The sequence below is a fragment of the Streptomyces sp. NPDC024687 genome, assembly GCF_055559055.1.
Map to the genome: position 1 here is coordinate 168,336 of NZ_JBVHLJ010000002.1, position 56,302 is coordinate 224,637.

At 71.1% G+C, this 56,302-nt stretch carries 52 protein-coding genes (2 of these 52 only partly in view); 30 read left to right on the plus strand and 22 right to left on the minus strand.

What is annotated here, in order from left to right; all coding sequences use genetic code 11:
• A protein-coding gene (locus tag ACZ39I_RS07180) for a SpoIIE family protein phosphatase (protein WP_467243456.1) crosses the window boundary here: on the plus strand, positions 1-795 show its 3' portion. 1,350 nt of this gene lie to the left of the window's left edge; the window shows 795 of its 2,145 coding nt (coding positions 1,351-2,145); the start codon falls outside the window, past its left edge; it ends in the stop codon at positions 793-795.
• Positions 796-976: 181 nt separating this feature from the next.
• On the opposite strand, the gene ACZ39I_RS07185 is transcribed toward ACZ39I_RS07180, so the two are convergent.
• Positions 977-2,398 (minus strand): S1 family peptidase, encoded by a 1,422-nt coding sequence (locus ACZ39I_RS07185; RefSeq protein ID WP_467243457.1) that lies wholly within the window; start codon positions 2,396-2,398, stop codon positions 977-979.
• 770 nt (positions 2,399-3,168) lie between these two features.
• Between ACZ39I_RS07185 and ACZ39I_RS07190 the strand changes: the two genes are divergently transcribed.
• The 10 genes from ACZ39I_RS07190 (at position 3,169) to ACZ39I_RS07235 (ending at position 14,367) form a co-directional block, all read left to right on the plus strand.
• On the plus strand, positions 3,169-3,384 hold the full coding sequence (locus ACZ39I_RS07190) for a hypothetical protein (protein ID WP_007386623.1): 216 nt from the start codon (positions 3,169-3,171) through the stop codon (positions 3,382-3,384).
• Between the two features lie 196 nt (positions 3,385-3,580).
• Positions 3,581-4,387 carry a hypothetical protein gene (locus tag ACZ39I_RS07195; RefSeq protein ID WP_467243458.1) on the plus strand — a complete coding sequence of 269 codons (807 nt, stop codon included), beginning with the start codon at positions 3,581-3,583 and terminating at the stop codon, positions 4,385-4,387.
• Positions 4,384-6,606 carry an NHLP family bacteriocin export ABC transporter peptidase/permease/ATPase subunit gene (locus tag ACZ39I_RS07200; RefSeq protein ID WP_467243459.1) on the plus strand — a complete coding sequence of 741 codons (2,223 nt, stop codon included), beginning with the start codon at positions 4,384-4,386 and terminating at the stop codon, positions 6,604-6,606. Before ACZ39I_RS07195 ends, ACZ39I_RS07200 begins: the two co-directional genes overlap by 4 nt.
• 1 nt (position 6,607) lies before the next feature.
• Positions 6,608-9,421, plus strand: coding sequence for an NHLP bacteriocin export ABC transporter permease/ATPase subunit (locus tag ACZ39I_RS07205; RefSeq protein WP_467243460.1), 2,814 nt, complete (start codon positions 6,608-6,610; stop codon positions 9,419-9,421).
• Between the two features lie 133 nt (positions 9,422-9,554).
• Positions 9,555-11,057 carry an MFS transporter gene (locus tag ACZ39I_RS07210; RefSeq protein WP_467243461.1) on the plus strand — a complete coding sequence of 501 codons (1,503 nt, stop codon included), beginning with the start codon at positions 9,555-9,557 and terminating at the stop codon, positions 11,055-11,057.
• A gap of 156 nt (positions 11,058-11,213) precedes the next feature.
• Positions 11,214-12,224 carry a Ppx/GppA family phosphatase gene (locus tag ACZ39I_RS07215; RefSeq protein ID WP_467243462.1) on the plus strand — a complete coding sequence of 337 codons (1,011 nt, stop codon included), beginning with the start codon at positions 11,214-11,216 and terminating at the stop codon, positions 12,222-12,224.
• Positions 12,225-12,251: 27 nt separating this feature from the next.
• Positions 12,252-12,422, plus strand: a complete 171-nt coding sequence (locus ACZ39I_RS07220) for a hypothetical protein (RefSeq protein WP_352384892.1) — start codon at positions 12,252-12,254, stop codon at positions 12,420-12,422.
• A gap of 57 nt (positions 12,423-12,479) precedes the next feature.
• Positions 12,480-13,493, plus strand: coding sequence for an iron-containing redox enzyme family protein (locus ACZ39I_RS07225; protein ID WP_467243463.1), 1,014 nt, complete (start codon positions 12,480-12,482; stop codon positions 13,491-13,493).
• The gene (locus ACZ39I_RS07230; protein WP_467243464.1) at positions 13,494-14,180 is read left to right on the plus strand and encodes a HemK2/MTQ2 family protein methyltransferase; all 687 of its coding nucleotides are present in this window, start codon (positions 13,494-13,496) and stop codon (positions 14,178-14,180) included.
• Entirely contained in the window at positions 14,161-14,367 is a 207-nt protein-coding gene (locus tag ACZ39I_RS07235; protein ID WP_467243465.1) for a CDGSH iron-sulfur domain-containing protein, read from the plus strand. Before ACZ39I_RS07230 ends, ACZ39I_RS07235 begins: the two co-directional genes overlap by 20 nt.
• Before the next feature lie 145 nt (positions 14,368-14,512).
• Here the strand turns inward: ACZ39I_RS07235 and ACZ39I_RS07240 are convergent, their stop codons facing one another.
• Positions 14,513-14,944, minus strand: coding sequence for a protease inhibitor (locus ACZ39I_RS07240; protein WP_467243466.1), 432 nt, complete (start codon positions 14,942-14,944; stop codon positions 14,513-14,515).
• Between the two features lie 322 nt (positions 14,945-15,266).
• Here ACZ39I_RS07240 and ACZ39I_RS07245 point away from each other — a divergent pair, with 322 nt between their 5' ends.
• From ACZ39I_RS07245 to ACZ39I_RS07255, 3 genes are all read left to right on the plus strand, one after another.
• Entirely contained in the window at positions 15,267-15,830 is a 564-nt protein-coding gene (locus ACZ39I_RS07245) for a hypothetical protein (RefSeq protein ID WP_467243467.1), read from the plus strand.
• 103 nt (positions 15,831-15,933) lie between these two features.
• Positions 15,934-16,635: an alpha/beta fold hydrolase gene (locus ACZ39I_RS07250; RefSeq protein WP_467243468.1), complete on the plus strand. Its 702-nt coding sequence runs from the start codon at positions 15,934-15,936 to the stop codon at positions 16,633-16,635.
• A gap of 58 nt (positions 16,636-16,693) precedes the next feature.
• Positions 16,694-17,863 (plus strand): lactate 2-monooxygenase, encoded by a 1,170-nt coding sequence (locus ACZ39I_RS07255; protein WP_467243469.1) that lies wholly within the window; start codon positions 16,694-16,696, stop codon positions 17,861-17,863.
• 35 nt (positions 17,864-17,898) lie between these two features.
• Here ACZ39I_RS07255 and ACZ39I_RS07260 read toward each other — a convergent pair whose 3' ends face one another.
• From ACZ39I_RS07260 to ACZ39I_RS07270, 3 genes are all read right to left on the minus strand, one after another.
• Positions 17,899-19,509 carry an RICIN domain-containing protein gene (locus tag ACZ39I_RS07260; RefSeq protein WP_467243470.1) on the minus strand — a complete coding sequence of 537 codons (1,611 nt, stop codon included), beginning with the start codon at positions 19,507-19,509 and terminating at the stop codon, positions 17,899-17,901.
• Between the two features lie 489 nt (positions 19,510-19,998).
• Positions 19,999-20,376: a toxin Doc gene (locus ACZ39I_RS07265; RefSeq protein WP_467243471.1), complete on the minus strand. Its 378-nt coding sequence runs from the start codon at positions 20,374-20,376 to the stop codon at positions 19,999-20,001.
• A gap of 3 nt (positions 20,377-20,379) precedes the next feature.
• The gene (locus ACZ39I_RS07270; RefSeq protein WP_352384876.1) at positions 20,380-20,625 is read right to left on the minus strand and encodes a hypothetical protein; all 246 of its coding nucleotides are present in this window, start codon (positions 20,623-20,625) and stop codon (positions 20,380-20,382) included.
• A gap of 160 nt (positions 20,626-20,785) precedes the next feature.
• Between ACZ39I_RS07270 and ACZ39I_RS07275 the strand changes: the two genes are divergently transcribed.
• The 3 genes from ACZ39I_RS07275 (at position 20,786) to qcrB (ending at position 24,450) form a co-directional block, all read left to right on the plus strand.
• Positions 20,786-21,508 (plus strand): 2OG-Fe(II) oxygenase, encoded by a 723-nt coding sequence (locus ACZ39I_RS07275; RefSeq protein WP_467243472.1) that lies wholly within the window; start codon positions 20,786-20,788, stop codon positions 21,506-21,508.
• A gap of 501 nt (positions 21,509-22,009) precedes the next feature.
• Positions 22,010-22,924: an RNA polymerase sigma factor SigJ gene (sigJ, locus tag ACZ39I_RS07280; protein ID WP_467243473.1), complete on the plus strand. Its 915-nt coding sequence runs from the start codon at positions 22,010-22,012 to the stop codon at positions 22,922-22,924.
• Complete coding sequence (qcrB, locus tag ACZ39I_RS07285) at positions 22,921-24,450, plus strand: cytochrome bc1 complex cytochrome b subunit (RefSeq protein WP_467243474.1); 1,530 nt, start codon at positions 22,921-22,923, stop codon at positions 24,448-24,450. Before sigJ ends, qcrB begins: the two co-directional genes overlap by 4 nt.
• Here qcrB and ACZ39I_RS07290 read toward each other — a convergent pair.
• Positions 24,395-26,638 (minus strand): glycoside hydrolase family 9 protein, encoded by a 2,244-nt coding sequence (locus ACZ39I_RS07290; protein ID WP_467243475.1) that lies wholly within the window; start codon positions 26,636-26,638, stop codon positions 24,395-24,397. The two genes, qcrB and ACZ39I_RS07290, sit on opposite strands and share 56 nt — an antisense overlap.
• A 147-nt stretch (positions 26,639-26,785) precedes the next feature.
• Complete coding sequence (locus tag ACZ39I_RS07295) at positions 26,786-29,884, minus strand: glycoside hydrolase family 2 TIM barrel-domain containing protein (RefSeq protein ID WP_467243476.1); 3,099 nt, start codon at positions 29,882-29,884, stop codon at positions 26,786-26,788.
• 256 nt (positions 29,885-30,140) lie between these two features.
• Between ACZ39I_RS07295 and ACZ39I_RS07300 the strand changes: the two genes are divergently transcribed.
• The 3 genes from ACZ39I_RS07300 (at position 30,141) to ACZ39I_RS07310 (ending at position 34,613) form a co-directional block, all read left to right on the plus strand.
• Positions 30,141-32,513: a SpoIIE family protein phosphatase gene (locus ACZ39I_RS07300; protein ID WP_467243477.1), complete on the plus strand. Its 2,373-nt coding sequence runs from the start codon at positions 30,141-30,143 to the stop codon at positions 32,511-32,513.
• A 94-nt stretch (positions 32,514-32,607) separates the two neighbouring features.
• A complete protein-coding gene (locus tag ACZ39I_RS07305) occupies positions 32,608-33,267 on the plus strand; it encodes a DUF4232 domain-containing protein (protein ID WP_467243478.1) in 660 nt (219 codons plus the stop codon).
• Between the two features lie 89 nt (positions 33,268-33,356).
• Entirely contained in the window at positions 33,357-34,613 is a 1,257-nt protein-coding gene (locus tag ACZ39I_RS07310; RefSeq protein ID WP_467244353.1) for an SLC13 family permease, read from the plus strand.
• Between the two features lie 6 nt (positions 34,614-34,619).
• Here the strand turns inward: ACZ39I_RS07310 and ACZ39I_RS07315 are convergent, their stop codons facing one another.
• Both ACZ39I_RS07315 and ACZ39I_RS07320 read right to left on the minus strand, forming a co-directional pair.
• Positions 34,620-36,539 (minus strand): RICIN domain-containing protein, encoded by a 1,920-nt coding sequence (locus tag ACZ39I_RS07315; RefSeq protein ID WP_467243479.1) that lies wholly within the window; start codon positions 36,537-36,539, stop codon positions 34,620-34,622.
• A 374-nt stretch (positions 36,540-36,913) separates the two neighbouring features.
• On the minus strand, positions 36,914-37,870 hold the full coding sequence (locus ACZ39I_RS07320) for a helix-turn-helix domain-containing protein (RefSeq protein ID WP_467243480.1): 957 nt from the start codon (positions 37,868-37,870) through the stop codon (positions 36,914-36,916).
• 69 nt (positions 37,871-37,939) lie between these two features.
• Between ACZ39I_RS07320 and ACZ39I_RS07325 the strand changes: the two genes are divergently transcribed.
• Positions 37,940-38,740, plus strand: coding sequence for a phytanoyl-CoA dioxygenase family protein (locus tag ACZ39I_RS07325; RefSeq protein WP_467243481.1), 801 nt, complete (start codon positions 37,940-37,942; stop codon positions 38,738-38,740).
• 1 nt (position 38,741) lies between these two features.
• Here ACZ39I_RS07325 and ACZ39I_RS07330 read toward each other — a convergent pair whose 3' ends face one another.
• Genes ACZ39I_RS07330 through ACZ39I_RS07340 form a run of 3 tightly spaced genes read right to left on the minus strand, consistent with a single transcriptional unit; the run spans position 38,742 to position 40,764 of the window.
• A complete protein-coding gene (locus ACZ39I_RS07330) occupies positions 38,742-39,713 on the minus strand; it encodes an aldo/keto reductase (protein WP_467243482.1) in 972 nt (323 codons plus the stop codon).
• A gap of 55 nt (positions 39,714-39,768) precedes the next feature.
• Positions 39,769-40,296 carry a flavoprotein gene (locus tag ACZ39I_RS07335; RefSeq protein ID WP_467243483.1) on the minus strand — a complete coding sequence of 176 codons (528 nt, stop codon included), beginning with the start codon at positions 40,294-40,296 and terminating at the stop codon, positions 39,769-39,771.
• Between the two features lie 9 nt (positions 40,297-40,305).
• On the minus strand, positions 40,306-40,764 hold the full coding sequence (locus ACZ39I_RS07340) for a nuclear transport factor 2 family protein (protein ID WP_467243484.1): 459 nt from the start codon (positions 40,762-40,764) through the stop codon (positions 40,306-40,308).
• A gap of 103 nt (positions 40,765-40,867) precedes the next feature.
• Here ACZ39I_RS07340 and ACZ39I_RS07345 point away from each other — a divergent pair, with 103 nt between their 5' ends.
• Positions 40,868-41,419, plus strand: coding sequence for a TetR/AcrR family transcriptional regulator (locus ACZ39I_RS07345; protein WP_467243485.1), 552 nt, complete (start codon positions 40,868-40,870; stop codon positions 41,417-41,419).
• A 639-nt stretch (positions 41,420-42,058) separates the two neighbouring features.
• Here the strand turns inward: ACZ39I_RS07345 and ACZ39I_RS07350 are convergent.
• A complete protein-coding gene (locus tag ACZ39I_RS07350; RefSeq protein WP_467243486.1) occupies positions 42,059-42,265 on the minus strand; it encodes a ferredoxin in 207 nt (68 codons plus the stop codon).
• Positions 42,266-42,277: 12 nt separating this feature from the next.
• Positions 42,278-43,477: a cytochrome P450 gene (locus ACZ39I_RS07355; RefSeq protein ID WP_467243487.1), complete on the minus strand. Its 1,200-nt coding sequence runs from the start codon at positions 43,475-43,477 to the stop codon at positions 42,278-42,280.
• A gap of 407 nt (positions 43,478-43,884) precedes the next feature.
• Here ACZ39I_RS07355 and ACZ39I_RS07360 point away from each other — a divergent pair, with 407 nt between their 5' ends.
• Complete coding sequence (locus ACZ39I_RS07360) at positions 43,885-44,334, plus strand: nitroreductase family deazaflavin-dependent oxidoreductase (RefSeq protein WP_467243488.1); 450 nt, start codon at positions 43,885-43,887, stop codon at positions 44,332-44,334.
• Between the two features lie 61 nt (positions 44,335-44,395).
• On the opposite strand, the gene ACZ39I_RS07365 is transcribed toward ACZ39I_RS07360, so the two are convergent.
• The gene (locus tag ACZ39I_RS07365; protein ID WP_467243489.1) at positions 44,396-45,367 is read right to left on the minus strand and encodes a cation diffusion facilitator family transporter; all 972 of its coding nucleotides are present in this window, start codon (positions 45,365-45,367) and stop codon (positions 44,396-44,398) included.
• Positions 45,368-45,459: 92 nt separating this feature from the next.
• On the opposite strand from ACZ39I_RS07365, the gene ACZ39I_RS07370 reads away from it, so the two are divergent.
• Both ACZ39I_RS07370 and ACZ39I_RS07375 read left to right on the plus strand, forming a co-directional pair.
• The gene (locus ACZ39I_RS07370) at positions 45,460-46,497 is read left to right on the plus strand and encodes a glutathione S-transferase family protein (protein WP_467243490.1); all 1,038 of its coding nucleotides are present in this window, start codon (positions 45,460-45,462) and stop codon (positions 46,495-46,497) included.
• Between the two features lies 1 nt (position 46,498).
• Positions 46,499-46,795, plus strand: coding sequence for a DUF4235 domain-containing protein (locus ACZ39I_RS07375; RefSeq protein WP_381333306.1), 297 nt, complete (start codon positions 46,499-46,501; stop codon positions 46,793-46,795).
• A 1-nt stretch (position 46,796) separates the two neighbouring features.
• Here ACZ39I_RS07375 and ACZ39I_RS07380 read toward each other — a convergent pair whose 3' ends face one another.
• A complete protein-coding gene (locus ACZ39I_RS07380) occupies positions 46,797-47,189 on the minus strand; it encodes a VOC family protein (RefSeq protein ID WP_467243491.1) in 393 nt (130 codons plus the stop codon).
• Between the two features lie 77 nt (positions 47,190-47,266).
• Positions 47,267-47,734 (minus strand): pyridoxamine 5'-phosphate oxidase family protein, encoded by a 468-nt coding sequence (locus ACZ39I_RS07385; protein WP_467243492.1) that lies wholly within the window; start codon positions 47,732-47,734, stop codon positions 47,267-47,269.
• 391 nt (positions 47,735-48,125) lie between these two features.
• Between ACZ39I_RS07385 and ACZ39I_RS07390 the strand changes: the two genes are divergently transcribed.
• Positions 48,126-48,488 carry a DUF1304 domain-containing protein gene (locus tag ACZ39I_RS07390; RefSeq protein WP_467243493.1) on the plus strand — a complete coding sequence of 121 codons (363 nt, stop codon included), beginning with the start codon at positions 48,126-48,128 and terminating at the stop codon, positions 48,486-48,488.
• Complete coding sequence (locus ACZ39I_RS07395) at positions 48,485-49,048, plus strand: TetR/AcrR family transcriptional regulator (protein WP_467243494.1); 564 nt, start codon at positions 48,485-48,487, stop codon at positions 49,046-49,048. Before ACZ39I_RS07390 ends, ACZ39I_RS07395 begins: the two co-directional genes overlap by 4 nt.
• A gap of 7 nt (positions 49,049-49,055) precedes the next feature.
• On the opposite strand, the gene ACZ39I_RS07400 is transcribed toward ACZ39I_RS07395, so the two are convergent.
• Together ACZ39I_RS07400 and ACZ39I_RS07405 are read right to left on the minus strand one after the other, a co-directional pair.
• On the minus strand, positions 49,056-49,892 hold the full coding sequence (locus ACZ39I_RS07400) for a hypothetical protein (RefSeq protein WP_467243495.1): 837 nt from the start codon (positions 49,890-49,892) through the stop codon (positions 49,056-49,058).
• A gap of 61 nt (positions 49,893-49,953) precedes the next feature.
• Positions 49,954-50,913 (minus strand): GlxA family transcriptional regulator, encoded by a 960-nt coding sequence (locus ACZ39I_RS07405; protein WP_467243496.1) that lies wholly within the window; start codon positions 50,911-50,913, stop codon positions 49,954-49,956.
• A 71-nt stretch (positions 50,914-50,984) separates the two neighbouring features.
• Between ACZ39I_RS07405 and ACZ39I_RS07410 the strand changes: the two genes are divergently transcribed.
• Positions 50,985-51,935: an NADP-dependent oxidoreductase gene (locus ACZ39I_RS07410; protein ID WP_467243497.1), complete on the plus strand. Its 951-nt coding sequence runs from the start codon at positions 50,985-50,987 to the stop codon at positions 51,933-51,935.
• Positions 51,936-51,956: 21 nt separating this feature from the next.
• Here ACZ39I_RS07410 and ACZ39I_RS07415 read toward each other — a convergent pair whose 3' ends face one another.
• Both ACZ39I_RS07415 and ACZ39I_RS07420 read right to left on the minus strand, forming a co-directional pair.
• The gene (locus ACZ39I_RS07415) at positions 51,957-53,063 is read right to left on the minus strand and encodes an NAD(P)-dependent alcohol dehydrogenase (RefSeq protein ID WP_467243498.1); all 1,107 of its coding nucleotides are present in this window, start codon (positions 53,061-53,063) and stop codon (positions 51,957-51,959) included.
• Between the two features lie 22 nt (positions 53,064-53,085).
• Complete coding sequence (locus ACZ39I_RS07420; RefSeq protein WP_467243499.1) at positions 53,086-54,540, minus strand: aldehyde dehydrogenase family protein; 1,455 nt, start codon at positions 54,538-54,540, stop codon at positions 53,086-53,088.
• Between the two features lie 103 nt (positions 54,541-54,643).
• On the opposite strand from ACZ39I_RS07420, the gene ACZ39I_RS07425 reads away from it, so the two are divergent.
• Positions 54,644-55,081 carry a MarR family winged helix-turn-helix transcriptional regulator gene (locus ACZ39I_RS07425; protein WP_352384822.1) on the plus strand — a complete coding sequence of 146 codons (438 nt, stop codon included), beginning with the start codon at positions 54,644-54,646 and terminating at the stop codon, positions 55,079-55,081.
• Between the two features lie 161 nt (positions 55,082-55,242).
• Positions 55,243-55,623: an anti-sigma factor antagonist gene (locus ACZ39I_RS07430; protein ID WP_467243500.1), complete on the plus strand. Its 381-nt coding sequence runs from the start codon at positions 55,243-55,245 to the stop codon at positions 55,621-55,623.
• A 25-nt stretch (positions 55,624-55,648) separates the two neighbouring features.
• Here the strand turns inward: ACZ39I_RS07430 and ACZ39I_RS07435 are convergent, their stop codons facing one another.
• Positions 55,649-56,302: the 3' portion of a ribose-phosphate diphosphokinase gene (locus ACZ39I_RS07435; protein ID WP_352384818.1), read on the minus strand. 300 nt of this gene lie beyond the right edge of the window; 654 of the gene's 954 nt are visible here — the last part of the coding sequence; its start codon lies beyond the right edge, outside the window; it ends in the stop codon at positions 55,649-55,651.

Sequence of the window (56,302 nt, forward strand, 5' to 3'; positions counted from 1 at the left end):
TTTCCCACGGACGAGCGGGCCGTACTGACGAGCCTGGGCGGGCTGATCGCGCAGGCCCTGGAGCGGGCCGTCCTGTACGACGCCAAGCACCGGTTGGCGCACGGTCTGCAGGCGGCCCTGCTGCCGCACACCCTGCCGTCGCTGCCCGGCATCGAGGCGGCGGCCCGCTATCTGCCGGCCACGCAGGGCATGGACATCGGCGGCGACTTCTACGACCTGGTGCCGGTGGACGGGCTGGCGGCCGCCGTGATCGGGGACGTGCAGGGCCACAACGTGACGGCGGCCGGGCTGATGGGGCAGATCCGGACGGCGGTACGGGCGTACACGACCGTCGGCCAGTCGCCGGAGGAGGTCATGCGCTCGACCAACCGGCTACTGATCGACCTCGGCGCCGAGCTGTTCGCCAGCTGCCTGTATCTGCGGCTCGATCCGCAGCGGGGGCGGGCGGTCATGGCCCGGGCCGGGCATCCGCCGCCGCTGCTGCGCAGGCCGGACGGCCGGGTGCGGGTGCTGGATCTGGCCGGGGGTCCGCTGCTGGGGATCGACAGCTCGGCCGTGTACCCGACGACGGAGGTGAATCTGACGCCCGGTTGCGTCCTCGCCCTGTACACGGACGGCCTGATCGAGTCCCCCGGCGTCGACATCGAGGACGCGCTTGCCGATCTGGGGCGGCAGCTCGCCGAGGCCGGTGACCGTCCGCTCGACGAGCTGGCCGACGAACTCGTGCGGCGTGGCGCGGCCGCGCGGGAGCGGATCGACGACGTGGCGCTGCTGTTGCTGCGAGCCGGCGGCTGAGGCTGACGGGGCACAACGCGCCGGTCCGGCCCTCCCGCCGGAGGGCCGGACCGTTGCACCTGCCCGGGCCGGAACCGCGGTGTGGCCGGGAGGTGGTCATAAGGCCTGCGTCGGCAGCGGCGGGTGTGGGGGGACCGCTGCCGACGCGGCCGGTTCAAGGTGTGGTGCGGGACGGACGGGGTCAGTTGTGCGACTGGCCCGCGGCATCGCCGGCAGCGTCGCCAGCCGCATCGCCGGTGCCGTTGCCGATCTCCTGACCGTTACCGGTCTCCTGGCCGTTGCCGGCTTCTTCGCCGCCGATCACGTCACCGCCGGCTTGCTCGCCGCCGACCTCCTGGCCTGCGCCGGCCTCGTCACCGGGGCTCGCACTGGCGTCGCCGCCCGCACCGGCCCCGGCGTCGCCACCGGCGCCCGCCTCCTCACCGGCACCGGCACCGGCCTCCTCGCCGCCGGCCTGGTCGCCCGCGCCGCCGGCCGCGTCACCCGCGCCGAGCGTGGCGCCGACCGCCTGGAGGGCGGTGGTGACCGGCTGGAAGAAGGTCTCGCCGCCCACGGTGCAGTCGCCGCTGCCGCCGGAGGTCAGACCGATGGCCGAGCCGTCCTGGGTGAACAGCGAGCCGCCGCTGTCGCCGGGCTCGGCGCAGACGTTGGTCTGGATCAGCCCGGTGACGGTGCCCTCGGGGTAGTTCACGGTGGCGTCGAGTCCGAGGACCTGGCCGTCGGCGAGGCCCGTGGTGCTGCCCATCCGGAAGACCTGGAGGCCGACCTCGGCGTCCGCGGCCTGGCTGATCGCGACGGTCTGGCCGCCGCCGACGTTGACCTCGTTGGGCGCCACGGTCGCCGGGTCGTCGTACTTGACCAGGGCGAAGTCGCCGTCGCCGGGGAAGGTGGCCTGGTCGACGGTGGCGATGGGCTGGCCGTCCTGGGTGTCCGACCACTGCTCGGCCGCGACCCCGCAGTGACCGGCGGTCAGGAAGGCGGGGCTGCCGTCGCCCGCGGTGACGTTGAAGCCGAGCGAGCAGCGGGCGCCGCCGCCGAAGATGGCGTCACCGCCGGACACGAAGGTCTTGAAGGTGCCGGCCGACTTCTTCACGGTCGCCATGTCGGAGCCGAGGCTCTTCACGGTCGACTCGAGGGTGTTCCACTTGTCGCCGGTGACGGTGCTGTCGGCGGTCACGACGATCTTGTTGGTGCGCGGGTCGACGGCCCAGGCGGTGCCCGGGATGGTCGCCTGCTGCTTCAGCGTCTTCGCGCCGGCCGCCAGTTCGGGGAGGCTGTTCTCGACCTCGCGGACCTTCGCGCCGGCCTTCTCCGCCTGCACGACGACGTTGCTGTCGCCGGATATGACGTTCACGACGAGCTGCTTGCTGTCGGCGTCGTAGTAGGACCCGGCGAAGGCGTCGCCCAGCGCCTGCTCGAGCTGCGAGGCGAGGTCCGAGGCGTCCGTCGCCTTCAGAGTCTTCGGCGCGATGGCCGCCGCGTCGTTCGACGAGCCGTCCTGGGACGCGTTGGCGTTGGGCAGCAGGATCGCGGCGGCTCCGAGCGCCACTACGGTGCCTGCCGCGAATGCGGCCTTGCGCTTCGGAATTCGCTTGTGACTCAAACTTCTCGACCTCCTGGGGGACCGGAGTCTGTAACCGCCGTACGGCAGTCGGTTGTTCGGGGCGCCTGGATGGCCATGGGTACGCATGGTGTGCGCGGGGCGTTCAATGCCGTTTCTTTACGCCCCGATTGCCACGCCGATTCGGCCACGGGCCGTGCCGGGTGAGCGGCGGGCGGGAACACTGGTCACAGGGGTTGGCGTGGGCGGGCGGGGCGGTGTCGGGCCATGCCCTGATGACCGCCGCCGACGCCGCGTGCGGATGTCCTGATCAAGTCGGTCGTCACCAAGCCGGTCCGACACGCTCACCAAGCCAGGTCCGACACGCTCAGCAAGCGGACGGTGACGGTCCGTTGTGAATGCCGCTCCGAATCCCCCCTTCAGCGAATCTGCACATCGAATGCGCAACCAGGTCACCGGGACCGGGAGTTCTGCACAAGTGCGGACCGCCGTCCATGCCATTGGCGAGGTGTGTCGCATTCGCCATGGCGACGACAAGGGCCCGCTCACGCCGCCGCGACATCACATGTGAAGAAGTCGCCACCAAGGCGTGCGCAGGCCCACACGGATAGGCGCTTCCATGACTCAAGTTCCCTGGTGAGACGGGTGGTTAATTGGAAGGGCGGAGCCGCAGCGTGCTTTGATCCATCGCACCGCAGGGCAGTTGGGTTTCCCGGAAACGGGATCCGGCGCCAAGCGATTGCGGCCGTCATCTGTCCCCAGAGGGGGCCGCTCCCCCCTTGTGAAATACCCATACGAAGGGAAGTTCCATCATGAACTCCACCCCCCAGGTTGAGACCGTCGAGATCTCGGACGCCGACCTCGACAACGTCTCCGGCGGCCTGCAGCTGAACGCCCTCGGCACCGTCACCGGCCTGGTGGACGGCGTTGCCCCGGTTTCCGGCCTGGTCAACACGGCCGTCGGCACGGTCGAGGGTGTGACCGGCCTGAACACCGCCCCGGTCACCGGCCTGGTCGCCGGTCTCTGATCACAATCTTCGTGATCTGATCACTGTCATGTGGTCGACCCGTCCCGGAGCCGCACACCGGCGGTTCCGGGACTCTTGGGTGCCGTAATGCGGCCGGCTCGCGCGAGTCGGTCCTTTGTCGTGGGCGGAATTCGCGGCTTTCGCAGAATTCACCGCATTCACAGCGTTCGCAGCTTTCGCAGGTGAGGGAAGACCCGTGCAGTTCCGCCAACAGGCCCTCGCCAAGCTCCAGTCACCGGAGGAGCTCGACCTTCCGGTGCGCTTCGCCCGGCCCCAGGGCTGGCTCGTGATGTCGGTGACGGTGGTCGTGATGGCCGCCGCGTCCGTGTGGGCGGTGACCGGCTCGGTGGCCTCCACGGTGAGCGCGCCCGCCATCCTCACGCACGGGCAGGGCAGTTACATCCTGCAGAGCCCGGTCGCGGGCCAGGTCACGCAGGTGATCGCCAAGGAGGGCACTCAGCTGGCCGCCAACTCCCCGGTCCTGAAGGTCCGTACGTCCGAGGGCGACACCGTCGTCCGCACGGTCGCCGCGGGCCGGCTCACCGCACTGGCGGCCACCATCGGGCAGATCATCTCGACCGGCGCGAACGTAGCCGCCGTGGAGAAAGTCGCCCACGCCTCCGACCCGATGTACGCCACTGTGTACGTGCCCGCCGAGAACGCGGCCTCCATTCCAGCGAACGCCGCCGTGGACCTGACCGTCTCCTCGGTGCCCACCCAGGAGTACGGCGTGCTGCGCGGCCATGTGAAGTCGGTGGACCGCTCGGCCCAGTCGGCCCAGCAGATCGCCGCGTTCCTCGGGGACAGTCAGCTCGGCGAGCAGTTCACCAAGGACGGCCGGCCGGTCGCGGTCCTGGTGAAGCTGGACAAGTCCGAGAAGACCAAGAGCGGTTACCGGTGGTCGTCCGCGGACGGCCCGCCGTTCACCCTCACCTCCATGACCGTGGCCTCGGGTTCGATCCGGCTGGCCGACCAGCGTCCCGTCGATTGGCTGCTGCCGTGAGCACCGCACAGGACACCCGGAGCAGGCGCCGCTCCGCCCCGCCCAAGCGTCCGGTCCCCACGGGGAGGGCGAAAACGGTCCGTACGCCCACCGTGCTGCAGATGGAGGCGGTGGAGTGCGGCGCGGCCTCCCTCGCGATGGTGCTCGGCCACTACGGCAAGCACGTCCCGCTGGAGGAACTGCGCATCGCCTGCGGTGTCTCCCGGGACGGCTCACGTGCCAGCAACCTCCTGAAGGCGGCCCGCAGTTACGGTCTGACCGCCAAGGGCATGCAGATGGACACGGCCGCGCTCGCCGAGGTGAAGAGCCCGGCGGTGCTGTTCTGGGAGTTCAACCACTACGTCGTCTACGACGGCATGGGCCGCCGCTTCGGCCGCCGCGGTGTCTACATCAACGACCCCGGCAAGGGCCGACGTTTCGTCCCGATGGAGGACTTCGACGGCAGCTTCACCGGCGTCGTGCTGGTGATGGAGCCCGGCGAGGGCTTCACGCGTGGCGGCCGCAAGCCGGGGGTCCTCGGTGCGATGCCGGCCCGGTTGCGCGGCACCGCGGGCACCATGCCGACGGCGGTCCTTGCGAGCCTGCTGCTGGTGCTGGTCGGCGCGGCCACCCCCGCGCTGAGCCGCACGTACATCGACATGTTCCTGATCGGCGGTCAGACCTCGCTGCTCGGCGTGCTGTTCACGTCGATGGGGGCGTGCGTGGCCCTCACCCTGGCGCTGACCTGGCTCCAGCAGGCGAACCTGCTGCACGGCCGCATCATCTCCTCGACGCTGTCCAGCGCCCGCTTCCTGCGCCATCTGCTGCGCCTTCCGGTGACGTTCTTCTCCCAGCGCAGCCCGGCCGACCTGGTGCAGCGCCTCCAGTCGAACGACCAGGTGGCCGAGACCCTGGCCCGCGACCTCGCGGCGGCGGGCGTCGACGCCGTGGTCGTCGTCCTGTACGCGATCCTGCTCTACAGCTACGACCCCCAGCTCACCTATGTCGGCATCGGTGTGGCCCTGCTGAACGTGGTGGCCATGCGGGTCGTCATCCGGCTGCGTGCCACCCGTACCGCGAAGCTGCGCGCGGACAGCGCCCGGCTCACCAACACCGCCTACACGGGCCTGCAGTTGATCGAGACGATGAAGGCGACCGGCGGCGAGGACGGCTACTTCCGCAAGTGGGCCGGTCAGCACGCCACCACCCTTGAGGAGCAGCAGCGGCTCGGGGTGCCGAGCGCCTGGCTGGGCGTGGTCGCCCCGATGCTGGCCACCTTCAACAGCGCCCTCATTCTGTGGATCGGCGGTATGCGGGCCATCGAGGGCGGCATCTCCGTCGGTCTGCTGGTCGCCTTCCAGGCCCTGGTCACCCGCTTCACCGCGCCCATCACCCGCCTCAACGGCGTGGCCGGCCGCATCCAGGACTTCGCGGCCGACGTGGCCCGCCTCAAGGACGTCGAGAACTTCAAGGCCGACCCGCTCTACGGCCGTCCCGGCGCCGGCGACTCGACCCGCAGGCTGCACGGGCATGTCGAGCTGCAGAACATCACCTTCGGCTACAACCCGCTCGACAAGCCGCTGCTGACCGGCTTCGACCTGACCGTCGGCCCCGGGCAGCAGGTGGCGCTGGTGGGCGGATCCGGCAGCGGCAAGTCGACCGTCTCCCGGCTGATCTCAGGGCTGTACACGCCGTGGGAGGGCGTGATCCGCATCGACGGACAGCGCCTGGACGACATTCCGCGCGGCGCGCTCGCGTCCTCGGTGTCCTTCGTCGACCAGGACGTCTTCCTCTTCGAGGGCTCGGTCCGCGACAACGTGGCGCTGTGGGACCCGTCGATCCCGGACGACGCCGTGGTCGAGGCGCTGCAGGACGCGGCCCTGTACGACGTGGTCGTGCGGCGGCCCGGCGGCATCCACAGCAGGGTCGAGCAGGACGGCCGCAACTTCTCCGGCGGCCAGCGTCAACGCCTGGAGATCGCGCGGGCGTTGGTGCGCAGGCCCAGCATCCTGGTCCTCGACGAGGTGACCAGCGCGCTGGACGCGGAGACCGAGCAGGTCGTCATGGACAACCTGCGCAGGCGCGGCTGCGCCTGTGTGGTGATCGCGCACCGGCTCAGCACCGTGCGCGACAGCGACGAGATCGTCGTACTGCAGCACGGCACGATCGTGGAACGCGGGCGGCACGAGGAACTGGTGGCGCGCGGCGGCGCGTACGCGGCGCTGGTCAGGGAACGGTGAGATGACTACCGCACACGAAGGCGATGTGGTCCTGGGGGCCCTCGGGCAGATGGGCACGCGGGTCGACTGCGCCGGCTTCAGCCGTATCGACCTCGAAGGGCCGCAGGTGCTCTGGCTGGTCGTGTCGGGCGCCGTGGACCTGTTCGCGGTGGACGCCGGACAGCAGGGCCACTGGCACCACCTGGGCCGCCTGGAGCCGGGCGCGCTGCTGCTCGGACCGGTGTCGGGGCCCGAGCACACTCTGGTGGCGAGGCCACTCAGGGACTGCGTGGTGCACCGCATCGGCCTGCGCGAGCTGTACGAACCGGCGCACACCCAGACGTGGTCGTACGACGCGTACGGCAACCCCCAGTACGTGCCGCCGACGACGAGCCCGCTGGAGTACGCCCTCGCGCTCGGCGTGGGCCGGAGCCTGTCCATCCTCTTCCAGGCGCCGATGGCCGACGAGCGGGCCGCCGCTCCGACCGATGACGACGTCTTCTGGATGCAGGTGCCGCCGGGCAGCGTGCAGTACGGCTCGCTCTACGGCGCCGAGGCCGCCGCCGACCTGCTGATGGACCCGGCGGTCTGGCAGTCCATGGTCGACCAGCAGTACCGGCTGCTCACCACGCTGGACCGCTGGATCGAGCAGCTGGAACGCACCCACGAGACCAGGACGGCCGCCGGTATCAAGGCCGGTGAGGCCGTGCGCGCCCAGGCCGACCGGACCTTGCTGGCGTCCATCGGCAAGTCGAAGCAGCGCGCGACGACGGCCGACGCCGACGCGAGTTACGCGGCCTGCAAGCTGGTCGCCGACGCGGCCGGGATCCCGCTCGCCGAGAACGCGCACAGCGGCACCGAGAGCGACCGCCTCGACCCGGTCGAGCGGATCGCCCTCGCCTCCCGCGTCCGCATCAGGTCGGTGCGCCTGGACGGTCGTTGGTGGCGCGACAACGTCGGCCCGCTGGTGGGCCAACGGGCCCTGTCGGGCACGCCGGTCGCACTGCTGTGGCGGCGCGGCGGCTATGTGGCCGTGCATCCGGCGACGGGCCGCGAGACGCCGATCGAGAAGGACAACGCGGAGGAGTTCGAACCGCGCGCGGTGATGTTCTACCGCCCGCTGCCCGACCGGGGGCTCAGTCCGCTCGGCCTGCTGCGGTTCAGCATGCGCGGCACGGGCGGCGATATGACGAACCTGCTGCTCAGCGGTCTGGTGACGGTGGCGATCGGCGCGCTGGTCCCGATCGCGACCGGCAAGGTGCTCGGCGAGTTCGTGCCGAAGGCGCAGACCGCGCTGATCGTGCAGGTGTGTCTGGCCGTGATGGTCAGCGGGGTGGTGACGGCGGCCTTCATGCTGCTGCAGAACCTCACCATGCTCCGTCTGGAGGGCCGTATCGAGGCGACTCTGCAACCGGCCGTCTGGGACCGGCTGTTGAGGCTGCCGACGAAGTTCTTCACCGAGCGCTCGACCGGTGAACTGGCCAGTCAGGCCATGGGCATCAGCTCGATCCGCCGGATGATGGCGGGCCTCGGCCCCACCGTCGCCCAGTCGGTGACCGTCGGCGCGATGAACCTGGGCCTGCTGTTCTGGTACAGCGTCCCGATGGCGATGGCGGCGATCGGCATGCTCGTCGTCATCGCCGCCGGCTTCCTCGGCCTCGGACTGTGGCAGGTGCGCTGGCAGCGGCGGCTGGTCGTGCTCAGCAACAAGCTGAACAACCAGGCCTTCCAGACCCTGCGCGGTCTGCCCAAGCTCAGGGTGGCGGCGGCCGAGAACTACGCCTACGCGGCCTGGGCCTCGGAGTTCGCCCGCAGCCGCGAGCTCCAGCAGAAGGTCGGCCGGATCAAGAACCTCACCGCGGTGATGGGCTCGGTCTACCTCCCGCTGTGCACCCTGCTGATGTTCATGCTGCTGGCGGGTCCGGCGCGCGGCTCGATGTCGGCGGCGGAGTTCCTCACCTTCAACACCTCGGTGACGATGCTGCTGACCGCGGTCACCCAGCTCACCGGTGCCTTCGTCTCGGCGGTGTCCGCGCTGCCGCTGTTCGAGGAGATCAAGCCGGTCCTTCAGGCGCAGCCGGAGGTGCGCACGGCGAGTACCCGGCCGGGCCCGCTGACCGGGGCGATGGAGGCCCGCAAGCTCTCCTTCCGGTACTCCGACGACGGTCCCCTGATCCTCGACGACGTGTCCTTCGAGATCCGGCCGGGCGAGTTCGTGGCGATCGTCGGCCCGAGCGGCTGCGGCAAGTCGACCCTGCTCAGGCTGCTGATCGGCTTCGACCGTCCGGTCTCCGGGAGCGTCCTGTACGACGGCCAGGACCTGGCCGCCCTCGACCAGTCCGCGGTGCGCCGGCAGTGCGGTGTCGTGCTCCAGCATGCCCAGCCCTTCACCGGCTCCATCATGGACGTCATCTGCGGCACCGAGCCCTACACACCCGAGGAGGCGATGGCGGCGGCCGCGATGGCGGGGCTCGCGGAGGACATCCAGCGGATGCCGATGGGACTGCACACCATCGTCTCGGGCAGCGGGGCCATCTCCGGCGGCCAGCGCCAACGCCTCATGATCGCCCAGGCGTTGATCCGGCGGCCACGGATCCTCTTCTTCGACGAGGCGACCAGCGCCCTGGACAACGACACCCAGCGCACGGTCATCGAGTCCACCAAGGCCCTCAACGCCACCCGGATCGTCATCGCCCACCGCCTGTCCACGGTGCTGGACGCCGACCGCGTGATCGTGATGGAGAACGGCAAGGTCGCTCAGCAGGGGCCGCCCGCGCAGCTCCTCGCGGACACGGGCGGGCGGCTGCACGAGCTGGTGCGGCGGCAGATGGCGTAGCGGCGCCCGGGTCGCCGCCGCCCCCTCAGCGAAACGTTGCCGTTTCGCTCGGCATGGTCTAGCCTCCCCGTGTACGAAACGGTTTCGTTTATGAACCGGAAGAGCCCGGCCGACTTTCCCTGGAGTTGCTCCCATGTCCCAGAAGACTGTGACCGACAGCGGGCAGGTGGGCGCCGTCGAGGCGCCGACCGACGCTTCGGCCAAGCGGTGGTGGGTCCTCGCCGTCGTCGCGCTCGCCCAGCTGATGGTGGTCCTCGACGCCACCATCGTGAACATCGCCCTCCCCTCGGCCCAGGCCGACCTCGGGTTCTCCGACGGCAACCGGCAGTGGATCGTCACGGCCTACGCCCTGGCGTTCGCCTCCCTGCTCCTGCTCGGCGGGCGGATAGCCGACCTCTTCGGCCGCAAGACGGCCTTCCTCATCGGTGTCGTCGGCTTCGCGGCCGTTTCCGCGCTCGGCGGTGCCGCCACCAACTTCGAGATGCTGGTCACCGCCCGTGCCCTGCAGGGCGCCTTCGGCGCGCTCCTCGCACCGGCCGCGCTCTCCCTGCTCAACACGACGTTCACCGACGCCCGCGAGCGGGCCAGGGCGTTCAGCGTGTACGGCGCCATCGCCGGTGCCGGTGGCGCGGTGGGCCTGCTGCTCGGCGGCGTCCTGACCGACGCGCTCGACTGGCGCTGGACGCTGTACGTCAACGTCGTCATCGCCGTCGTCGCCTTCGCGGGCGGCTGGCTGCTGCTGCACAACCACCGTGACGCCGCGAACTCCAAGCTCGACGTGCCCGGCACGCTGCTGGTCGCCGCCGGCCTCTTCTCCCTGGTCTACGGCTTCTCCAACGCCGAGACGCACGACTGGGGCTCTCCCCAGACCTGGGGCTTCCTGGTCGCGGGCGGTCTGCTGCTGACCGCCTTCGCCTGGTGGCAGACCCGCGCCGCGCACCCGCTGCTGCCGCTGCGCATCCTGCTGGACCGCAACCGCGCCGCTTCCTTCCTGGCCGTGCTGATCTCCGGCGGCGGCATGTTCGGTGTCTTCCTCTTCCTCACCTACTACCTCCAGCTGAACCTGGGCTTCAGCCCGACCAAGACCGGAGCGGCGTTCCTGCCCATGGTCGCCGCGCTGATGGTGGCGGCGCAGGTCAGCACCACGACGCTGGTCCCCCGGATCGGGCCGAAGGTGGTCATCCCGGTGGGCTTCGCCGTCGCCGCGGTCGGCATGGCCTGGCTGACCGGGATCGGCGTCGGCTCCAGCTACCTGACCGCGGTACTGCCGCAGCTGATCGTGACCGGCTTCGGCCTCGGCCTGGTCATGCCGCCGGCCATGCAGCTGGCCACCGGCGGGGTCGCGGCCGAGGACGCGGGAGTCGCCTCCGCCACCGTCAACGCCATGCAGCAGGTGGGCGGTTCGATCGGCACCGCGTTGCTGAACACGCTGGCCGCGAGCGCCGCCACCGACTACCTGGCCGGCAAGGACCCGACGAACAAGCTGGTCCAGGCCCGGGCGACGATCGAGAGCTACACCACCGCCTTCTGGTGGTCGGCGGGCCTGTTCGCCGTCGGCGCGCTGATCGCCTTCCTGCTCTTCCGGCGCGGGCTGCCGGAGCAGGACGCGGACGCCGCACCCGTCGTACACATGTAGCCGCCGCAGCGGGAGCCGCCGGTTCCGAAGGGTCGCCGTCAACAGGGAGACGGCGGCCCTTACCTGTCGACGGGCGGTGCCCTGCCGGTGGCTGAGAGCGACGGCCACAGGGACGGCCGACGTTGGAAGTAGCTCTCGGTGGGTACCCACAGGGCCATGCGGATAAGCGTGGTGGATGTGGGTTCGAACACGGTCCGGCTCGTTGTCGCGGACGCCGAGGACGGGGTGCCGTTGCCGGTCCACACGGCGAAGTGGCGGCTGAGACTGGCCGATCATGTGCGGCCGGGCGGACCGGTTCCCGAGGAGGCCGTGGAACGGCTGGTGGAGGCGGTGGAAGAGGCCGGCCGGACCGCCGCCAAGTGGGGTGCGGCCGGACCGCTGGCCTTCGCGACCGCGGTCGTGCGCTCCGCGCCCAACCGTCAGGAGGTGCTGCGCACCGTCCGCACCCGGACCGGCATCGGGCTGTACACCCTGCCGGGCGAGGTGGAGGCGGAGCTCACGTTTCTCGGGGCGCGGCGCTGGATGGGCTGGCGCTCGGGGCCGCTCGCGCTGTTCGACATCGGTGGCGGGTCGCTCGAAGTGGCCTTCGGACGCGGCCGGCTGCCGGATTACGTGGCCTCGCTGCCGCTGGGCGCGGGCCGGCTGACGCACGAGTTCTTCGAGGGGCAGGACCCGCCGCCCCCGGAGGCGGTGCGGGCGCTGCGCCGCAAGGTACGCCACCAACTGCGGGACGTGGCCTCACGGATCCGCTGGGAGGGACCGCGCACCGCCGTGGCCACCTCACGCACCTTCGAGCAGCTGGGACGGCTGTGCGGCACCCCGCCCGGGCGGCGCGGGCCGTTCGTGGAACGCCGGATGCACCGCGCCGACCTGGGGGAGGCCGTCGAGCGCCTGGCCGCCCTCCCGGCCGCCCGGCGGGCCGAACTGCCCGGCATCTCCGCCCCGCGCGCCGCGCAGAGCCTGGCCGGTGCCGTGGTGGGCCACACGGCGATGAAACTCACCGGTGTCAGGACCGTCACCATCTGCCCCTGGGCGATCCGCGAGGGGGTCCTGCTGCGGCACATCGAGGACGGCGCCTCCTGGTGGGCGGAGATCGCCCGCCGCAACGAGGAGAACACCGTCCCCGCAGAGCCGGTGCCCCTGCGTATCGCGACCGCCAGCACCTGAACGAGGAAAGAAAGCGAGGAGACAGCCGTGCCGGAGAAGAAGCAGAAGCCCGACACCGCCCTGGACGAGGTCCTGCACGAGTTCGAGGACACCGAGAAGCGCGTCCGGGACTCCGACGAGCAGCGGGCGCAGCGCGGCGAGGCCGGAGAAGCGATCACCCCCAACGAACGCGCCCAGGACGAATCCGCAGGAGAGTGACCCTGGACGGCCCGGGCGGAGGAGGGTGATCCTCCGCCGCCCGGGTACCCGGGGGCCATGCCTCAGGACCCTCGAGAACCACAGCTGCCGCCGGCCCGGGGCCCGGTCTCCGCCGCAGTCCAGGAGTATCTGCTCGGCGCCGGCCCGTTGCCGCGACACGAGACCGTCGCGACGGCGGACGTGTACGGCGACGACTTCCAGCTGGCCCTCTACATCTGTTACGAACTGCACTACCGCGGCTTCGCGGGCGTCTGCGGCGACCACGAGTGGGACCCGGACCTGCTGCGCACCAGGGCGGACCTGGAGAGCCGTTTTCTGTCCGTCCTGCGCAGGGACACCCCGGTCCACGACAGCGTCGACGACGCGCTCGCCGAGCTCCTGGTGGAGCCGGTCGACGGCACGGGAGTCAGCCACTTCCTGAGCAAGGAGGGCGAACTGTGGCAGGTGCGTGAGTACGCGGCCCAGCGTTCGCTCTACCACCTCAAGGAGGCCGACCCGCACGCGTGGGTGCTGCCTCGGCTGTGGGGCCGGGCCAAGGCGGGCATGGCGGCGATCGAGTACGACGAGTTCGGCGGCGGCCGCCCCGACCGCGTCCACGCCCTCCTCTTCGCCGACCTGATGACGGACCTGGGCCTGGAAACGACGTACGGCCACTACCTGGACGTGGCCTGCGCGGAGATGCTCGCGACGGTGAACCTCATGTCCCTGCTGGGCCTGCACCGCAGCCTGCGCGGAGCTCTCGTGGGCCACTTCGCGGCGGTCGAGATCACCTCCTCCCCCGGTTCCCGGCGACTGGCCGAGGCGATGCGCCGCACCGGCGCGGGACCCGCCGCCGAGCACTTCTACGACGAGCACGTCGAGGCCGACGCCGTCCACGAACAGGTCGTACGCCATGAGGTGATCGGCGGTCTGCTGGCCGAGGAGCCGCAGCTGGCCGCCGACGTCGCCTTCGGTATCGATGTCACCGGACAAGTCGAGGACCGGCTCGCCGACCGGCTGCTGCGCGACTGGGCGGACGGACGCTCGTCCCTGGTCAGGCCGCCGGCTTCCGAAATCCACCATATTTCCTGAATGTCGGGGTACTTGAGCGACGTGAGACCACTGATTCCCCCGCTGGTCCTCCCCGGTGTCTACAGCCCTCAGGAGGACACCGAGCTGCTGGCCGGAGCCCTGTCCGAGGAGCCGCTGCCGCCCGGCGCGGACGTTCTGGACGTGGGCACCGGGACGGGCGCCCTCGCTCTCCAGGCGGCTCGCCGGGGCAGCCGGGTGACCGCGGTCGACGTGTCGTGGCGCGCGGTGTGCACGGTCCGCGCGAACGCCTGGCTGACCGGTCTGCCGGTCCGGGTCCGGCGCGGAAACCTCTTCACTCCCGTGCGGGACCAGTCGTTCGACCTCATCCTGACCAATCCGCCGTACGTACCGGCACCGACCGGCACCCGTCCGCCGCGCGGCAGGGCCCGGGCCTGGGACGCGGGCCACGACGGGCGGTTCGTGCTGGACCGCGTCTGCCGGGAGGCGCCCGCACTGCTGCGCCCCGGAGGGGTGCTGCTGATGGTGCACTCCGAACTGAGCGACTCGGGGCGGACGGTGGAACATCTGCGCGCGGCCGGCCTCAAAGCCGCCGTGACCCGCCGGCACCGCATCGATTTCGGACCGGTGCTGCGCACGCGGAGGGAATGGCTGCGTCAACGCGGTCTGCTGTCCGCCGCCGACGAGAAGGAAGAGCTGGTGGTCGTCCGTGCCGAACTCCCCCTCTGACTCCGAGCGGCCTTGCCGCATCCGGGTCCAGCACGGCGGTCCCCTGCTCGTGGAGGGCCCGGTGGAAGTGGAGCTGGAGGACGGCACCACGGTCGCCTCCGACCGCTTCCGGGTGGCCCTGTGCACCTGCCGACGCAGTCGTCGCTATCCGTGGTGCGACACCAGTCACCGGGAGCGGACACGCTGACAGCCAATGACCGAGGGGGCCGGCGGACGGCCCCACTCCGTCCGCCGGCCCTCGGTGCGGGATCACGGGGTTCCGTGAGAGGGGCGGCACTCCCCAGCCACCGACCCCTCGGGCAGGTCACGGGGTCCCCTGCGATCCCGGTCTCTCAGAACGCGAAGACGCTCGTCCCGTGGGAGTTCTTCACGCACTCGTTGGCGAAGGTGCGCTCGTAGGAGACGCGCTTGCCCCGCCAGACGCCGTCGACCGTGACCACCACGGGGTTGTACTCCCTGGTGCACAGGGCGTCCGATCCGGCCCCGAGAGCGTCGAAGTCCCCTTGCGCCGTGCGCAGTTCGGCGCAGGCCTGGGCCGCGGCCGGATGGGTGCCCGAGGAGGTCGGGGCACAGGTCAGGGTCACAGCACGTTCAGGGGTGACGGTGGCGGCGCTCTCGCCGTGCCCGAGGGTGAGCACGAGCGCCGAGGGGGCGTAGAGGCTTGAGGCGGCGGCCGGTTCGGCGAGGGCGGCCCCGGTCAGGGGCCCGCAGACGGCGGTGGCCGTGAGGCCGAGGGTCGCTGCCCAGCGCGCGGTGTTCCGCATTGTGTGCATCCTTCCGCTGGATTCGAGGGTGTGCCCTCCGACTCGGTCGGTGCCGGAGCGGCGAGCGCGAGTCTGCCGAGTCCTGGCCGCAACTTCACATCGACCCCACAGCTTTCAGTAACCTTGCGTGTTGAATCAGTGGCGTGAAGTCACATCATCCGAACAACTGAACCCTTTAACCGCGCGGTTCTTGATCGCGCGATCCGGCCGGATGGCCTGATTACCCCCTCTCGGCAATAGGCCTGAAACATTCCGCTTCAGCCGTCGGCGCACTCCGTCGCGACCTCTTGTGTTCATGAAGCAGCCGAGTAATCGTCATTACATGATTACTGACGAACAGCGAGAGAAGCTGCGCGGCTGGTTCACCGGCCGGTTGCCCGACGACCTCTTCGAGGCCCTGGTCGAGGTGGTGGTCGACCGCGAGGAGATCACCGTGATCGGCCGCATCCCCGGTCCCCGGCTCAGCGGGGACGTCTCGGCCGCCGAGCGGGAGGCGGCCGTGCAGGGCCGGATCCAGGAGTTCCGGGAACGCACCCGGGAGGAGCGCGTCGAGGTCGCCCGCGAGGCCGAGCACGCGTTCCGCCGCAAGGTCTCCTGGGGCGTGGAGTGCGACGGCGAGCGGGCCCTGTTCACCCATGTGGCCGCGCCCGTGATGACCCGGCTGCGCCAGCCCGAGCGCCAGGTCCTGGACACCCTCATCGCCGGCGGGGTCGCCCGCAGCCGCAGTGACGCGCTCGCCTGGTGCGTCCGGCTGGTCCAGCGGCACACCGACGACTGGCTCGCCGAGCTGCGGGAGTCCCTGGAACACGTCCAGCGGGTGCGGGAGCGGGGGCCGGACACCGAGGGGGTGGCCGATTCCGTCACCGGGGACCCGGAAGAGAAATAGAACGGCCGCGCTCCAGGTCTTCAACCGCCGTCGGCGGGGCGGACGTTGCCGGTTTCGCGCACCGCGGGAGGGCGTTGTCGGTGCCGTCGGCTACGTTGCGGGCATGACTCATTTCGTGCTGGTGGCAGGAGCGAGGCTCGGAGCGTCGGCGTGGGACGAGGTCGCGGCCGAGCTGCGCGCGGCCGGGCACCAGGCCCATCCACTGACCTTGTCGGGCCTCGCGGAGAAGCGGGGGGTCCCGGCGGGACAGCAGACCCATGTGCGGGACATCGTCGATGAGGTCGAGCGGCTGGACCTGCGCGAGGTCGTGCTCGTCGGGCACAGCTACGCGGGCGTGCCCGTGGGCCAGGCGGCCGAGCGGATCGGCGACCGGCTCGCGCGGGTGGTGTTCGTGGACTCCGGCGTGCCCGTCGACGGGGAGTCGTTCCTGTCGGGGTGGCCAAGTGACCACGTCCGCAAGGAGATCGAGGACAACGACGGTTTCTGGCCGCTGGTGGGCGCCGACTACTACGCCGGACAGGGTCTGACGGACGAGCAGATCGCCCGGATCATCGACCAATCGTCCCCGCACCCGGGCGCGACGCTCACCGAACCCGCCGCCCTCACCCGTCCCCTGGGCGAGCTTCCGGCGACCTACATCAAGTGCCTCCTCGACGACGAGGAACCCATGCCCGTGGTGGCGGAGCTGCTGAAGAGCGAGCGCTGGGAACTGGTCCAGATGGACACCGGCCACTGGCCGATGTTCTCCCGGCCACGGGAGCTGGCCCGGATCCTCGCCGAGCATGCGGCGGCCACCCCCTCCTGACCGGCACCCGCCTGCGGATATCGTCGACGCACCTGACGACGAGAGGCGGTTCGGACGGATGGCCAAGCACTGGGCGGACTTCCAGTACGAGATCTATCTGAACGGGATGTCGGGTGCGGTGCCCCGGCTGCCCACCGACCTGACCCGGCTGGAGGAGCTCACCGAGCAGCGCCTCGGTCCGGGACCGGTGGGCTATGTGGCGGGCAGCGCGGGCGACGGCAGTACGGCCCGGGCGAACCGGGCGGCTCTCGAGCGGCGCCGGATCGTCCCGCGCATGCTGCGGGACGTGCACGAACGCGACCTGTCCGTCGAGGTGTTGGGGCGTGCCCTGCCCGCGCCGCTGGCGCTGGCGCCGGTCGGCGTCCTGTCGATCATGCACCCCGACGCGGAACCGGCGGCGGCCCGGGCGGCGGCGGCACAGGGCGTGCCGTACATCCTGTCGTCCGCCTCCAGTACGCCGATGGAACAGGTCGCCGAGGCGATGGGGGACGCCGAGCGCTGGTTCCAGCTGTACTGGCCGAAGGACCCGCAGGTTGCCCTGAGCTTTTTGAACCGGGCGAAGGCTGCCGGGTTCACGGCCCTGGTCGTCACCCTGGACACGCCGTTGCTGTCCTGGCGGCCCCGCGATCTCGACCAGGCGTACCTGCCGTTCCTGCACGGCGTCGGCACCGCCAACTACTTCTCCGACCCGGCCTTCCGGGCGGGCCTGGCCAAACCGGTGCACGAGGACCCCAACGCGGCCGTGCTGCACTTCGTCGGCATGTTCGCGGATCCCGGAAAGACCTGGCCCGACCTCGCCCTCCTGCGGGAGAACTGGGACGGGCCGATCGTCCTCAAGGGCGTCCTGCACCCCGACGACGCCCGCCTCGCCGCCGACGCCGGGATGGACGGGGTCGTGGTCTCCAACCACGGCGGCCGTCAGGTCGCCGGGGCCGTCGCGGCGGCCGACGCGCTGGCGGGGGTGGTGGAGGCGGTCGGCGACCGGCTGACCGTGCTCTTCGACAGCGGTGTCCGCACCGGCGACGACGTCTTCAAGGCCCTCGCGCTCGGCGCCCGCGCGGTGCTCCTCGGACGCCCGTACGTCTTCGGCCTCGGCCTCGACGGACAGGCGGGCGTCGAGCACGTGATCCGCTGTCTGCTCGCGGAGTTGGACCTCACGCTCGCCCTCTCGGGCCACGCGAGCCCGGCCACGGTCGGCCCCGACGACCTTGTGGAGGGCCCCGTCTGAGGGGAGACCTCCGTGAGCGGAGGCCTCCCCGGTTCCTAGATCCGGTCCGTGAGACCCGCGGGCCGGGCCTGCGGGGCCTCGCTCCCGGTGACCGACAGCGAGCCGGGACTGGCGCCGGCGGCCGCGTCGGTCAGCCAGCGCTGCTGGTCCGAGCGGTCACGGACCTTGACGACGACATCGGCGCCCGGGTCCTCGGCGGTGGGGGCGAGGGCGAGCTGCTCGTCCCAGCGGGGAAGTAACTCCCCCTGCACGGTGAGGTCGTAGCGCACGTCACCGGCCCGCTCGGCCTTCCCGTCGGCGCAGGTGCCGAGGATGACCACGCCGGCGTCCACGTGCGAGTCCAGGCACAGCTCGATGTCCGCCTCGCTGCGCAGCAGCCCGTCCTCCCCGTACGACCACTGCTGGGTCCGCTCGGTCGAGCAGGCGGCGAGTTCGATGGCCGCGCCCGCCTTCACCGCGCCCCGGATGCCGAGGCAGAGGTCGGCGGCGGCGTTGCGCAGCCGGGTCACCGCCGGTGCGGTGGGCAGCTGGGCGGTGCCCGGGGTGCCGGCGCCCGGGGCCGTACCGCTGCCGGTGGCGCTGGTGGAGGCGGCCGGGTCGGCGCCGCCGTCGTGCGACCACAGGCCGGTGGCGAGCATGGCCGCGAGGAGTCCGGCGGAGGTGAGGCCGACCCCGGTGAGCAGCGTCCGTGAGGAGCGCAGGCCACCGCCCTCGCCGGGAGCGCGGCGGCCGGGAGTCGGGATGCGGGCGAGGATACGGCGGCGTGCCGCACCGTGTCGGCCGGCACCCCGGCCGCGGGCCGCCGTCGGGGGCGTACGCCCGGCGCGCAGTTCGAGATAGCGGCGGGCACCCCAGCCGAGCACCGCCTCGGCGATCAGTATGCCCAGGCCGCCCTCGAAATGGCTCAGTTGTTCCGCGGCGGAACGGCAGTAGCGGCACTCCGCGAGATGCTGCTGGACATCGGGCAGCAGGGCTCCGCCGCGGCGAATCGGAACGTCGAGGAGGCGGTTGTAGAAGCGGCAATCCTTCGTCGGCGCGAGTTCCCGATGGGCATGTACACATCCCTCACGGAATTTTTCACGCGCCTGTTCGAGCGCGGCCGACGCCGTGTCGGTATCCATGCCGAGGAGTGCGGCGGGCACGGCAATCGACTCCGCCTCCACCTCGGTGTGCCACAGCAGGCAGCGGGCGAGTCCGGGAAGGGACTGGAATGACCGCTCGGCGAGCTTGCGGTTTTCGGGGGTCATGGACTTGGCGGCCCGCATGCCACGGCCGCCGTTCGGCTTCACCAGGTCCGGCAGAACAGCGGTTGTCCGGTCCTCGGTCGTCCACTCCCGGACCGTGTCCCGCACGGCAACGAGGGTTCTGGGGCGCAGCGCGAGGGCCTGTTCGCCGAGCGCGAGCCGGTCCAGGACCTGGTGAAAGGCGGCCGCGGCCACCATGGAGGCGGTCTCGGTCGGGGAGGCGAGGCAGATGACCGCGTATTCGTGCGCCGGTTTCCAGTGGCGCGCCATGAGCAGCGCGACGGCCTGGGCGGCCTCGCCGTCGGGACGGCCCCTGAGCCGGGCGGCGAGATCCTCGTCGGATTCCGAGGAGGCACCGCCGGGCGGCGGGTAAGGAGGGAGCGGTGGGTGGGGGGTTGGCACTGAGCGGGTTTCCTTCCCACGGACATGGGACTCACAGAAGTTCTCGTGCCGAAAAGGAGTGCCGAAGGGGCGTCCCTTTTGGGCGCGGGCGTGGGAAGCACGAATTCGCCGACGCCCCTTCACCCCGGTTCCCCACGGGACGAATGCGACCCGGCCCTTGCCCCCCACACTGGGGGTTCACCCTTGCACACGTCACTCACGGCCAACAAGGCACTTGGGCAACATCAGCGTCAATGGAAAGACAATCCGGGGGAACCGCAACTGCGTGCTCTCGCACCGGCTTTCGACATTCCATGCGCCCCGTGTGAAACCCGCGCACGCGCCGGAGCGCCACGCACGCTCCCCCCGCCCGGCGACCGGTGGTCCACTGGAGACGGCCCCTCCGGGAGGCCCCGCGCGGGACGGCGGCTCTTCCGCGCGAAACCCCGGCCGCCGACCCCGTTCCTCCCGCCCTCGGTCGGCGGCCCCGGGGGCGGGGCGGTCCCGACCTCAGATCTGCCAGGAGCGCAGCCGGTCGGCCGCGCCGTACACGTCGGTCTTGCCGGAGATCAGGTCGCGGGCGAGGTCGACGAGGGCGCCGTAGGGCGGGTCGATGCCGACGCCGCTGACGAACATGTAGGCCACGGCGGTGGCGCAGGCGAAGCGGGCGTTGGCCGACGGTAAGGGCTTGAGCAGGGCCAGGGTGTGCAGGAGGGCGGCGGCGCGCCAGGCCGGGTCGGAGTCGACGCCCAGCCGGGGCGGGTCGACGCGCTGCCGGGCGACGGCGGCGACGAGGGCCGAGAAGTCGTTGATCGTGGGCTGGTCGGGCAGGACCTCTTCGTGCCGCTGGAGCAGCCAGGGCACGTCGATGTGAACCACGGAAGCCATCGGTCAGCCGACCCGCCCCGCACCCTTGCCCGCCGGTTCGTCCTCGGGGAAGGCGGCGGCGAACTCGTCGGCATGGGCGGAGAAGAACCGCCGGAACGCTTCCGCGCCTTCCTGAAGGGCCCGGTGCCGGGCGATGTCGGCCGCGGCGGCCTCCCGGACGAGGGCCTTCATCGACGTACCGCGCTCCTTGGCGATCTGCCGCAGGTCCTCTAGCTCGCGATCGCTGAACTCCACGTTGAGAGCTGGCATGCCTCCACGGTACCGCTCGGGTACTCGGCCGTAAATAAGCGCAGGTCACACGGGACATGAAGCGGTACCTGCGATGTCCGAAGCGCGGTGTCCGATTCCCGCCGGACCGGCGGTGCGCGGCGTTCCACACTCGAAAGCGAGGAGGAGAGGAGGAATCGACATGACGCTCACCCCCGGCACGGCCGCCGCCCGGACCGCCGAGACCGACTGGGCCGCGCTCACCGCCGAGTTGGACACGCACGGCTGCGCGCCGACGGCACCGCTGCTGACGCCGGAAGAGTGCCGGGACCTGACGGCGCTGTACGAGAAACCGGAGCTGTTCCGGACCACCGTGGACATGGCACGCCACCGCTTCGGATCAGGCCAGTACCGCTACTTCACGCACGACCTGCCGGCCCCCGTCGCCGCCCTGCGCGCCGCGCTCTACCCCCGCCTGCTGCCCGTCGCGCGCGACTGGGCGGCCCGTCTCGGACGCCCGGCACCCTGGCCGGACTCCCTCGAGGAATGGCTGGAGCGCTGTCACGCGGCCGGGCAGGACCGCTCGGCGCAGATCCTGCTGCGCTACACCGAGGGCGACTGGAACGCGCTGCACCGGGACGTCTTCGGCGACCTCGTCTTCCCGCTCCAGGTGGTGGTGGGCCTGGACGAGTACGGCACCGACTACACCGGCGGCGAGTTCCTGATGGTCGAGCAGCGCCCCCGCGCCCAGTCACGGGGCACGGCGACCGTCCTCCCGCGGGGCCAGGGTGTGGTCTTCACGACCCGTGAACGGCCGGTACGCACGAAGCGCGGCTGGTCGGCCGGGGCGATGCGGCATGGGGTGAGCGTCGTGCGCTCCGGCCGCCGGCACGCGCTCGGGATCGTGTTCCACGACGCGTCCTAGCACGCGGCCGAGGGGCTTCCAGGGGCGCCTTCAAACGGTGCGGGAGCCATGGCGGCACGCGCTCGGAATCGTGTTCCACGACGCGTCCCAGCACGCGGCCGAGGGGCTTCGAGGGGGCGCCTTCAAACGGTGCGGGAACCATGGCGGCACACACTTCGGGAGCGTGCTCCACGACGCGCCCTCGCACACAGCCGGGCCTCGACGGGGCAACCCACCAAACGGTGCTGGAACCATGGCGGCACTGCTCCGGATCGTCGATGTCCGGCCGACGTGGCCGAGCGCCGGAGCCGCCGGGCGATCCGACGATCGCGTTCACGGCCGCCGGCACAGGGGCCCGGGCCGGTCGCGGTCGGTCAGCACCGGCGCGGGCCGCCGGCTGCGTCACACGGCGGGCCACGATCGTCCTCGGTGAGGCGTGGGTCACATTCCGGCCGTCCGATGTCACATTCCAGGGCCCGATCGCCTCGCAGTAGTGAGCGCGCTACTGGGAGGCCACACGCGATGTCCGAGATCCCCCTTCCCGACGCCGAGGCGGCGACCGGTGTCTTCGTCGAGCACCGGGAGCTGTTGTTCGGCGTCGTCTACAACATGCTGGGCAGTGTCGCCGACACCGAGGACGTCCTCCAGGACACCTGGCTGTCGTGGTCGCGCCGGGGCGTGGACGGGGTCGACAACCCCCGGGCCTATCTGGTCCGGATCGCCGTCAACCACGCGCTCCAGCGGCGGGCCGTGGTCAGCCGCCGCCGGGAGACCTATGTCGGCCCGTGGCTGCCCGAGCCCCTGGTCGCCGGGGAGGACGGCGCCGACGACCCCGCGCTGCGGACCGAGTCCGTGTCGCTGGCGATGCTGGTGGTCCTGGAGTCGCTGTCCCCGCTGGAACGCGCGGTGTTCGTGCTGCACGAGGTGTTCGGGTACGCCCACACCGAGATCGCGGACATCCTGGACCGCACCCCGGCCGCCGTACGGCAGGTGGCGCACCGCGCGCGGGCCCATGTGCACGCCCGCCGTCCGCTGTACGAGGCGCATCCCCGGGTCCGCCGGGAAGCGACGGAGCGTTTCGTGCGGGCGGCCGTCGGCGGGGACATCGCGGAGCTGATGGAGATCCTCGCGCCGGACGTGACGGTGTGGACGGACGGCGGCGGCAAGCGCCGGCCGTCGGCGCTGCGCCCGGTGCACGGCCGCGACAAGGCCGTACGGCTGCTCACCGGTTACGCGAAGCGGGGCTCGACGCAGACACGCCCGCTGGAGCTGCGCCACCGCCGGGTCAACGGCGACGACGCGGCCGTGCTGTTCCAGGACGACGCGCCGTACGCGGTGATCGTCCTGGATCTCACCCCGGACGGCGACCAGGTCTCGGCCCTCTACGTCGTCAGCAATCCCGACAAGCTCACGCATGTGCAGAAGGAGGAGGCGTGACGCGCACGGAACTCCCGGCCGGGCCGGGGAAGGGCGAGCGGCTGTCCGGCTGGCTCGACGGACGGCTCGGCACCCGCACGCTGGGCGCGAAGTACCTGCGCAAGGTCTTCCCGGACCACTGGTCCTTCCTGCTCGGCGAGATCTGTCTGTACAGCTTCGTCGTGCTGATCCTCACCGGCGTGTGGCTGACGCTGTTCTTCCATCCGTCGATGAACGAGGTGACGTACCACGGCAGTTACACGCCGCTGAACGGCGTGCGCATGTCGGAGGCGTACGCCTCGACGCTGGACATCAGCTTCGACGTGCGCGGCGGACTGCTGATCCGGCAGCTGCACCACTGGTCGGCGCTGATCTTCGTCGCCGCGATGCTCACGCACATGATGCGGCACTTCTTCACCGGCTCGTTCCGCAAGCCGCGCGAGGTGAACTGGCTGTTCGGCTGGGCGCTGTTGTTCCTGGGCCTGTTCGAGGGCCTGTTCGGCTACTCGCTGCCGGACGACCTGCTGTCGGGCACGGGCATGAGGTTCGTCTACGGCGCCACCGTGTCGGTGCCGATCGTGGGGACGTATCTCGCGCTGTTCCTGTTCGGCGGCGAGTTCCCCGGCCATGACATCGTGGCCCGCTTCTACTCGCTGCACATCCTGGTGATCCCCGGCATCATGGCGGCCCTCGTGGTGGCCCACCTGATCCTGGTCGTGTACCACAAGCACACCCAGTTCGCGGGCCCCGGAAAGACCGAACGCAATGTGGTCGGCACGCCGTTCTTCCCGGTGTACCTGGCGAAGGCGGGCGGCTTCTTCTTCCTGGTGTTCGGGGCGCTCACGCTCATCGCGGCGGTGGCGTCCGTCAACCCGGTCTGGTCGTACGGCCCCTACCGCGCCGACCAGGTCTCCACCGGCGCCCAGCCCGACTGGTACCTGGGCTTCGCCGAGGGCCTGGTGCGGGTGATGCCGGGCTGGGAGGTCACCCTGTGGGGCCACACACTGGTCCTCGGGGTCCTGATCCCGGTCGTGGTCTTCCCCCTCCTCCTGGTCTTCATCGGCGTGTACCCGTTCCTGGAGGCCCGGTTCACCAAGGACCGGCGTGAGCACCACCTCCTGGACCGCCCGCGCAACCGACCGGTCCGTACGGCGATCGGCGCCTCCTGGATCAGCCTGTATCTGATCCTGCTTGCGGGCGGCGGCAACGACATCGTGGCCACCCGGCTGCATCTGTCGATCAACACGGTCACCTGGGCGGTGCGGATCGGGATGTTCGTCGTCCCGGCGGTCGTCTTCGTCGCGACCCGGCGCATCTGCCTGGGCCTGCAACTCCGGGACCGGGAGCTGGTGTTGCACGGCCGGGAGACCGGTGTGACCAAGCGGCTGCCGCACGGTGAGTACGTCGAGGTGCACCAGCCGCTCGATCAGGCCGAACTCCACACGCTCACCGCGCACGAACGGCCCGGTGAGCTGGTGGAGCCTGCGAGGGTCAGTCTTGATCCGCCACGAAGGACGCCATCCGGGTCAGAGCGGAGTTCCAGTTGATGGTGTGTTCGTTGGTCGACCAGGACTGGATGTCGTCGATGTAGCAGAACTGGCCGACGCAGCCCTGGAGTTTGCTCTGCGCGTAGGGGTCCTGGATGCCCGAGTTCGCCCCGCCCGCGAGGGTGCCCTTCGGTGGGTTGGGCATGTTCGGGTCGAGCTGGTGGGCGTACCAACGGGCGTGCTGGTTGTGGGAGTTGACCTCGCCGTAGCCGGTGACGTAGGAGATGTTCAGCGCGTTGCGGCCGAAGATGTAGTCGATGCCCTGGAGGGCGCCGTCCCGGTACTTCGTGGCGCCGGTGATGTCGTAGGCGGTGGCGATGACGATCCCGTTGTGCAGGATCTGGTGGTTGGAGCCCCAGTCGTAGAGGTTGCCCTCCGGGGCGTACGGCAGGCCGTACGGGTGGGCCTTCAGCGTGGCCAGGTAGCGGTCGGCGCCCTTGACGACCGACTGCCGGACCTTGTCGCGGCCGGGCAGCTTGCTCGGCACGGTCGCCAGGTCGAGACGGGCAGCGGCGGCGGTGCGGGCCCAGTCGTAGCCGACGGGAGTGAAGATGTCGGCGGTGTGGACGGGTGAGGCGAGCACATGGTCCTGGAACGCCTTCTCCCCCGTGGTGAGGTACAGCTCGGCCGCGGCCCAGTAGAACTCGTCGGTGACGTTGTTGTCGGCGTAGGTGCCGCCTCCGGTGCCGTCGCTCTCCGAGGCGTACAGGTCGGGGTGGGCGAGTGCCGCGGTCCAGGCCTTGCGGGCGGCCGCCAGGGCCTTCGCCGCGAACGCCTTGTCGTACGGCTTGTAGAGGCGGGCGGCCTGCGCGGCGGTCGCGGCCAGGTTCAGGGTCGCCGCGGTGGACGCCGGGTGCAGTTCACGCTTCTGCGGGTCGTCGCTCGGCAGGAGCGGCAGGCCGGTCCACTGCTCGTCGTGGATCTTGTGGTGGGCCATCCCGGCCAGCGGCTGCCCGTCCGGCACCTGCATCTTCAGCAGGAACTCCAGTTCCCAGCGGGCCTCGTCGAGGATGTCGGGCACCTTGTTGCCGCTCTCGGGGATGACGAGGGTGCCGTCGCCGAGCTTGGCGGGCTGCCCGGTGCGGGCCAGCAGTTCGCGTTCGTACGTGCTCAGCACCTCCCAGGTGGAGATGCCGCCGTTGACGACGTACTTGCCGTGGTCGCCGGCGTCGTACCAGCCGCCGGAGACGTCGAGGGTGTAGTCGCACACGCCGGGCTGGCAGGGCACGTTCTTGTCGCCCTGGTTGGGGGCCGCGTTCACGTGACCGGCGGCGCGGCCGTAGCCCGGGCGGAGGTCGTCGCGGATCGCGATGCCGCTGCGCTGGGTGTAGTAGTACTTCGCGGCGTCGAGGCGGAGCTGCTCGTAGGCGCGCGTGCCGATGTCGAAGGGGCGGCTGGTCTCGCCGTCCGCGACCAGGGTGAGGCCCTCGCCGCGCTTCTTGTAGGCGCCGAAGTCGATCGAGTGGACGTTCTGCCCGGAGGAGGCGTCGATGCCGCGCGGCACGGTCCAGCCGTGGGCGACGACGGCCCCGGAGGCGCCCTTGAGCTGCCACGGCAGCTTTGTCGTCGCGTCGGTGACCAGGGTGGCGTTCTTCGGCCCGGCGGGCAGATAGGCGACCTGGTTGACGCGCACGCGCGGCCCGGTGTCGGGCTCGTACACCTCGGGCGGGACCCCGCCCAGCAGGGAGGCGTTGTCCATGCAGAAGCGGAACGGGTCGGTGCTGCCGCCGAGTTGGAGGCCGACCTGGCCCTGGGCGGTGTCGACGGGCGAGGTGAACGTGTAGGAGTAGGAGTTCCCGGAGACGCTCAGCTGCGGGCTCACTTCGAAGTAGGTGTCGTAGGGCGCCACCTGCAACCCCACGATCGCCCGCACGACGTGCCCTTCGGGCGAACCCTTCGCGGTGAAGGAGAACCTGTACGACTCCCCCTTCACCAGGCTGACGTCGTTCTGGCCGACGGCGGCGTCCCAGCGGTTGGCGGTGCCGCCGGGCACGTCCGCGCAGAGCTGTCCGTCGGACACCTCCGCGGTGACGTTGCTCGTCGTCCACCAGGGCGCGGTGGTGGTGTCGAAGGTGCCGTTCTTGAGCTGCTCCACCTCGTCGGCGGCGGCCGGAGACATGGGCGAGGCGACAAGTGCCGCTCCCAGCAGCGCGGTCAGGGACAACAGGGCGGTTCTGCGTCTGTTCACGTCCGGACTCCTCGGGGGAGGTACGGGCGGCGCCCAAAATGGGAGCGCTCCCAACTGACGGTCGCAGGCCATGTTTGTTGCAGGCATGACACCCCGTCAACGGTCCGGACGGGACTGGTTTCCCGTCCGGACCGCAGCCGGTGCGGGTCAGCTCCCCGGGACCTCCAGCTTGCTGATGCGTACCGCTCCCCTGCTCTCGCCCGGATAGGCGCTGGTCAGCGTGAGCCGGAGCCGCGAGCCGCGGACGGCGTCGAAGGTGATCACGCTCGGCTCGTCGGAGGCGGCGGCCCAGGCGACGGAGGCGCCCTCGACGGGCACATACCGCTGCCCGTCCCACACCGTGGCCGTCACCGCCGCGGGCAGACTGTGGGTCGCGCTCACGGTGAAGGAGATCTCCGCCCGGCCGAAGGTGCGGGTTCGTCCGAAGTCGACCGAGACCCAGTCCTCGGCCCTCGCGCCGCTGAAGGCGGGCAGCAGGGCGGTGGCGGCCTTGCTGAAGGCGTTGGACCAGCCGGTGGCGGGATCGCCGTCGAGCATCGCGGCCGGGAGGGTGTCCGGGCGGCCGGAGTAACTGGCGTCCGCGTAAGGGTAGTTGAGAGGTGCCGGATGATCGGCGGTGAAGGCGGCCGGTTCGGTGAGGGTGGCCGACCGGGACCGGGTGGTGCGCACCTTCGCGGTACCCGCCCGCAGCCCCTCCGCGCTCGCAGTCACCTTCAGCACTCCCGGCTCCGTGCCGGCCCGCACGATCGCCAGAGCCTTGCCGTGGAAGGCGGTGCGGGTGCTCGACTGATAGCGCTCGGCGCTCTCCTGTCGGCCGTTGTCGAGCCCGGCGAGCGAGCCGCCGCCGACCGCGAAGGAGATCAGGTGCTCGGCATCGGGCACGACCACTCCACGGGCGTCGACGACGTCGGCGGTGACAAAGACCAGTGAACGGCCGTCCGCGGCGAGCGACGTGCGGTCGGCGGTGAGACGCACGGCGTGGGGCCGGCCCGCCGTGCGCAGTACGTCGGTGGCGACGGGCTTGCCGCTCCTCCTCGCCACCGCCTTCAACTCGCCTGGCGCGTACGGCACTTTCCACGTCAGATGGAGCTTGCCCGCGCTGCCGTTCGGGCTGGTGTAGCTGCCGGGATAGGGGCCGTCGGTGAAGGTCTTGTCGTCGCCGGTGGCTTCCGTGGTCTCCAGGTACACCCGGCCGTCGGTGGTCTTCTTGGTGTCGAAGGTCCGGGTGCCGAGGGACCTGCCGTTGAGGAACAGCTCGACCTCGGGGACATTGGCGTACGCCCACACCTCGACCGTGTCGCCCTTCTCGTGGTTCCAGGTCATCGGCACCAGGTGGACCATCGGCTCGTCGGCCCACTGGCTGCGGAAGAGGTGGTACATGTCCTTCGGGAAACCGGCCGTGTCGACCGCGCCGAAGAAGGACGCCTTCACCGGGAAGACGTCGTACGGCGTGGGCTCGCCGATGTAGTCGATGCCGGACCAGAGGAACTGCCCGGCGAACCACTTTCGGTCCCGGTCCTTCTTGTGGCCGTACTCGCCGCTCATGGTCCAGGAGGCGAGGTTGTTGTCGTAGGACGAGGTCTCCCGCCTGCCGGGGGTGTGGTTCTCGCCGGTGTTGAGGTGCTCGGGCTCCTGGTAGGCGCCCCGCGTCGAGGTCTCGGAGGACGACTCGGACTCGAAGAGGAAGAGGTTCGGGTAGGTGACGTGCAGTTGGTCCACCGACTTGGCGGTGTTGTAGTTCAGGCCGAGGCCGTCCAGCTTGGCCAGCATCAGATCGGCCGCCGAGCCCTTGGCGGGCAGGCGGCGGTACTTGTCGGAACCGATGATCAGCGGGCGGGTGTCGTCCACGGCCCTGATCGCGGCGATGATCCGGTCGGCCATGGCGAGCCCGGCCGTCGACGTGGAGTCGGGGATCTCGTTGCCGATCGACCACAGCAGCACCGCGGGCGAGTTGCGGGCCGCGAGGACCATCTCGGTCGCGTCCCGCTCGCACCACTCGTCGAAGAACCGGCCGTAGTCGTAGCGGGTCTTGGGGGTCTTCCAGCAGTCGAAGGCCTCCACGAGCATGACGATGCCCAGTTCCTCGCAGACCCGGATCATCTCCGGGGAGGGCGGGTTGTGGGAGGTGCGGAAGGCGTTGACGCCCATCGACTTCATGATGGTCAGCTGCCGGCGGATCGCGTCGATGCTGACGGCCGCGCCGAGGGCGCCCAGGTCGTGGTGGAGGTCGACGCCCTTGATCTTGTGATGGGTGCCGTTGAGGTGGAAGCCCTCGTCGGGGTCGAAGCGGAAGGTGCGGAAGCCGAAGGGGGTGCTGTAGGTGTCGGTCGTGGAGCCGCCGGCCCGCAGCTCGGTGCTCACGGTGTAGCGGTGGTGCGGCGTCTCCACGTCCCACAACTTCGGTTCGACGACCGTGAGTTCGTGGGTCTCGGTGGCCTTGTCCGTGACGGCGACCGTGGAGGACGTGCGGGCGACCGTACGGCCGCGGGAATCGAGGATCCGGGTGACGACCTCGACGTCGGCGGCGGTGCCGGACGCGTTCACCACGGACGTCGCCACCCGGACCAGGCCCCGCTCCCGGGTGATCTCCGGGGTCGTGACGCGGGTGCCCCAGCGCGCCACGTGCACCGGCTCGGTGACGACCAGGCGGGCCTCGCGGTAGATGCCGCTGCCCGAGTACCAGCGGCTGCTCGGGAGCCGGTTCTGCACCTTGACCGCGATCACGTTCTCGGTGGTGCCGTCGGTGTGCAGCAGGTCGGTGAGGTCGAGGGCGAAACCGGTGTAGCCGTAGGGGTGGCGGCCCACTTCGGTGCCGTTGCTGTAGACGTAGGAGTCCATGTAGACGCCGTCGAACTCCACCGAGATCCGCTTGCCTGCGAGGGCGGGCGGCAGGGTGAGGGCGAGGCGGTACCAGCCCAGGCCGCCGGGAAAGAATCCGGTGCCGCTGGTGGTGCCGTTCTGTGTGGTCGGGGCGAGTTCGATGCTCCAGTCGTGCGGGACAGCGATCTCACGCCAGCCCGAGTCGTCGTATCCCGGGGAGGCGGCGTCCGTGTACTCCCCCGTCGGATCGGTGATCCCGCCCGGGTTGACGAGCGCGAAGCGCCAGCCGTCGCGCAGGGCGACCGTACGGCGGCCGTACGCGTTCCCGGCGGACTCGGCGGCCTGGGCCACCGGGGTGGCCAGGAGCGCGCCCGCGGCCGGGGCGGCCGTGGAAGCGAGCAGAACCGATCTGCGAGTGACGGTCATGGCGGCTCTCCCTCATCAGGGCCCAGAAGTACTCACAACTGATCGTGAACACACAGAATCTGACGACGTGCCACTCAGGTCCGTCAAGGGTTCGGAAAGCGCCTTGTGTCCCGGGCGTCCCCCGGACGGCCCGTTCGCCTCCGCGCGCACCGTCTCGGACAGGTGGGATCGGCGTTCACCGGCGGGCGGGACGCACTAGGCTGGGACTCCATTTACGCATCTGATCACTGTGCGTAGGCGTGATGGAGTGGCGACGATGAGGCCGGTGGATCCGTTCGACGATGCCTCGACCGCTCGGGCCGTCATCGACGACCGGGGCGCCGTGGCCCGATGGGGCGTCGGTGCCCGGCGGCTGCTGGGGTACGAGGCCCCCGAGGTGCTGGGCCGCCCCGCCGCGGCCCTGCTGGCCGAGCCGGATGCCCTGGCCGCCCTCGCCGGCCCGCGCTGGAGCGGCGATCTCACGCTGCGGCACCGGGACGGTCGCACGGTCTCCGCCCACCTGCTCGCCCTGCGCCGGCCGCCGCGAGGGGACCGGGCCGACTGGCGTGTCGTCGTCCGGCCCGACCACGCGGAGCTCGATCCGCCGGACGACGTGGTGACGGCGGCCGCGCTGAACCAGTCTCCCTGTCCCATGCTGGTCTGCGACGAGCGGCTGCGCCTGCGGTGGATCAACGACCGGATGGCCGAGCTGATCGACCTGCCCGACCACGAGGTCAGGGGACTGAGGATCACCGACATCGGCGTCCGCCCCGAGAACGCGGAGATCGAGGAACTCCTCGCCGAGGTGCTCGCCACCGGACGGGCACGCGACATCGAGGGGTACGTCCGTCCCAGCGGCCTCAACCGCGCGGCCGGGATGCTGACCCGCATCGCGCCGCTCACCGACGGTTCGGGACGGGTGCGGGGAGCCTGTCTGACCGGACACGACTTCACCGAGCACTACCTCGCCCGGGAGCGGCTCCAGCTGGTCAACGAGGCGAGCGTGCGGATCGGCACCACTCTCGACGTCACCCGTACGGCACAGGAACTGGCGGACGTGTGCATCCCGTCGCTCGCCGACTTCGTGAGCGTCGACCTGCTGGACCCCGAGGAGAGCGGCGAGGCCCCGACCGAGCTCGCGGCACCGGTCGAACTGCGCCGCGCCGCCCACCATTCCGTCGACGCCGGCAATCCGATGGCCGTGGTGAAGCCCGGGCACACCGAGGTGTATCCCGCCACCTCGCCGCAGGCCGACTCTCTGGTGGCGGGCCGCACCATCGTCGCCACGGTGGCGTCCGGGCGCCTGGACCAGTGGCTCAACTGGAACAGAACCCGCGGCGAGCGGGTCAAGGAGTTCGGCGTTCACACCACGATGTCCGTACCGATCCAGGCCCGCGGCCAGACCCTCGGGGTCGCGGTCCTCACCCGCTACCGCCGGCCCGACCCCTTCACCCCGGACGACGTGCTGCTGGCCGAGGAGATCACCGCGCGGGCCGCGGTCTGCATCGACAACGCCCGCCGCTTCTCCCGCGAGCGCGAGACCGCCCTCGCCCTCCAGCGCAGTCTGCTGCCCCGCTCCCTGCCGCGCACCGCCGCCGTGCAGGCGGCCTCCCGCTATCTTCCGGCCGCGCGGGCCGGGGTGGGCGGCGACTGGTTCGACGTGATCCCGCTGTCGGGCATGCGGGTCGCGATGGTCGTCGGGGACGTGATCGGGCACGGCATCCAGGCCTCGGCGACGATGGGCCGGCTGCGCACCGCCGTCCGCACGCTGGCCGACATCGACCTGGCCCCGGACGAGCTGCTCACCCACCTCGACGACCTCGTCGTACGGCTGTCCGCGGAGGCCGGACACGACGGCAGTCCCGGTGAGGTCGGGGCCAGCTGTCTGTACGCGGTCTACGACCCGGTGTCGCGGCGCTGCACGCTGGCCCGGGCGGGGCATCCGGCGCCCGTGATGATGAAGCCGGGCGGGCCGGCACGCCAGGTGGACCTGCCCGCGGGGCCGGCGCTGGGCCTGGGCGGGCTGCCGTTCGAGTCCGCCGAGCTGGCTCTGCCCGAGGGGACCGTGCTGTCCCTGTTCACGGACGGTCTTGTCGAGTCCCGGGAACGGGACGTGGACGCCAGTCACGCGCTGCTGTGCGAGGCCCTGGCCGTGCCCTCCGACTCGCTGGAGGAGAGCTGCGACCGGGTGCTGCACGCGCTGCTGCCGTCCGGCGGCTCCACGGACGACGTGGCCCTGCTGCTGGCCCGCACCCTGGGGCTGCCCGCCTCGCAGGTGGCGACCTGGGACATCCCCGCCGACCCGGCGCTGGTGGCGCCCGTCCGCAAGCAGGTCGTGGAGCAGCTGGGCCGCTGGGACCTGAGCGAGGCGTCGTTCACGGCCGAGCTGGTGACGAGCGAACTGGTCACCAACGCGATCCGCTACGGCGCCCATCCCATCCGGCTGCGTCTCATCCATGACGCGACCACGCTGATCTGTGAGGTCTCCGACACCAGCCACACCGCGCCACATCTGCGGCGCGCCAAGACGTGGGACGAGGGCGGCCGGGGACTGCTCCTGGTCGCGCAGCTCACCCAGCGCTGGGGCAGCCGGCACACGCCCGACGGCAAGACGATCTGGGCGGAGATCGGGCTCCTCGACGAGGAGTGAGCGAACCGTTGCGGCCCGTGCCGCGTCGGACCTCGGTGACGGGGCACAAGGCCCTGTACGCGCGCGTGGGCTGATTCTCCGGGAGTGTGGAGACATGACGAACAGGTCCCTCGGTGTGCGGCGGGCGGCACTGCTCGCCGGCCCGGTCGCGATGCTCGGCCTCGTGGCGGGCTGCGGCAGCGGAGACGACGACACGGCGGCGCCCTCGACCGGCGCCACCACCGCGTCCGCGTCCGTTACCGCGACTGAAGGCACCAGCAGCGCGCCGAGCGGGGTGCCCACGGACGCGGTGAGCAACTCCCTCACCCCGTCCGCACCGCACTCCCCGGTCAGTGGCACCCGCTGCCACACTTCCGAGCTGAGCGCCTCCGTCGGCCGCAACAACCCGGGCGCCGGGCAGGAGAACTTCCCGGTGGTGCTGACGAACAGGTCGACCCGCACCTGCACCCTGTACGGCTTTCCGGGCACCGCCTTCGTCGACGCGTCCGGCAAGCAGCTGGGCCCGGACCCGAAGCGCTCCTCCGCCGAGCCCGAGACCGTGAAGCTGACGCCGGGCCAGAGCGCCTGGGCCGGGCTGTCCTTCGCGAACCCCGAGGTCAGCGGGGCGGACACGGCCACTCCCACCACTCTTGTGGTGACCCCGCCCGACGAGGAGGACCCGTTGAAGGTGGCGTGGAAGTCCGGGGAGGTCCCGGTGTCCGGCAACGAGTCGTCGGTGCGGCTGATCCCCTTCAGTCCGGGCACCGGGGCCTGAGCTTTCGCGTCCGGGGGTATTAGCAGGCTTCTTACCCCCGCCTGGTTTCATGACCAGGCACGATCTGCTCACCTCCCGAAGGATTCGCCCTGAACACCCCGCTCGCCGAAGCCCTGTCCGTCGCCTTGCTCGTCGCCGTACTCGTGTGGGCGGTCCTGCGTCCCTTCGGCTGGCCGGAGGCCGTGGTCGCGGTCCCGGCGGCGGGGCTCGCGGTCGTGACCGGGGCGATCACCCCGGAGCACGCGTGGGCGGAGGCCGAGCGGCTCGGGCCGGTGGTCGGGTTCCTGGCCGCGGTGCTGGTGCTTGCCCACTTCTGTGACGTCGAGGGGCTCTTCCATGCCTGTGGGGCCTGGCTGGCCCGGCGGGCGGCGGGCTCGCCCGGGCGGCTGCTGACCGGCGTCTTCGGGCTGGCTTCGGCGATCACGGCGGTACTGAGCCTGGACGCCACCGTGGTGCTGCTGACGCCGGTGGTGCTCGTCACCGCCTCCCGGATGGGCGCCCGCGCCAAGCCGCACGTCTACGCGTGCGCGCACCTGTCGAACACGGCCTCGCTGCTGCTGCCGGTGTCGAACCTCACCAACCTGCTGGCCTTCGAGGCGAGCGGGGTGAGCTTCACCCGGTTCGCCCTGCTGATGGCGCTGCCCTGGCTGGCGGCGATCGCCGTCGAGTACGTGGTGTTCCGGCGCTTCTTCGACACCGACCTCACTGTCGTCGACCACTCCCCCGAGCCGTCCGAGGAGCCCGCGCTGCCGCTGTTCGCGCTGGTCACCGTCGGCTGCACGCTGGCCGGGTTCGTGGTGGCCTCCGCGTTCGGCGTCGATCCCGCCTGGGTCGCGTGCGCGGGGGCGCTCGTGCTGGCGGGCCGCGCGCTCGTCCGGAGGAAGGCCACCCCCGTCTCGGTGGTGCGGGCGGCGGCTCCGGCCTTCCTGGCGTTCGTGCTCGCCCTCGGCGTCGTGGTGCGCGCGGTCGTCGACAACGGCCTCGCCGACGCCCTGCGCGACGTCCTGCCGGACGGGACGGGGATCGTCGCGCTGCTGGGAACAGCCGCGCTGGCCGCCGTCCTGGCGAACCTGATCAACAACCTGCCCGCGGTCCTGGTCCTGCTGCCGCTCACCGCCGCGGCCGGGCCCGGCGCGGTCCTCGCGGTGCTGATCGGGGTGAACATCGGCCCGAACCTCACCTACGCCGGGTCCCTGGCCACGCTGCTGTGGCGGCGCATCCTGCACCGCGACGACCACGAGGTCGAGCTCGGGGAGTTCACCCGGCTCGGCCTGCTGACCGTGCCGGCCGCGCTGGCCGCCGCCGTGCTGGCCCTGTGGGGCTCGCTTCAGCTTGTCGGAGCCTGAGCGGGGTCAGCGCCCGCCCCCGTAGCCGCCGCCGTACCCGGGGCCACCGGGGTAGCCGTACCCACCGGGATAGCCGTACCCACCGCCGTAGCCGCCCCCGTTGCAGTAGTACGGGTTGGTGGCGCAGGCGCCGGCGGGGGGCGCGCTGCTCGGCGGTGTCGGCGTGGCCGTCGGTGTGGCGGTCGCCGTGGGGGTCGGTGCCGGCGTCCTGGAGGGCGCGGGGGCGGACTTCGGGGTCGGTGCGGGGCTGCTGTCCGCGTCCCAGTTGACCGCTTCCATCTGGGGGTCGGGCTTCGAGGTGTCGAACACCCAGCGCTGGGCGGGGCCGTCGTCGCGGTTCTTCAGGACCAGCGCGCCGGATCCGTCGGTGGCCGCGGGGGTCAGGGCGAGATCCTGGTTCCAGCGCGGTACGAGAGTGCCCTGGAGGGTGAAGTCGTAGCGGATGTCCTTGGTGTCGGGCGCGGTGGCGCCCGCGCAGGTCGCCAGGCGCACCGAGAAGCCGAGGCGGGAGTCCAGGCACAGATCGGGGTCGGCGGCGCTGCGCAGCAGTCCGTCGGTCTCGTACGTCCACTGCTGGCCCTCGACCGCGGAGCACTCGGCGAGCCCGGTCTCGGCACCCTGGGCGATCTTCTTGCCGACGACGCCGACGCAGAGTCCGGACTCGACGTTGTGCAGGCGGCCCCGCAGGTCGCCCTGACGCGCCTCGCTCGCCCCGGCCCACGACGGGTCGCTGGTCGCGGACGCCGTGTCGGTGCCGGGCACCTCGGAGGGGGCGGCGTCGGCGGGGCCGTTGCCGTCCGAGTGGAACGCGGACCACATGACCAGGGGAAGGACGACGAGTCCGCTCACCGTCAGGACGGCCGCGGTGAGGTTGCGGCGGGAGGTGCTGCGGGCGGCCTTGTGGGTCGAGCGGTGCGAGGCCGAGCGCTCACGGGCGCGGGAGCGGGGGGCGGTGGCCGGCGGGCCGGCGGGAGCGGGGCCGGCAGCGGCGGACTGGCCCGGGTCGGGGAAGGGCATCGTGGCACCGAAGGCCTCACCCACGAACGCCCTGGCCGGCGCGTGCTGTTGGGCCTCCCGCGCCGCTGCCCCCACGTCGTCGACGTTCATCCGTGACTGTACATAGGCGGCGGCACCCCAGCCGAGCACGGCCTCGGCGAGGGCAAGACCGAGCTGCCCGTTGAACTGGTGCAGCTGGTCGGCGGTGTGCATGCAGTGCCTGCACCGCTCCAGGTGCTCGCGCAGATCGGGGTCGAGGTCGACACCGCCACGCCGGAAGGTCACGTCGAGCAGCCGCAGGTAGTGCCGGCACTCCTGCTCGGGGGCGAGCTCGCGGTGGACCTGGAGGCACTCCTCACGCAACCGCTCGCGGGCCCGGCGCAGTTCGACGAGAGCGTCCTCCTCGTCCAGGCCCAGGAGGGCGGCGGGGGCGCCGATCGGCTCGGCCTCCACCTCGGTGTGCCACAGCAGGCAGCGGGCGGACTGCTGCAGCCGCTGGAAGGCACCGGACAGCAGCCGTCGTTCGGCGGGGGGCAGCAGGCGGGCCGCGGCCCTGTCACCGCCCGCCTCGGTTCTCAGCGCGGGGTGCAGCATCTCCCGTCGGCCGTCGGCGTCCCACTCGGCGGCGATGCGGCGGACGGTGACCAGCAGATGGGGCCGCCACGCGGCGGTCGGCCCGGTGTGGCGCAGGGATTCACCGAAGAGACGGGTGAACGCGGCCGTGGTCAGCATGCCCGCGGGGCGGGGACCGTCGGTGCACAGCCGCGCGTAGGCGAAGGCGGCTTCCCAGTGCCGGTCGAGGAGTTCACCGACGGGCTGCAGGGCCGGCGTCGTGCCGCTCCACTTCTTGAGCTCGGCGCTCAGCTGCTCGTCCGTGACATCGTACGGGCGAACCGGAGACGGGGAATTCGACAGGCCTGCGTCACTCACGGCGGCATTTCCTCCCGAGGGCATGCTGCATTGCATAAAGTCCATACCAATGGGTACGTCCGCCTGGGACAGCTCTTTTGAAGCGTGAGGGCGTACGGAGGGGGTCAAGAGCACACAGGATGAATGCGCATTGTCTGTGCGCTGACAAGGCACACCTTTGCACAGGTCAAGGGCGTCCAACAAGTGATCTAGCGGTTTTCCGCATCCCGCCGACCCGGCGCAGATAGACGATTTGTCAGCACCAACGCCGTAAGGATTGCCATTCTCCTGATTTCGCAATTGGAAACAGGATTCAGTTAACTCCGCGATGAGTTCCAGGAAACCATTGAACCTCCACTACACCGCACGTCCGGGATCACCCATGATGTCATGCCTCAACCATTGGGCCGTACGGCCCGGTAGGCCCCGGGCGGTGTGCCGTAGCGGTCGCGGAAGACGCGGTTGAAGTGGAACGGGCTGGCGAAGCCGGAGGCGGCGGCGACGCGTTCCACGGACAGGTCGGTGCTCTCCAGCAGCCGGGCGGCGTGGTGGAGGCGTGCCTCGCGCAGTGCCCGCATGGGCGAGCGGCCCAGTTGCCGGGTGAAGAGGTGGGCGAACCGGGACGGTGACAGCGAGACCTGGACGGCGAGCGACCGGACCGTGTGCGGGGCCCCGGGGTCGGCCGCGATCAGCTCCTGGGCGCGCTGCACCCGGGGGTCGACGCCGGTCCCGGTCCGGGTCCCGGGCGCGGCGCCGACGGCGAGCAGGACGACCTCCTCCAGGGCGCACAGGGCGAGTTCGCGGGCGGTGGTGCCGTGCGCCACGGCGACGGCTGCCCGGTCGCCGGGCGAGGCGGTGTCGGGCGGGGTGCCGGTGCCGGTCCAGCGGGAGTCGGCGAGCATCCGGCAGAAGGCCGCCTCGATGCGGGCGTGCGGGCCGTCGGCGGCGGGGTGCGGGGGGATGACGGGGTCCGGGGAGACGACGGGGTGCGGGGAGACGACGTACATGCCGTCTCCCCTTCCGTGCGGCGCCAGCCAGGCGGTCCAGGACGGTCGGGCTCCGCAGTGCGCCCACCAGAACTCCCAGTGTGTGGCGCCCTGTTGGACGCCGTAGCGGTGCGGAGTGCCGGGGGCGAGCACCACCAGGTCCCCGGCGCCCGCCCCGGTCTCGGTCCGGCCCTGGCGCAGGGTGCCCCGGCCGCCGACCGTCCAGGTGAACAGCCAGCTGTCGGCGCCGCGCGGTCGTTGGACGGCGTAGCCCGGGAGTTCGTGGTAGTGGCCTACGACCACGAGGCCCGGTGGCGGGCCGGGGTCGCCGGATGCAGCGGTCTCGGGCAATCCGTCGGCGGTCACGGGCATCCTCCTGGCACGGGCTGCGGCCTAGCGTGACGAGTGGAACACATCCGATCGGGGAGTGGACAGATGACAGTCACGGACATCGGGACAGGGGTGCGGCAGTTCCAGGAGGACGGCTTCATGGTCGTCCGGGGGCTGTTCGCACGCGATGAGATCGACCGGCTGTGCGGGGAGTTCACGGCCCTGCACGCCGGGGGCCCGGTGCCGGGGCACTTCGAGCCGAGTGCGCCGAGTCAGTCGGCGGATCCGCTGCGGAGGTTTCCGCGCGTGATGCAGCCGCACGAGATCAACGACCTCGCGCTGCGGTTCCTGCTGGACGCCCGGTTGCGGGAGGTGCTGGAGACGCTGCTCGGGGAGGAAGTGCTGGCCGCGCAGAGCATGTTCTACTTCAAGCCGCCGGGGGCACGGGGGCAGGCGCTGCACCAGGACAACTTCTATCTGCGCGTCGAGCCGGGCACCTGTGTCGCGGCCTGGGTGGCCTGCGATGTGATCGACCGGGACAACGGAGGCCTCGAGGTCGTCCCGGGCACGCACCGGATGGACCTGTTCTGCCCGGAACTCGCGGACTCCGAGGTGTCGTTCGCGCGGGAGTACGTGGCCCCGCCTCCGGGGCTCGCCGCGGCCCCCGTCGACATGGCACCGGGGGATGTTCTGTTCTTCAACGGCAGCCTGGTGCACGGGTCGCAGCCCAACCGTACGGCCGACCGGTTCCGGCGGTCCTTCATCGGGCACTACGTGGGGGCGTCCACCGAGCGGATCGGGCAGTACTACCGGACGCTGTCGATGAGCGGGGCGCGGGTGCCGTTGCCGGAGAGCGAGGGGGCGGGTCCGTGCGGTACGGAGTTCGCACCGCACGGACCGCACTAGTTCAGCTGTGACCGACGATGGGGCGGGTGGTGTACGGCCCCTCCAGCTCCTCGATCTCCTTGTCGCTGAGCTCCAGTTCGACCGCTGCCACCGCGTCCTCGATGTGGTGTGCCTTGCCCGCGCCGACGATCGGGGCCGCCACGGTGTCCTGGGCCAGCAGCCAGGCCAGCGCCACCTGGGCGCGCGCAACGCCCCGGTCGCCGGCGATGCGGGTGACGGCCTCGACGATGGTGCGGTCGCCCTCCTGGTAGAGGCGGCTGCCGAAGTCGTCGGTGGAGCTGCGGTCGGTGACCGTGCCCCAGTCCCGGGTCAGGCGGCCACGGGCCAGCGGGCTCCACGGCAGGACGCTGACACCCTGGTCGGCGCAGAGCGGCAGCATCTCGCGCTCCTCCTCGCGGTAGAGGAGGTTGTAGTGGTTCTGCATGGACACGAACTTGGTCCAGCCGTGCCGCTCGGCCGTGTACTGCATCTTGGAGAACTGCCAGGCGTACATCGAACTGGCCCCGAGATAGCGCACCTTGCCCGCCTTCACCAGGTCGTGCAACGCCTCCATGGTCTCCTCGACCGGGGTGTGGGGGTCGAAGCGGTGGATCTGGTACAGGTCGACGTAGTCGGTGCCCAGGCGCCGCAGGCTGTGGTCGATCTCGGTCATGATCGCCTTGCGGGACAGTCCCGCGGCGTTCTGTCCGGACCGCGTCCGGCCGTGCACCTTGGTCGCGAGCACGATCTCGTCCCGGTTCGCGAAGTCCGCGAGGGCCTTGCCGACGATCTCCTCGCTGGTGCCGTCGGAGTAGATGTTCGCGGTGTCGAAGAAGTTGATCCCGGCGTCCAGTGCCTGCCGTATCAGTGGCCGCGACGCCTCCTCGTCGAGCGTCCACTCGTGCACGCCGCGGTCCGGCAGGCCGTAGGACATGCAACCCAGACAGATCCGCGAGACGTCCAGGCCCGTCGAACCGAGCTTCACGTACTGCATCGTTGCTGCTCCTGCCTTCGAGAGGGGTCCGAAGGGGAGCCTACGACTTCGCGCTTCAGCATCCTCCGGGCGCGACCAGATCCAGCGCCCGTTCCCACCCGAACTCCTCGCCCCCGGTGCCCTGATGGGGGTGCCCGAAGCGCACCCCCATCCCGCGCAGCCGGATCAGGCTGTCCTGGTAGGCGGGGTGGCCGGCGAGGTCGTCGGAGACACAGGGCAGGACGCCGATCGGGATGCCCCGGCCGGCCACCTCGCACAGCGTGCCCAGAGCGAGGGTGTCGGCGATGCCGGCCGCCCACTTGTTGATCGTGTTGAAGGTGGCCGGGGCGACCACGACCGCGGCCGGGTCCGGGAAGGGCCGCGGGTCCCCCGGGCGGCGCCAGGCGGAACGGATCGGGCGGCCGGTGGCCGCCTCGACGGCGGCCGCGTCGAAGAAGCCGTTCATGGCGGTGGGGGTGGCGATGACGCCGACCTGCCACTCCCGTTCCTGCGCGGCGGTGATCAGCTTGCCGACATCCGCCGCGATACCGGCGGCGCACACGACGACGTACAAGAAGGGCGGTATCTCGTCCTGATCGGTCACCCCGGAACCCTACTGAAGCGGGAAGGACAGTCCGCGCTCGCTCTCGGGGCGCGGTCCGCGGATCCGGCGCTCCTTCTCCTCGATTGGCACGTCGTTGATGCTCGCCTCCCGCCGGGTCATCAGCCCGTGCTCGTCGAACTCCCACAGCTCGTTGCCGTACGACCGCCACCACTGCCCTTCGGTGTTCTGGCATTCGTACTGGAAACGGACCGCGATGCGGTTGCCGTCGAACGCCCACAGGTCCTTGCGCAGCGCGTAGTCCCGCTCGCGCGCCCATTTCGCGGTGAGGAACTCGACGATCTCGGTGCGGCCGGTGACGAAGGTGCCGCGGTTGCGCCACACGGAGTCCTCCGAGTAGGCGAGCGCCACGCGCTGCGGATCGCGGGTGTTCCAGGCGTCCTCGGCGGCCTGCACCTTCTGGGCGGCACTCTCGCGGGTGAAGGGCGGCAGGGGCGGGCGGTCGGTCATGTCGTCCTCCGTGGCGAGGCGCCGGGCGGGCGGAGAACGGGCGTTCTCCAGGCGCCTGCTACCGTAGGAGAACGCTCGTTCTCACGTCAAGGAGTGGTCGTCCATGGACAGTTCGGTGGCCCGTGAGCGGGTACTGGACGCCGCCGAGGAGCTGTTCTACGGGCGCGGCATCCAGTCCGTCGGCATGGACGCCGTACGTGGCGCGTCCGGAGTCTCGCTCAAGCGGCTCTACCAGCTCTTCCCGGCGAAGGAACAGCTGGTGGAGGCCTATCTGGAGCGGCGGGACGGACGATGGCGGGGTCGGCTGGCCGCGTTCGTGGAACTCAGGTCGGCTCCGGAGGAACGGGTCCTGGCGGTCTTCGACTGGCTGGAGGAGTGGTTCGGCGAGGAGGGCTTCCGCGGGTGCGCGTGGATCAACTCCTACGGCGAACTGGGCGCGAGCTCGGACCGGGTGGCGGCCCAGGTCCGGGCGCACAAGAGAGCGTTCGGGGACTACCTCGCCTCCCTCGTGGCCGCAGCGGGGCGGCCCGCGGCGCTGGCCGGGCCGCTCTTCCTGCTCGCCGAGGGAGCCATGGTGACGGCGGGGATCACACACAGCACCCGCCCTGCGGCGGAGGCGCGAGAAGCGGCCCGGCTGCTGCTGGACTGCCGCTGAGCGGTCGAGATCGACTCCAGGGACTGCGAGGGCCTGCTGCGGGACACCCGGGTGATCGCCGTCATGGCGCGAGGTGGAGCCACGGCTCCAGCAGTTGTGGAGACCTTCCCGGCCGGCGCGCGGGGCGGTGATCCGGCCGGACTGCTGGACCTGGCACGCCCGGACCGACCCGGCCGCGCCGCCGCCCGGGGTACCGGTGGAGCTGCGGGGCCCCCGGACGGCGGCCACTGTTCGCGCTGACCATCAGACCCCGGGTGCGGCGGCACACCTCGTACGACCTGCACGCCAAGCCCGAGCGGTTGCGGTGGGACGCACGGGCCTCCTGACCGCGCCACCGCCCGGGGTACCGGTGGAGCCGCGGGGCCCCCGGACGGCGGCCACTGTTCGCGCTCACCGTCAGGCCCCGGGGCCTGCGGCACACCTCGTACGACCTGCACGCCAAGCCGGAGCGGTTGCGGTGGGACGCACGGGCCTCCTGACTGCACCGCCGCCCGGGGTACCGGTGGGGCTGCGGGGCCCCCGGACGGCGGCCACTGTTCGCGCTCACCGTCAGGCCCCGGGGGCCTGCGGCACACCTCGTACGACCTGCGCGCCGAGCCGGAGCGGATACGGGCGGGACTCGCGGCCCTCCCGGCCGGGTCAGCCGGCTGTCTGTGGCACGGTAATGGCGGCCACGGGGCAGGCGCGGGCGGCCTCCCGGACCATGGGGTCGCCGCCGCCGTCCTCCCTTCCGGGCAGGACCGTGCTGAAGCCGTCGTCGTCCTGGGTGAAGACGCCCGGGGCGGCCAACGCGCACTGGCCCGCCCCGATGCAGACGTCCTTGTCGATGTGGATGTTCGTGCCCATCGTCGGGACCCCTTACCAGGTCACGGGGAGTTCCAGCATCCCCTGAATGGTGTCGCCGGGTTTGAAGGGGATCTCCTCGGCGGGGGCGGCGAGGCGCAGGGTGGGCAGCCGGTCGAGGAGGGTGCGCAGGGCGATCTCCAGTTCGGCGCGGGCGAGGTTCTGGCCGAGGCACTGGTGGATGCCGAAGCCGAACGCGATGTGGTGCCGGGCGGGCCGGTGCCAGTCGAGGGTGTCCGGGTCGGCGTAGACGTCCTCGTCGCGGTTGACGACCGAGGTCGAGAAGACGACGCCCTCACCCGCGCGGATCGTCGTCCCGGCCACCTCGATGTCCTCCAGGGCCATCCGCAGCAGTCCGTCGGCGATCGACAGCATCCGCATGAGCTCATCGACCGCGTTCGGGATCAGCGCGGGGTCGGTGCGCAACTCCGCGAGCTGTTCGGGGTGTTGGAGGAGGGTGAAGGTGCCGAGCGAGATCATGTTGGCGGTCGTCTCGTGACCGGCTACCAGGAGGATGATCACCAGCGCGATCAGTTCCTCACGGTTCAGCTCCCCGTCCCGCAGTTGCCGGTGGACGAGTTCGTCGAGCACGCCGTCGCCGGGTTCCGGCTGTTTCTGTTTACGGGTGATCAGTTCGTCGACGTACTCCTCGAGTTGGTCGCGGGCGTCCATGACGTCGTCGGCCGTGGGGCCGCGCAGCAGGCGCCGGGACTGTCCTTCGAAGAAGTCGTGGTCGGTGTAGGGAACGCCGAGCAGGGCGCAGATCACGGTCGAGGGGACGGGCAGCGCGAAGGCGCTCACCAGTTCGGCGGGCGGCCCCTGGGCGATCATCGCGTCGATGCGTTCGTCGACGATCTCCTGGATGCGGGGGCGGAGTTCGGTGGCCCGGCGGAGCGTGAAAGCGGGGACCATCATGCGTCGCTGGACGCGGTGTTCGGGGTCGTCGACGCCCAGTAGCGCGGTCCTCCGGTTCTTGACCGCCGCGAAGCGGGCCGAGGGCGCGGGGAAACCGTCGCGGGTGCGGTCGGTGGACAACCGGGGGTCGGCGAGCAGGGCGCGGGCGGTGCCGTGTCCGGTGACCAGCCAGGCCGGACGGCCGTCGAAGAGGGTGATCCGGGACAGCGGGCGGGCGGCGCGCAGCGGGTCGTAGGCGGTGGGCGGGTGGTAGGGGCAGGTCCGGTCCTGGGGGAAGGCGACGGGTTCCGTTTCCGTCATGGAAGACCTCGCAGACGAAGGGTGCGTCGTGCAGATCTTCATTAGATGCCCCGGGCATCTATAGGGCGACGAGAAGTTCGGCCAGATCGGTGGCGGCGGCGATCTGGCCGGAGATCGTCGCCGTGGGGCGAGGAGGCGGAGGGCTGTGTTGGCGGCGGGGCGGCCGTGGCGTGGAACTCGGCTGCCGCGGTTCGCCTGCCGACCTCGCTATCCGGCCACGCCGAGCTCGGAGGGTCCACGTCCCGGTGGCCGTGAAACGCGGTCCGCCTCTCACGCGCAGGGGTCGATGGCCCGACGGGGAGTGCCGGTCGGGTCTCCCGGGGAACCCGGTGGGGATGATTCCCGTTCAGGGCGGTGTTGAGGTCACGTGCGGGAACCCCGAAGCACACAGCGAGGAGACAAAGACCATGCCTCTTGAGGGCGAGTACGAGCCCAGCCCGACCCAGTGGGTGCGCGAGCAGGTGGAGCTGTACGAGAGCTCCGGCGGCACCGAGGGCAACACGCTCATGGACACGGGGATGCCGGTCATCATCCTGACGACCCGTGGCGCGAAGAGCGGCAGCATCCGCAAGACGCCGCTGATGCGGGTCGAGCACGAGGGGCGTTACGCGGTGGTCGCCTCGCTGGGCGGCGCGCCCAAGCACCCGGTCTGGTACCACAACGTCAAGGCCGACCCGCATGTCGAGCTCCAGGACGGCGCGGTCAAGCGGGACTTCGTCGCCCGTGAGATCACCGGCGCGGAGAAGGACGAGTGGTGGAAGCGGGCCGTCGCGGCGTACCCGCCGTACGTCGACTACCAGAAGAAGACGGACCGGGTGATTCCCGTCTTCGTTCTGGAGCCCGTCGACGGGGACTGACCCCCCTCGAAGAAATCTTCAGCCACTTCGCATGATCCGGCTCCGGCCGGGCACCCGTGCGTCAGGCCCCGCCGCGTTCCCCCGTCGCGGCGGGGCTTTCTCGTGCCTCCTCGGCCGGCCGGTCGGTCACGTCGAGGAAGATCTGGTCCGCCTCGGCCACGGTCCGGGAGACGGACCGCTTGATGCGTACGGCGACCTCCTCGACTCGCTCGCTGTCCAGGCCCGGCACCAGGTCGACCCGGGCGGCCACCAGGACCGAGTCCAGCCCCATCTTCATGGTGAACAGCGCCTCCACGCTGTCGATCTCGGGCTGCGCGTCCAGTACGGCCCGGATGCGAGCACTGGACTCCGGATCGGCCGCCTCACCGATGAGCTGCCCCTTGGCCTCGCGGCCCAGCCGGTAGGCCACGTAGACGAGCAGCACGCCGATGGCCAGTGAGGCGGACGCCTCCCACACCACCTGCCCGGTGACCATGTGCAGCGCCATGCCGATCATGGCCAGCGTCACCCCGAGCACCGCCGTGCCGTCCTCGGCGACGACCGTGCGCAGCGCCGGGTCGCGCATGCCCTTCGCGGCCCCACCCTGCTTGTGCACCTGGTGCAGCGCCCGCAGCAGCGAAACTCCCTCGGCGAGGAGGGCCACACCCAGCACGATCAGGCCGGCCACATAGCCGCTGAGTGTCTCCTCGGCTCCGTTGCGCAGCGCCTCCACGCCCTGGAAGAAGGAGAAGCAGCCGCCCATCACGAAGATCCCGACCGCCGCGATCAGCGACCAGAAGAACCGCTCCTTGCCGTAGCCGAAGGGATGGCGCCGGTCGGCAGGGCGGCGGCTGCGGCGCAGCGCGGCCAGCAGGAAGACCTCGTTGAGGCTGTCCGCGACGGAGTGCGCCGCCTCCGACAGCAGCGCGGGCGAGCCCGCGAAAAGCCCGCCCACTGCCTTGGCCACGGCGATCACCAGATTCGCCGCGAGTGCCACCAGCACGGTGACGCGTGTCTTCCGGTCCGCTTTGTCGTTCGTCGTTGTCCCGCTCACCCACGGCGATTGCCCGCCTACCGGGCACTCACACCGTGCCGATTCCGGAAAACGGGGAACGCGTCCAGGACAGGCGTCAGACAGGAGGAAGCATGGGCAGCGCCGACGACGGCAACAGCGCGTACGGCCACAAGGCGTTCAAGCGGTCCAAGAGCCACTTCGCGGACCGGGTCACCGCCGACGGCCGGGACGGCTGGCCGGTGGAGGCCGGCCGCTACCGCCTGGTGGTCAGCCGCGCGTGCCCCTGGGCGAGCCGGGCGGTGATCTCGCGACGGCTGCTCGGGCTCGAGGACGCGCTCTCGATGGCGATCGCCGACCCGATCCAGGACGACCGCAGCTGGCGTTTCACCCTGGACCCGGAGGGCCGCGACCCGGTGCTCGGCATCCGCTACCTCAGCGAGGCCTACGACAAGCGGGAGCGCGACTATCCCGGCGGGGTGAGCGTGCCCGCGCTCGTGGACATTCCCAGCGGAAAGCTCGTCACCAACGACTACCAGCAGCTCACCCTGGACCTGGCCACCGAGTGGACGGCCCTGCACCGGGAGGGAGCGCCCGATCTGTACCCGCGGGCGCTGCGCGACGAGATCGACACGGTGATGGAGGACATCTACGAGGACGTCAACAACGGTGTGTACCGGGCGGGTTTCGCCGCCGGCCAGGAGGAGTACGAGGAGGCGTGCGCGGGCGTGTTCCGGCGGCTCGACCTGCTGACACCGCGGCTGGCACGGCAGCGGTATCTGGTCGGGGACACCATCACCGAGGCGGACATCCGCCTGTTCACCACACTGGTGCGTTTCGACGCCGTCTACCACGGTCACTTCAAGTGCAACCGCTGGAAGCTGGCGGAGAACGAGGTGCTGTGGGCGTACGTCCGCGACCTCTACCAGACGCCGGGCTTCGGTGACACCGTCGACTTCGACCACATCAAGCGGCACTACTACCAGGTGCACACCGGTATCAACCCGACCGGCATCGTGCCGCTCGGGCCGGACCTGGCCGGCTGGCTGACGCCGCATCACCGTGAGGAGCTCGGCGGCCGTCCGTTCGGCGACGGGACCCCGCCGGGCCCGGTGCCGACGGCCGAGGCGGTCCCGGCGCACCACCGACCCACCACTGAGCAAGGAGATTGACGTGGCAAAGAAGAAGAAGCTGCCCCTCGCCTACAAGCCCCTCGGCTTCGTACTCGGCTGGACGAGCGGAACGCTGGCGGGACTGGCCTTCCAGAAGACCTGGAAGGCCATCCGCCACGAGGACAACGCGCCCGACGCCCTGGACCGTGACCGCGGCTGGGGAGAGATCCTGCTGGCTGCGGCGGTCCAGGGCGCCATCTTCGCCGTGGTTCGCAGCGCGGTGGACCGCGCGGGCGCCACAGCCATCGAACGCTCCACCGGAGTCTGGCCGGCCGACGACAACGGCGGCCGCGACTGACTCAGCCCTGCTTGGGCGCGGTCGGGGTGACCATGCGCACGGTGAAGGAGTGTCCGGCGGGGTCGGCGTAGCCGCGTTCCTCGAACGGCCCCGCCACGTCCTTCGTCTCCAGCGGACGCCCGCCGAGCTCCACCACCTTGCGTTCGACCGCGTCCAGGTCCTCCACCACGAAGTCGATGTGGGCCTGGAGGGAGTTCTCGGGGCGGGGCCAGCTCGGCGGTGTGGCGTTCACGTCACGGCGGAACGCCAGCCGGAAGCCGTCGGCTCCCCTGATTTCCACGCGGTTCGCCGTCGCGTCGGTCTGCTCGGCCGCCAGCAGCTCCATGTAGAACACGGCGAGCTTCTCGGGCTCGGCACAGTCGAGCACGACGACCCCCGCTTTCACCAGTGCCATGTCTCCTCCGAAGGGTATGGCCACGGGGTGTTGGCGCCCCGCGGCCCGTACCTTGCGGATATCCCGGCACGGCCGATTCAGTCAGCGACCAGCCACTGTCCGTCCCGCATCAGCTCACGCCCGGTGAGCTCGTTCTCCTCCCGCCAGGCCTGCACCCGCCGCGGGCGGACGCGGAAGTACAGGTAGGGCGTGGTGAGCCGGCGGGGGTCGAAGCCGGTCCGCTCGGCGAACCGGTCCCCCTCCTCCTGGCTCAACTCGGCCTGGGTGATGGTCTCGACGCTCCCTTCGATCATCGCGACGTCCCGGGTGGGCCCGAGGCCGAGGCGCACTCTGCCGGTCGCCTTGAGGTTCCGTCCGGTGGGGCTGGTGGCCGGGGTGGCGAGGAGGAGGGTGGAGCCGTCCCAGAGGAACGAGAGCGGGACGAGGTACGGCACGCCCGAGGCGTCGTCCGGGGCCGTGGCGACCCAGACGTCCTGATCGTGCTCCAGTCGGTGCAGGGTGTCCTGCTTGCGCTGCTTGGCGGGGCGTGGCGACTGCTCGGCCATCGGTGTGCGTCCTCCTGCTGGCTGCTGGATCATCAACTGACGGTGTCAGTCTGGCCGTTCGGACCGGTTTCCACCTCCGCCTTTCGGCTTGGGACGTGCCGCAGCGTCACGCTGTGGGCCCCGAATCCCTGGCGCTCGTAGAAGCGGATCGCCTCGGCGTTGGCCGCGTAGGCGGCGACCTCCGCCTGCTCGGCGCCCTGCGCCCCGGCCCAGCCCAGCCCAGGAACTCCTCCACCAGGCGGGCACCGACCCGCGCGTGGCCGACTTCACGACGAGCCGTGCCGGGTCGGTCAGGGCCGCGGTGAACGAGGCGGCTCCGTGCTCGCCAAGGCGACTTCCTGGACAGATGTCCAGCTATAGTGGGCACCTGTCCAAGAAGTGAGGAAAGCTGATGGAGATCCTGGCGAACGTGCTGGTCGGCCTGGTGGCGGCGCTGCATGTGTACATCCTGGTGATGGAGATGTTCCTGTGGCAGAAGAAGCCGGGGATGTCCTTTCACGGGTTCGACCGGGAGATGGCCCGGGCCACCGCCCCGTTGGCCGCCAACCAGGGGCTCTACAACGGGTTCCTCGCGGCGGGGCTGGTGTGGGGGCTCGTCGCCGGGGATCCGACCGGGTTCCGGGCGCAGGTGTTCTTCCTCGCGTGCGTGGTCGTCGCCGGGGTGTACGGCGCCGTCACCGCCAACGTCCGGATCCTCGCCGCCCAGGCGTTGCCCGGCGCGATCGCCCTGACCGCCGTCCTCGTGGCGCAGTGACCCGCCCCGCACCCGAGGACCCGCGGGCGGCCCGCACCCGGGCACGGCTGCGGGAGGCGCTGCTCGCGGAGTGCGCCGAGCGGCCACTGGAGGAGGTCGGCGTGGCCGCGCTGGTCCGGCGGGCCGGAGTCGGCCGGGCCACCTTCTACGTGCACTACGACGGCCTGGAAGCGCTCGCCGTCGACGCCTGCGCGGATGTCGTACGGGATGCCGTGGAGGCGCTGCACGCCTGGCGCGGGCGGCCCGACCCGGTGCACGCGCCGCCCGCGCTCGGGGAGTTCTTCGCCTCGCTCGCCCCGCACGCCGCCCTGTACCGGTCCCTGCTCACACCGGGCGGCGGCGGACCGCTCGGCAGGGTCCTGCACCGGGATCTGAGGGCCTACAGCCTGCGGGAGCGCGAGCTCGCGGGGGCCGCCGACGCCCCGCTGGTCGCCTCCGCGGTCGCGGCCACCTTCGCCGGTGTCCTCGCCGACTGGCTGCACGGCCTGCTCGACGCCACCGCCGCCGAAATCGCCGACCAGGTGTGGCAGTTGCTGGTCGCCCTGCACGCCAGCCGGTGAACTCGCCTCACTTGCAGGCCACGCGCTCCTTGAGCAGGGGCCAGGCCTCGACGCCGTCGGGTGTGCGGACGTACGCCGTTCCGCGGTCGCCGGTCAGCCACAACTCCCGCTCCTCGTAGCGGTATCCGGTGTCGTGGGCGTTCACCGGCAGGGTGACCGAGCCGTCGTAGGCCGCGGTGAGCATGCCCGGTTCGAGCAGGCCCTGCGGATCACGGCCGTACGTCCGCCCGCCGAGATCGAGGAAGTGCACCGTCCGCCAGCCGCAGTGCTCGTCCCCCGCACCGCTGCTCACCTCGGTGGTCGGCACCCGCCGGCCCGCGCGGTCGGTCCAGATCTCGTAGCCGTGGGAGGCGGTCCAACCGGCCGGGAGTTCGGACGGGTCGCAGGACGCGCTGGTCTCCGGGCCCCAACCGGGCCTGTCCTCCTGGTCCTTGGCGACCACGACCGCCACCTTGGTCCGGCCGTCGACGTCGTAGGAGTACAGCACGCGGCCCGCCGCCCGGCGCTCGACGCGATAGCCGGATCGGGGGTCGCCCGGGTCGAACAGGTCGAAGTACAGCTTCAGCCCCTCCTCCGGACTGTCCCCGCCGTCGTCCCTGCTCCAGCCGTCGGGGCCGTTGCCGTTGTAGATGTCCCCAGCACACTCCAGCGCCCGGCCCGCGGCCCCGGAGGCGATCCGCAACGCCTGCTGTGTGCGCTCGTCGAGTTCCTTCGTGGGGAGGTCCATCGGCCCGTCGTAGGGCGTAGCCGGTGCGGTGCCCTCGACCACCACGCCCTCCCCGGACTCGCACCCCACGACCGTCATGGCCACGGCAGCCAGCACCGCCCACAGCCCTCTGCGCATTCCAGCCCCCCGCACTCCGCCCGCCTTCATGATCCTTCGACGCCGCGGGGCCCCGGAACGTTCAGCGCGCCGCCGTCTGGAACGTGCGCCGGTACACCTGCGGTGACACCCCGATCGCCGCGTGCAGGTGCTGGCGCAGGGACGCGCCCGTGGCGAAGCCGACGCGACCGGCGATCTGGTCGACGGACAGATCGCTGGACTCCAGGAGGTGCCGGGCCCGGGCGACGCGCTGCTGGATGAGCCAGCGGCCGGGGCTCATGCCCACCTCGTCGTTGAAGCGGCGGGCGAAGGTGCGCAGGCTCATCCGGGCGTGGGCGGCCAGGTCGCCCAGGGTCAGGGGCTCGTCGAGGCGTTCCAGCGCCCAGGCGCGGGTCCCGGCCGTGCTCGCGGCGCCCTGTTCCGGTACCGGCTGCTCGATGTACTGGGCCTGGCCGCCGTCCCGGAACGGTGGGACCACACAGCGGCGGGCCACGGTGTTGGCGAGTTCGCTGCCGTGGTCCTTGCGGACGAGGTGCAGACAGACGTCCACACCGGAGGCGGCCCCGGCCGAGGTGAGAATGCGGCCGTCGTCGACGAAGAGCACGTCGGGGTCGAGGTCGACGTGCGGGTACATGCGCCGGAACAGGTCCGCGAGCTGCCAGTGGGTCGTCGCCCGGCGGCCTTCCAGGAGACCGGCCGCGGCGAGGACGAAGGCGCCGGTGCAGATGGAGACGATCCGGGTGTCCGAGCGGACGTACGCGAGGGCCTCACGCACCTCCTCCGGGAGCTCGGCGGGCATCCGCTCCTGCGAAACGGGGGTGATCACCACGGTGTCGGCGGTGGCCAGGATCTCGGGCCCGTGCTCGACACCGATGGTGAAGTCGGCGTTGCTGCGCACCGGTTGGCCGTCGACACTGCAGGTCAGCACCTCGTACCGGCCGTCGGCGGCGCCGAGGATCCGGCTGGGGATGCCCAGCTCGAAGGGGTACACGCCGTCCAGGGCCAGCACCACGACCCGCTCGGTCCGCTCCACATGTCGCATGGCACGATCCTATCGAAGCTTGGCAATCGTGCCATTTCCCGGACGGGCGTGGCCGGGCAGGCTGGACGACCATGAGCACTGTGAACACCATGCGAGCCATCAGCCAGGACATCCTCGGCGGTCCCGAGGTCCTCAAGGAGATCGAGGTCGAACGCCCCGAGCCGCGGCCCAACCAGGTACTGGTCCGGGTGCGGGCGGCCGGTCTGAACCCGACCGACTGGAAGCATCGCGCCACCGGCGGTTTCCTCGGCGAGCCGCCGTTCGTCCTCGGCTGGGACGTCTCCGGCGTCGTCGAGGCGGTCGGCATCGGCGTCGCCACCTTCAAGCCCGGCGACGAGGTGTTCGGCATGCTGCCGTACCCGTGGGGCCACGGTTCGCACGCCGAGTACGTGATCGCGCCGGTGCGGGCCCTCACACACAAGCCGGCGTCGATCGACCACACCCAGGCGGGCGCGCTGCCCCTCGTGTCGCTGACCGCGTGGCAGGCGCTGGTCGAGAACGCCGAACTGCGGCCCGGGCAGCGGGTGTTGATCCACGCGGCAGCCGGCGGCGTGGGCCATGTGGCCGTGCAGATCGCCAAGGCGCGGGGAGCGTACGTGATCGGTACGGCGAGCGCGGGCAAGCACGACTTCCTGCGCGAACTGGGCGCGGACGAGGTGATCGACTACCGGGAGACGGACTTCGCCGAGGCGGTGAAGGACGTCGACGTCGTACTGGACACGCTGGGCGGCGAGACGTCCGTGCGTTCGCTGCGGGTGCTGCGGCCGGGCGGGGTCGTGGTGTCGATCCTGCCGGTCGGCTCGGACGAGTTCACCGAGGAGGCTGAGCGGCTCGGCGTCAGGGCCGTGCGGATGCTCGTCGACGCGGACCGCGCCGGGATGAACGCGATCGTGGACCTGGTGGAGAAGGGCGAGCTGCGGGCCACGATCGCGGGGACGTTCGCGTTGGCCGATGCCGCCGAGGCCCACAGGCTCGGCGACACCGGCCGTACCACCGGGAAGCTCGTCCTGGTGGTCGACTGACCTCTCAGAACGTCAGCACGGTCAGAACGTCAGCACGGGCTTGATCGCCTTGCCCGCGCGCATGTCCCGTACCGCCTGGTCGATGTCCGCGAACGGATAGGCGCTGATCAGGCGGTGCAGCGGGAGCCGTCCCTCCTTCACCAGGCGGACCAGGGCGGGGATGAAGCTCTGCGTCTCGGCGTCGCCGAGGGTGAGGCCGACGACCCGCTTGCCGCCGAGCAGCCCGTTGACGTCCAGGGAGACCTCGGTGCCGAACGGCGGGGCGCCGACGACGACCAGCGTGCCGCGCGCGCCGAGAGCGTCGACGCCCTGGCGCAGGACGGTCACGTTGCCCGTGGTCTCCACGATGCCGTCCGCGCCCTGCCCGCCGGTGATCGCGGCGAGCGCCTCGCCGAGGTCCTCCTCGCCGGCGTCGACGGTGTGGGTGGCGCCCAACTCCTTTGCCAGGGCGAGTCGTTCGCCGAACCGGTCGACGGCGACGATCGTCGTGGCGGGGGTGAGAGCGGCGGCCATGACCGCGGACAGGCCCACCGCTCCGGCGCCGAGCACGACGATCGTGGCACCGGTGACCGGCTTCAGTACGTTCCACACGGCGCCGACGCCGGTCTGGACACCACAGCCGAGCGGGGCGATGGACTCCAGCGGCACGTCAGGGTCGACCTTGACGAGGCTGCGTTCGTCGACCAGGGCGCGCTCGGCGAACGAGGACTGGCCGAAGAAGTGTCCGCCGAGCGGCTCACCGTCGCGGCTGATGGTGCTGGTGCCGTCGGCCCGGCGGCCGCCGAGGAGGTTCAGCGGCAGCCAGGTGGCGCAGTAGGCGGGGTGGCCGCCGTCGCAGTTGCGGCAGTCGCCGCAGGACGTGAACGACAGCACGACATGGTCGCCGGGAGATACTCCGGTGACGGCCGAGCCGACCGCCTCGACGACTCCTGCGCCCTCGTGCCCGAGGACGCCGGGCAGCGGGAAGGGCAGTCCGCCGCTCGCCACGCCGAGGTCGGTGTGGCACAGGCCGGTGGCGACCATGCGGACGAGGGCCTCATGAGGGGCGGGCTCGTCGAGGGTGACGTCGGAGAGGGTGAAGGGTGCGCCGCCGGACTCGACGACCGCGGCACGGGTGGTGAGGGACATCGCGGGAACTCCTTGGTAGTGCTCAGTCGAGCGAGACGACGACGGACTTGACCCTGGTGTAGGCGTCGAGCGCCTCGGGGCCGTACTCGCGGCCGTAGCCGGAGTCCTTGACCCCGCCGAAGGGCACCGCGGGATCGAGCATCGCCCAGTCGTTGACCCAGACGATGCCCGCCTGGAGGCGGTCGGCGACCCGGTGCGCGCGGGCCAGGTTGGTCGTCTGGACGCCCGAAGCCAGGCCGTACGGCGTGGAGTTGGCGAGGGCGACGGCCTCGTCCTCGGTGTCGAAGGGCTGCACGGTCAGGACCGGTCCGAAGATCTCCTCCTGCACGACCCGGGAGTCGTTGGAGAGGTCGGCGATCACGGTGGGCTTGTAGTAGAAGCCGTCGTCCAGGTCGAGGCGTTCACCACCGCAGACGATCCGGCCGCCCTCCTTGCGGGCCAGGTCGACGTACTCCTCGACCTTCTTCAGGTGCTTCTCCCCCGCCATCGGACCCACGACGGTGCCGGGGTCGCGCGGGTCGCCGACCGGCACGCCGGGCACGGCGTCGGCGAGGATGCCGAGCAGGGTGCTGTGGACCGAGCGGGCCACGAGCAGGCGCGGGCCGCCCATGCAGAACTGGCCGGTGTTGAAGACGAACGCCTTGATGATCGCGCCGACCGCTTTCTCCAGGTCGGCGTCCTCGAAAACGATGTTGGCCGCGTTGCCGCCGAGTTCCATGGTGACGGGCTTGAGCGCCTCGCCCGCGGTGGCCGCCACGTGTCGGCCGATCGCGGTGGAGCCGGTGAAGGCGACCTTGTCGACCCCGCGGTGGCGCAGCAGGGCCTCGCCGGCCACCGGCCCGGCGCCGGTGACCACGTTGACGACACCGTCCGGGACACCGGCCCGCTGGAACAGTCCGGCCATGTAGAGGGCGCTGAGCGGGGTCTCGTCGGCCGGTTTGTGCACGACCGTGTTGCCGGCGGCGAGCGCGGGGCCGATCTTGGAACCGGCGAGGATCAGCGGGAAGTTGAACGGGGTGATCGCGGCGACCACGCCGAGCGGCTCGCGCTTGGTGTACGCGAGGGCGTTCATGGGCGTGTTGCGGACGGAGCCGTCCAGGGAGTGGGCGAGGGCCGCGAAGTGTTCGTAGTCGTTGGCCGCGTTGGTCACGTCCACCGCGTGGCAGAGCGAGATCGGCTTGCCGACGTCCAGGCTCTCCAGCTGGGCGAGTTCGTCGGCGTTCTCGCGGATCAGCTCGGCGACCCGGTGCAGGATCCGGCCCCGCTCGCGACCGCTGAGGCCGGACCAGGCGCCGTCGTCGAAGGCCTCCCGGGCGGCGCGGACGGCCGCGTCCACGTCGGCGGCGCCGGCCTCCGCGACGGTGGTGACGACCGCGCCCCGGGACGGGTCGACCACCTCGGTGCGCGCACCGTCGGCGGCCTCACGCCACTGGCCGCCCACAAACAGGCGTCCGGGTTCGATCTCGATGGGGGACATCGCGGCTCCTCAGCTTCGTCGCCAAGATTTCAACAAACAGGATTCCTGTTGGTTCGCAGTCTCTTTACAGACAGGTTTCCTGTCAATGGTCTAGCCTGAACCCATGCTCGACACACAGCTGACCAAGGCGCCCCCGTCACTCCTCTACATGGTGAAACAGGTGGAGCTCGTCGTCCGTTCCCATCTGGACGACCTGGTCAGGCCCTCCGGGATCACCGCCCTTCAGTACACGGCCCTCACGGTGCTGGAGCGGCACGACGGACTGTCGGCGGCGCAACTGGCCCGGGACTCCTTCGTCACCGCCCAGTCGATCGCCGATCTGGTGCGCTCCCTGGAGACCCGCGGACTGGTGCGCCGGGAGCGCAATCCGAAGAACCGCCGCGAACTGCTGATCCTGCTGACCGAGGAGGGGCGCGCGTTGCTCGCCCAGCACGAGGGTCCCGTGCGGGAGCTGGAGGAGCGGATGGTGCGGGACCTCACCGCGCACCAGACCGAGCAGTTCCGTCAAGCGCTGACCAGGGCCTGGCACGCCCTGTCGTGAGCCGGGCGCGAGCCCCGCGTGAACCCGGTGCGAACCGACGGTCGCAATTCGAAGACATATGTCAATCGAACATGCTCAAATTCGCTCCACCGAGGGTAACTTGCAGTGCGGGGAACGGATTCGCGCGCCCCCGGGCACGGTCGGTTGGAGGCGATGTCGTCGTGCAGCAGGAACCCGCACCGCCGTCCCGGCATCTGCGCGTCCACCAGGACCGCGGTCACACCGTGCTGGAGTTCCGCGGGGAGATCGACATCGCCGCGACCGTGGAGCTCCTCCCCCACCTGGACCGGGTCACGGGGCAACCCGACGCGCGGCTCGTCATCGACCTCAGTGGCGTGGAGTTCTTCGACTGCTCCGGGCTGCGGCTGCTGTACCGGGCCCGCGCGCGCGTGCTCGACAACCACGGCAGCCTGCTCCTGGTCTGCACGCACCCGCTCACGCTGCGGATCATCAAGGTGACCGGTCTGGCCCGGCTGCTGCCCCCGCTGCCGTCGCTGGACGCGGCCCTGGGCCAGCCCGAGACGACGTCCGAGACGTTATGACCGTCCGCTACGCAATGACCGTCGGTCACTCACTGCGGGGCGAGTCGAACAGGGCGCTGACGGACTCACCGTTGTGAATGCGCCGTACGGCCTCGGCGAGCGCCGGGGCGATGGACAGGATCCGCAGCTTGTCGGTGCGTTCCTCGACGGGGACCGGCACGGTGTTGGTGCACACGATCTCCAGTACGTCGGGCTGCTCGCCGATCCTCTTGAGGGCACCGTCGGCGAAGAGCCCGTGCGTGCACGCGACCCGGATGGAACGCGGGCCCAGCTCGCGCAGCCTGTCGAGCAGTTCCAGGACCGTGCTGCCCTTGGCGATCTCGTCGTCCAGCACGATGACGTCCCGTCCGGCGACCTCGCCGATGACGTCGCTGATGCTGACCCGGTCGTCGGCGAACCGCTGCTTGGCGCCCGCGGCCACCTGCGCGCCGATGAGCCGGGCGAAGGCGGCCGCCTCCTTGGCGTTGCCGAGGTCCGGGGAGACCACGGTGGTGCGGGTCAGGTCGTACTGCCGGAAGTGCGCGGCCAGCTCCCGCAGGGCGTGCAGATGGTCGACGGGCACCGAGAAGAAGCCGTGCACCTGCGGGGAGTGCAGGGTCATGGCGAGAACCCGGCTCGCGCCGGCCGACACCATCAGATCGGCGACGAGACGTCCGCCCAGTGAGATGCGGGGCGCGTC

Bases quoted from the DNA above. Each gene is read 5' to 3' on its own strand.
- ACZ39I_RS07245 (WP_467243467.1), top strand. From the start codon at position 15,267: ATGATTACTGACGAACAGCGAGAGAAGCTGCGCGGCTGGTTCACCGGC.
- ACZ39I_RS07205 (WP_467243460.1), top strand. From the start codon at position 6,608: ATGACTACCGCACACGAAGGCGATGTGGTCCTGGGGGCCCTCGGGCAG.
- ACZ39I_RS07350 (WP_467243486.1), bottom strand. From the start codon at position 42,265: ATGGGCACGAACATCCACATCGACAAGGACGTCTGCATCGGGGCGGGC.
- ACZ39I_RS07255 (WP_467243469.1), top strand. From the start codon at position 16,694: ATGGCCAAGCACTGGGCGGACTTCCAGTACGAGATCTATCTGAACGGG.
- sigJ (WP_467243473.1), top strand. From the start codon at position 22,010: ATGTCCGAGATCCCCCTTCCCGACGCCGAGGCGGCGACCGGTGTCTTC.
- ACZ39I_RS07370 (WP_467243490.1), top strand. From the start codon at position 45,460: ATGGGCAGCGCCGACGACGGCAACAGCGCGTACGGCCACAAGGCGTTC.
- ACZ39I_RS07410 (WP_467243497.1), top strand. From the start codon at position 50,985: ATGAGCACTGTGAACACCATGCGAGCCATCAGCCAGGACATCCTCGGC.
- ACZ39I_RS07215 (WP_467243462.1), top strand. From the start codon at position 11,214: ATGCGGATAAGCGTGGTGGATGTGGGTTCGAACACGGTCCGGCTCGTT.
- ACZ39I_RS07210 (WP_467243461.1), top strand. From the start codon at position 9,555: ATGTCCCAGAAGACTGTGACCGACAGCGGGCAGGTGGGCGCCGTCGAG.
- ACZ39I_RS07330 (WP_467243482.1), bottom strand. From the start codon at position 39,713: ATGCAGTACGTGAAGCTCGGTTCGACGGGCCTGGACGTCTCGCGGATC.
- ACZ39I_RS07190 (WP_007386623.1), top strand. From the start codon at position 3,169: ATGAACTCCACCCCCCAGGTTGAGACCGTCGAGATCTCGGACGCCGAC.
- ACZ39I_RS07270 (WP_352384876.1), bottom strand. From the start codon at position 20,625: ATGCCAGCTCTCAACGTGGAGTTCAGCGATCGCGAGCTAGAGGACCTG.
- ACZ39I_RS07295 (WP_467243476.1), bottom strand. From the start codon at position 29,884: ATGACCGTCACTCGCAGATCGGTTCTGCTCGCTTCCACGGCCGCCCCG.
- ACZ39I_RS07380 (WP_467243491.1), bottom strand. From the start codon at position 47,189: ATGGCACTGGTGAAAGCGGGGGTCGTCGTGCTCGACTGTGCCGAGCCC.
- ACZ39I_RS07405 (WP_467243496.1), bottom strand. From the start codon at position 50,913: ATGCGACATGTGGAGCGGACCGAGCGGGTCGTGGTGCTGGCCCTGGAC.
- ACZ39I_RS07355 (WP_467243487.1), bottom strand. From the start codon at position 43,477: ATGACGGAAACGGAACCCGTCGCCTTCCCCCAGGACCGGACCTGCCCC.
- ACZ39I_RS07325 (WP_467243481.1), top strand. From the start codon at position 37,940: ATGACAGTCACGGACATCGGGACAGGGGTGCGGCAGTTCCAGGAGGAC.
- ACZ39I_RS07300 (WP_467243477.1), top strand. From the start codon at position 30,141: ATGAGGCCGGTGGATCCGTTCGACGATGCCTCGACCGCTCGGGCCGTC.
- ACZ39I_RS07230 (WP_467243464.1), top strand. From the start codon at position 13,494: ATGTCGGGGTACTTGAGCGACGTGAGACCACTGATTCCCCCGCTGGTC.
- ACZ39I_RS07420 (WP_467243499.1), bottom strand. From the start codon at position 54,540: ATGTCCCCCATCGAGATCGAACCCGGACGCCTGTTTGTGGGCGGCCAG.
- ACZ39I_RS07390 (WP_467243493.1), top strand. From the start codon at position 48,126: ATGGAGATCCTGGCGAACGTGCTGGTCGGCCTGGTGGCGGCGCTGCAT.
- ACZ39I_RS07400 (WP_467243495.1), bottom strand. From the start codon at position 49,892: ATGCGCAGAGGGCTGTGGGCGGTGCTGGCTGCCGTGGCCATGACGGTC.
- ACZ39I_RS07345 (WP_467243485.1), top strand. From the start codon at position 40,868: ATGGACAGTTCGGTGGCCCGTGAGCGGGTACTGGACGCCGCCGAGGAG.
- ACZ39I_RS07340 (WP_467243484.1), bottom strand. From the start codon at position 40,764: ATGACCGACCGCCCGCCCCTGCCGCCCTTCACCCGCGAGAGTGCCGCC.
- ACZ39I_RS07415 (WP_467243498.1), bottom strand. From the start codon at position 53,063: ATGTCCCTCACCACCCGTGCCGCGGTCGTCGAGTCCGGCGGCGCACCC.
- ACZ39I_RS07305 (WP_467243478.1), top strand. From the start codon at position 32,608: ATGACGAACAGGTCCCTCGGTGTGCGGCGGGCGGCACTGCTCGCCGGC.
- ACZ39I_RS07275 (WP_467243472.1), top strand. From the start codon at position 20,786: ATGACGCTCACCCCCGGCACGGCCGCCGCCCGGACCGCCGAGACCGAC.
- ACZ39I_RS07240 (WP_467243466.1), bottom strand. From the start codon at position 14,944: ATGCGGAACACCGCGCGCTGGGCAGCGACCCTCGGCCTCACGGCCACC.
- ACZ39I_RS07225 (WP_467243463.1), top strand. From the start codon at position 12,480: ATGCCTCAGGACCCTCGAGAACCACAGCTGCCGCCGGCCCGGGGCCCG.
- ACZ39I_RS07250 (WP_467243468.1), top strand. From the start codon at position 15,934: ATGACTCATTTCGTGCTGGTGGCAGGAGCGAGGCTCGGAGCGTCGGCG.
- ACZ39I_RS07425 (WP_352384822.1), top strand. From the start codon at position 54,644: ATGCTCGACACACAGCTGACCAAGGCGCCCCCGTCACTCCTCTACATG.
- ACZ39I_RS07385 (WP_467243492.1), bottom strand. From the start codon at position 47,734: ATGGCCGAGCAGTCGCCACGCCCCGCCAAGCAGCGCAAGCAGGACACC.
- ACZ39I_RS07265 (WP_467243471.1), bottom strand. From the start codon at position 20,376: ATGGCTTCCGTGGTTCACATCGACGTGCCCTGGCTGCTCCAGCGGCAC.
- ACZ39I_RS07360 (WP_467243488.1), top strand. From the start codon at position 43,885: ATGCCTCTTGAGGGCGAGTACGAGCCCAGCCCGACCCAGTGGGTGCGC.